This window comes from Pseudovibrio exalbescens (genome assembly GCF_028737195.1).
Taxonomy (GTDB): domain Bacteria; phylum Pseudomonadota; class Alphaproteobacteria; order Rhizobiales; family Stappiaceae; genus Pseudovibrio; species Pseudovibrio zosterae.
The window spans coordinates 341,875-397,002 of record NZ_JAQZAJ010000001.1; the positions used below are offsets into that span (position 1 = coordinate 341,875).

Genomic DNA, 55,128 nt, shown 5'->3' on the forward strand with positions numbered 1-55,128 from the left:
ATCAGGAAGAAGATGCCTTGGTTAGACAAATCGTTGGCACGGCACGACACCTTAATCGGTCACTTGCCAAGTTCAAATCTGATGCGCTTGGGGATGTGCAGGCCTTTCGCGATCTGATCGCAGAAAAATACGGCGCAAAACGAGGCGGCAAGAAGGGCAACATGACCTTGTTGACCTATGACGGAACGCTGGCCGTTCAGGTGGCGATTTCAGAGCACATCAGTTTTGGCCCTGAACTGGAAGCCGCGAAGTCGCTTATCGACCAGTGTATTAGCAGATGGAGCGAAGGAGCCAACCAAAACTTGCAGGTGCTGGTGGATGATGCCTTCCAGGTGGACAAGGAAGGCAAGATTTCGACCTCCCGAGTTCTGGCTCTACGCCGCTCCAATATTGAAGATGAAAACTGGCAAAAAGCCATGGATGCCATCTCGGATGCTGTACGGGTCACTGGCTCTAAGACATACCTGCGGATTTACGAGCGGGATCCGATGACGGGCACGCAAACCCCGATCTCGCTTGATCTTGCAGCGGTTTAGGAGGCAAAGGTGAGCCGCTATCTTGCTCAAATCCATATTGCAAAGAAGGAATTGGCGCTGGATGAGGACAGCTACCGAGCCATTCTATTTCGGGTAACCGGAAAGGGCAGTGCGAAGGATCTTACCGAAGCACAGCGCCTGCGCGTTGTTACGGAGTTCAAGCGCATTGGATGGACCAACAAAAAGCAGGGCGGGAGTTTCCGCCCTGCTTCAAGCAAAGCCTATGTGCGTAAACTATACGCTCTGGCTAAGAGACTTGATGAACTGGGGTATTGGAACGCGCCCTATAAAGACGCGCTGCGCGTTTTTGTGAGAACAAGATGCGGTGTCGATAACCCGGAGTGGCTGACATATGCGCAAGCCAACCCTTTGATTGAAGCACTCAAAGAGATCGAAGGGAGGTTATCGGGATGAGGTTACTTACAGCGAGCTGCACCCAAAAATTGCATGGTCTTGCTATGAAAAACTGTAATTGTAAACTCGTGTCCTTCTGGCTTCGAGAGATCAGAAAGACTGGTCTTGCAAAACGCTTGGTCCAGGACAGTATTCCAAGCAATACCCGCCTCAGAAGATTTGAGCATCAACTGATCTGGTGCGTTCCATTGCGCAGTTTCAACTCGTTTGTAATCAAGAACCGTTGCGAGCGCTTTTGCCTGCCAAGGTTCAAGACTTGCTGGTTGCGCGTAAACGGTTGTGGCGAGCAGGCACGCTGCGGCTGCCCATGGATATCTCATGTTAAACACTCCGTGGTGAAAGGAAAACTGTTCGAGTTATTCAATCATCGCTTAGCCTCAACTGCAACCTTGGGAGGCATCTATGCATGACCTTCACCCGGTAACGGATCACGCGGTACTGCGCTATATGGAGCGTGTTTTGGACATTGATGTCAGTGCAGTTCGCAATCTGATTCATGCTGAGACGGAAACCGCTTTGACAGCTGGTGCCACAGGTCTTTTGCGCAATGATGTGCGCTATGTTTTTGCCAACGGGAAGGTCGTTACTGTGATATCGGGTGGCGCACATGGTTGATACCCGCCAGCTTACTGAGGACATGCGTGACGTCTACGAGATCTGCGGTGAAGATGTCGCATTGGAGCTATTGACGAAACTCCCTGGTGTGGAGGTAAAGGTCCCTGCTAGATGGAGCGAGGCTAATCCGCTTTCTCGCATCAGTCGTGACAAAGCGGAGCGGCTTATCGCTGATTTTGCTGGTAACAAACTCTACGTCCCAACACATGCAGACCGGTTGGACACACGCAAGATTGCCCGCCAAATGGCACAGGATGGTCAGAACACTATCGATATTGCTTTGAGGCTCAATGTCTCGGAACGCCATGTCCGTAATCTGCTCTCCGGAAAACGGCTGCCGCGTCCACGCAAGGTCGATGACAGACAAATTGATCTTGAAGAGTTCCTCCAGAGAGACTTGTGAGTTCCGAGCGGAACAGTTCCGTAGCACAGAACCTGAAAAAATATGAGGCTCGCTTCAGTACTGACGATCTGAGGCGGGCCTTATGTCTTCTATCATCCGACAATTACGCCGCATGAATGGCGAGCGTACCTCTGGCACCCATTTGCTAAAGCAAGGAGCTGAACGGCTTGGCTGCGAGCTATCCACACTGCAAGCGGTCCTTGAAGTAGAAAGCAAGGGAGCTCCGTTTGATGAAGAGGGTCGTTTAGTCCTTCTTCCTGAAAAGCACATATTCTTTCGTGAACTGCCAAAAGCCAAACGCACCCAAGCCATCGCAATGGGCCTTGCCAGCAAAAGATGGAAGAGAGCCAACTACAAGGGGCTTGGTCCAGCAGGCTCTGATGCACGGTGGGACCGTCTCTCAGCTATGGCGGCGATTGACGAAACCGCAGCTTTGAAGGCTTGCAGTTACGGCCTTGCTCAGATCATGGGTTTCAACTTCCAGCTATGTGGCTTTGCACGTGTTCAGGACTTCGTGCTTCACTTGGCGCAATCGCGCGACAATCAGATCACATCGTTTGTAATGTTTCTCGAAAGCGTGGGGTTGGGCGCGGCACTGCGCAAAAAGGACTGGCGATCGATTGCACGGATCTATAACGGCCCAGGCCAAGTTGACCATTACGCTGCTCTGCTTGAAGCCGCATACAATCGTATTGCGGGTGCTCACTATGATTTTGCCATTCGGGAAGGAGCTACAAGAACAAGCAGGGTCAGCGAGAAGTTGCTCGGCATGGGGAGTTCAGGCTACCGCGTCAAGGCTCTACAAGCCCGTCTTTCGGAGTTGGGGTATAGCTGCCGTGCAGATGGCGACTTCGGACCAGCAACCAAGCGAATGGTTGTGGCGTTCCAAAGCGATTATGGGCTTAGTCCCGATGGCATTGTTGGTGAGACAACTGAAGCGGCGTTAGAAAAGGCCGTCCCGATTACTCAGCGCCAGGGGGAAGCTCGGCAAGACCTATCTCTCCGCGATCTTCGCAAAACAGGTTCGGTGACCGTCCAAAAAGCTGATGGCTTGACGCGTATCGGGCAACTGCTGCTTGGAACCGGAGTTGGCGTTGGCGCACTTGGAGAAAAGGCAGAAGGTTTTTTTGCCCATATTGGGACCGGAGCAGATCAACTTGCATCCTTGCGCTCAAAGCTCTCCCCACTCTTGAAACTGATGACGGACAACCAGTGGCTAATCCTCCTCATTGTTGGATTGGGCGTTGTATATCTGGCGCGACAGATCAAGCAGCGGCGGCTCGAAGATGCTCAGAACTGGAGGCATTTGGGATGAGCGTACTCCTGTCTCTTGCAGCAAAAGGCTTGAGCTTTTTGGGCGGCAACGTACTTGACCGGGTGCTGAAGCATCTGGAAGCGCGCGCCAGTTCCCAAAATGAGCGCGACCGTATCGGCGCACAGTTGGCGGCCAGCGAAATCAAAGCTGAACTGGAGGCAAGACGTTCGGCTCGCGATCTTGTTTTGGCAGAACAAGGTTGGTGGGTGACCGCAATGATCCGACCCGCCTTTGCATGGCCGATCGTGCTCTGGTCGGGGGCGATAGTTGTAGATAGCATCTTTCAGTTTGAATGGAACGTTGCCTCGCTTCCCGAACCCCTCAACTCCTGGGCCGGATGGATTGTCGGTGCCTACTTTCTCACTCGTCCCTTCGAAAAGGCCGTGCGTGGCATGACATCCCGGAGAACCAAATGAACGAAGAAATCCATAGCCGTCTTGGCCGGATTGAGGGCCTGCTGCAAGGCATCGACAAGAAGCTGGATGGTGTTGAAGCGCGTCAGGAAAAGCAGGACACGCGTCTGCGCGCCGTTGAACAAAAGAGCTTTCTGAACTCGGCAGTGACGGCTTCCGTGGTCTCAGTCGGTGTTGCCATCATCAAGGGCAAGATTGGGGCTTAAATGAAGAAGGCGTCAAAAGACGAGCAGAAACGGCAAGCCCGCTCCAAGTTCATTTTTGAGCGTCAGGCAATTCCGACGATAGCCTTCGGCCTTGGTGTGTCTGAAAGCACCATCCGGCGCTGGAAGCATGCCGCTAAGGCGGCAGGCGATGATTGGGATGCAGCCCGTTCAGCGAATATGCTTGCTGGCGATGGCCTTGAAGCCGTGGTTACCTCGGTCGTTGAAGATTTTGTAGTGCTGTTTCAGTCATCTATTGAGCAAATAAAACAAAGCGAAATTGCTCCTGACGATCGTGTGAAAATGATGGCCTCTCTTTCTGATGCCTTCAACAAAATGGTCTCGTCTGCTGGCCGGGTAGCTCCGAAACTCTCAGAATTGGGTGTGGCCCAGGACGTTCTTCACCGACTGGGAGTGTTTATTCAAAAACACCACCCATCGCATGCGGAAGTTTTTTTGGAAGTGCTGGAGCCTTTTGGTGAGCACCTGGCGGAGGTCTATGGATGAGTGAGAGAAGAGCAGCTCTCAGCGCCAAGGACTTTAAAAAATCCTTGGCCGAAATGGCGGAGTCCTTTCGGCAAAAAATCGATCTTGAGGTGGACGCATTTCCGGTTGACAACAAAGCCCGCGCACAACGGATTGCGAAGGTCGCGGATCCGGAAACGGGCTATCGCTTTTTCGCTGAGACCTACTTCCCACACTACCTTACAAGCCCTCCCAGCAAGCTGCATCTGGACCTTTATGCAAACCTACCGCTAATCGTCCTGGACGAAAACGGCCGCCGTGAATTGATTACTGCGCCGCGCGGATCAGCCAAATCCACCCACGTCTCGTTGATCTTCCCGCTTTGGTGCATCGTGCTTGGTCTGAAGCATTACATCATGCTGATCATGGATGCCTTTGAGCAGGCCGCTGTCATGATTGAAGCTCTGAAGGCCGAACTGGAGAACAACCCGCGTCTAACCTATGATTTCCCGGAGATATGTGGACAAGGCCGAACTTGGCGCGAAGGTGATTTGATCACCCGCAACAACATCAAAGTGGAAGGTTTTGGTACCGGCAAGAAGTTACGAGGACGGCGGCACGGGCCGTTTCGTCCCGATCTCGTGATCCTGGACGACATTGAAAACGACGAGAACGTGGAGAGCCCAAAGCAGCGCAGGAAGCTTGAAAACTGGGTTGAAAAGGCTGTTCTGAAACTCGGCTCCGCTGACGGGCGTATGGATGTACTTTATGCCGGGACAGTTTTGCATTTTGATGCGGTCATCGTTCGGTTCGCGAAGAAGCCGCGTTGGCGTGTGGCCGAGTATCAAGCCGTATTACAGTGGCCCGACCGGATGGACCTGTGGGACCAATGGGAAGAGCTTTATCTTAATGACGGAGAGCTGGCGGCTGATGCGTTTTATTCTGCACACGCGGCCATGATGAATGAAGGAGCCGTCCTGAACTGGCCGGAACTTCATCCGCTCGACTATCTGATGAAAGAGCGTACGGGTTCTCATTCCGCTTTCGAGAGCGAGTACCAAAACAAGCCAATGAGCGAAGACAATCCGTTCCGCTCGCTCGTCTACTATGTTCAGATGAAGCGCGATTGGCTGCATTTTGGGGCCATCGATCCCTCCCTTGGCAAGAACAACAAGAACCGAGACCCGAGCGCGATCTTGATTGCAGGGTTTGACCGGGAAACACAGGTTCTGGACGTGGTGGAAGCATCCATTCGCAAGCGCCTGCCTGACATGATCATTGAAGACGCCATCGCTTTGCAACGGATGTATAATTGTCAGGCTTGGTTCGTTGAGACTGTCCAGTTTCAGGAGCTGCTACGCACAGACTTGATGAAAGCATCAGCTAAAGCTGGTCTGGCCATGCCATGCTTTCCGGTAACGCCCATCGCCGACAAGAACTTGCGCATTGAACGCCTGCAGCCACCAGTCGCAGCCGGTTTGATCCGCTTTAACAAGGCCCATCAGACTTTAATCGAACAACTGCAGCAGTGGCCCAATGCGGCCCATGATGATGGCCCTGACTGTCTTGAAATGCTCTGGACGCAAACTCTTTCCATGGCCTTCACCACGTTGAGCGCCACGACGATCAGCAGTGCACCGCTCCCCTCAGCCAGCCCGCTTGGAGGATACCGCCTATGAGCCGCAAGAACAAACGTACACGGCGTACCAACGCATCAACGCAGACCGACCAGCCAAAGGTCGCAAGGCTGCCCCGCGCCAGTAGCAAGCTGATCGCAACGGCTCAAAACGATATCACTGTTCCGTTTTACTCAGATGTGTTGGTGCCTCAGGATCCAACAATCGATGCCAAGGGACGCGGCAAGGGCCTCAAACTCTATGATGAGGTCATGCAGGATGGACGCGCGCGTACCACAATCAACAAACGCATCAGCAAGGTCACTCGCCGGGAATGGAATGTGGAGCCCGCGAGCGAAAACGCCAAGGATCTGGAGATTGCCCAGAGCGTAACTGGTATTTTGAAGGACTTGCCGTTCGACAGGATCTGCAAGCGGCTACTGAAGGCGGTTCTCAAGGGCTTTGCGGTTGCGGAGATCGTCTGGGGTCGAAAGGATGGGCTTATTGTCCCCATCGAAATCAAGGATGTTGACCCGTCTCGCTTTGTTTTTGACCGTGACTGGAACCCGCGTCTACTCACCTTGACGAGCGGCTTTGAAGGCGAAGCTCTGCCACCGCGCAAATTCATCGTGCATCGGTTTGATGAAGCGGGAAACAACCCCTATGGCCACGGGCTGGGCTCAGTGCTGTTCTGGCACGTGCTCTTCAAACGAGAAGGCGTGAGCTTCTGGATGAAGTTCATGGACAAGTTCGCCTCTCCAATTCCATTTGGGCGCTATGCACATGGCACTTCCAAGCCGGAACAGGACAAGCTTCTGGGCGTGCTCAAGCAGATGGTCTCGCAAGGTGCGCTCGTTGCTCCGATCGGAACAGAAGTGGAGTTTCTCGAAGCCACCAGAGCTGGCGAAGCGGGCTACGAAGCGTGGGTGCGCTACTGGGATGAACAAACCAGTGAAGTCGTGCTTGGTTCAACCCTTGCCACAGGCGTAAAGGGGCAAGGATCAAGAGCTGCCAGCCAGACCCATGCCGATGAGACCGACGCTTTGGTTGATGATGATGCAGACGCTCTATCTGAAACCCTGAATGCCACACTCCTGCGATGGATTGTGGAGCTCAACTGGCCAGGCCAAAACGCGCCGCAAGTCTGGCGGCCACGTCCAAAGAACGAACAACTTGACGAGGAACACAAGAGCAAGCGCCATGATCGCCAGAAGAAGGGGCTGGAGGTATTGGGCCGCATGCGCCGTGAGGGCTTTGAACCCGAGGATGTAACTGTTTGGTTGAGTGACCTGGCGGGCGTCAATGTAAAGCCTGTGCAGATAAATGCGCCGTTAGATAAAGGCCCTTCTGACACACAAGACTTCGCTGAAGGAGACCTCCACCCGGTGGGAGAACTCACGCGGCAATTGGAGGAACTGGCGGGGCCAGAGGTTCATGACTGGATAGACAAGATCAGAGAGACGGTTTCTGCTGCGGGCACCTATCAAGATGCCTCCGACGCCCTCCTTGAAGCCTATCCGCTTTTCTCCGCCGATCCACTGGGTAGCCTGATTGGGGACGGTTTGGCAGTTGCGGAAGCAATGGGCCGACTGGAGGTTATTGATGAGACCGGTGTCGTGAACATCTCAAAGGAGAGCGGCTCAAAAAAAAACTGAAAACGGGCGATCAGAGCATCAGTTTTGCAGCTCCCTTTGAAGAAGCCCTCGAGTTCTATCGCCAGAAGGTAAACTTGCCTTCCCAGGCTTGGACCGACCACCTTCATCAGGCGCATGATCGTGCCTTTGTCGTGGCCGGAGCCACCAAAGACGCCTTGTTGGAAGACTTCCGCACAGCCATTGATGATGCCATTGGCAAGGGTGTCCCCTTGAAAGGTTGGCTGGACAAGAACGATATCTACCATCCCGGTTTTCTCGACAAGTTCGACGAAATCGTAAAACGCCACGGCTGGGACCATAAGGGCAAGCGGCTTTGGCGGGCACGGGTGATCTATGAAACCAATCTGAAAACAGCCTATGCCGCCGGGCGCTACAAGCAGATGCGCGAGCCTGCGACGCTCAAGGCCTTCCCATATTGGCAGTACGTTCACGCACATGAGCGGGTTCCGGTACAAGCGCGGGCATCGCACAAGGCATGGGATGGGTTGATACTGCCTGCTACCGACCCTTGGTGGGATGTCTACTATCCGCCCAACGATTGGCTGTGTTCATGTGGGGTTCGACCGATCTCTAAGGCCCAGCTGAAACGCCTGGGCAAACAGGCCCCGGATCAGTCCCCCGCCATCACAAAGATCATCACACGGGATCCCGCCACTGGTGAGATGATCGAGTACCCGAAGGACGTTGGTATGGGCTGGGGGCATGCCCCAGGGCAGACCTGGTCGGATGCCTTGGTGCCGAGAGAGCTACAAAAACCGCTCAGACCCAAACCCGCACTGCCAGATCTTGTTCCCGATGCAACCGGCACCATCAAGACAACCCGGATCAAACCCAAAGCGGAACCCGACCTGCCAAAACTTAGCGAGATCGCCGCTCCGGTTCCGAAACTGGAGCGAATGCCACCAGACCTTTCAGAGCGTGAGTATGTTGATGCGTTCTTGAGCCCGTTTGGGGCAAAACAAGGCAAGCCAAAGCTGGTGCGGGATAAAGCCGGCCACGTCCTCGTGATTTCCGAGGCCTTGTTCAAGAGTGCCACGGGGGCGTGGAAGGTAAAGAAGTTTGGCCGTGAGGCTTACATGACCTATCTGGCCGCAACCCTATCGGATCCAGACGAGATCTGGGTGGACTGGAGCACGGGCGAGCTTGGAGAAATTATCCTGGTACGCCGCTATCTTCGCTATTTTGAAGATGCCGCGGGGTTCATCTCGTTCAGCTATACCCGAAAAGGTTGGGAGGGGCAGACGGCGTTCACACCAGTCAATGGAACAGGAAACCCGCGTCCCAAGTATCTTGAAAACCACCGTTCGGGAGCGTTGCTTTACAGAAGAGCTGGAAGGAACGAGTGATGGGCGAACTGTCTGGCGTGTCGGCCGCCGCCCTTCTGGTCTTTAAGATACAGCCATCGCCGCTGTTCATACACCAAAAGCGCTGTCATCACTCACTCTTAACATATGCTCGAAAGGCCTGAGGTTCAATGATCTCTCTTATTCTCGACAGCAATGATTTCGAGCGCAGCGTCACTCGGCTTGCAGAGCGCGTTGCAGATACAAAAGTGGTTCACGATATCATCGGCGAAGTGCTGCTTGATGAGACCCGAGAGCGCATTCGCAAGGAGCAAGCACCTGACGGCTCCAAGTGGCCGAGCTTGCATCCCATCACACTCAAGAACCGGCAGTCCAGATCCGGTATGCTGAGAGACAGTGGGGAACTGTTCCGCTCCATTCACAAGACCACCTCAGCGACCAGAGCTGAAGTCGGCACCAACCTCAACCATCCCAAGGTCTGGGCTAACCAGTATGGCGCGACCATCAAGCCGCGCCGGGTGCCGTTCCTGGCAATTCCCTTTGGCAAGAGCGGAATTGTCTTGTCCAAGGGCGTCACCATCCCCGCGCGGCCCTTTATCGGCATCGGACGCGGAGATGAGGATTTGGTGAGGGAAACGCTGGAGGGGTACTTGGGTTGACCAGAATATGAATCCAATCGTCTAGCTGCACCGCAGCAATGGATAATACTAAAAAACTATCCATTACTGTGGAGCAAAAAGTGTAGACGTCTGAAAGGCCATTGCAATCAGAAGTTTATATGATTCTGGAGTTTTTTATGACGTCAAAAAAAGCAGTGAATGTCCAGTATAGGAGTTTTCGTATAGTCAGCGAAAAGCCAATCAACAAAACAGTTTTCGAGCTTGTTGAGGAAAGCTTAGACGAAGTAGTTAATAACATAACTCGACGAAATGACCCAAAAATAAGGAGCCGCGAAATACAGGACAGCGGCATAGCTTTACTGAATCGATATGAAGCTGTCAAAAATTGGAGCTTCGGAGAGCTGGTTTTATTCAATACAGATAACAATGTTCCAGTAGTAATACAGGAAGAAGGAGCTAATATTCTTGATTTAAGGAGAATGGAGCTAGAAAATGGAAGACATTTATTGAAAGGGGTTCTGTATTGCATTTTTGTAGATAATCATATTCTTTATATTCAACCGCCTAATGTTAGTCAAAAACTTTTGGAGAACTATCTCGTATGGCTAATTTGCGATGTGGGTGCTAAACTGGACGGGGAAATTGCCTTGGATCCTAAAGTCGAAGCGGGTGGCGATGCCACAGACGTGGAGGATATCTCGATTTCCACTCGAAAACAGAGGCGTTCTGGAGCTAGATTAGAAGCCGAAGAAATCGACGTCGTCGAAGAACAAAAAGCAGATGGCGGCTCGTCCTCCGATATAAACACAGCGCTGAAGCTTGCGGATATAGTTGGGTTAGACAAGGCGAAGCTTGAGCAATTAGTTGAGAAGTCTGATGGGGCTGAACTGATTGCTGATGTGACCTTTAAGTTCAGACGGAAAGGTAAGAGAGTTCGGTTTAATCGTGTCGATATGGCGCCAATTCTATCCGATATTGAGGAGGACAGCTTAAAACTCAGAGGGCAGAACGGTGAGATCACTGGAGAACTAACTCGGATTTCCTACAAGGGGGGACGGGTGGATGAAACAGGAGGCTTATTAATCCCCGATGATGCCAGACGTGTTTTAATCGAAGCCTATCAACACTTTCGTTCTAATGCCTACATAGACGGCGAAGATTTGGAACAATAATGGGACGTATTTCAAAGCTTGAGTTGCTTAGATTGACCTTTTTGCTAGGAGCAGCGCTTGCTGGCGGTCTTTATCTGGATGACGACGCACTCAAAGGGGTGGCCTCAATAATCGCCGGATTTGCTGGTCTGGCGATCTCTGCCCTCGTTCCTACTATGATCTGGTCCGCAACATCACTGCACACAAACTTTAAAGGTTTGGTGGAATTCAACAAATATCGGCAAGCGATCTCAAAACAGTTGAGCTTTTTGGGGGGCTTGTTCTTCTCGATCATTTTGTTAGGAGTTGTTTTGATCCTAGGTGGCCTCTTCGGGTGGAAAGATGTCACAACATCGGTTGGGCCTCAGGCGTCGCATTGGTTCACCATCCATTGGATGGCGTTTATAAACGGTGCCACTGTGTTTTTCTTATTGCAGGTGGGATTGAAGTTCGTCGCATTGGTGAGTGCAATCCGTAGCCTGTTTAACTTCCATGCCGATGCTATGGAAAAGCAGATCAAGGACCAGATAAAGGAAAAGCATGACTTGATTGCAAGGTCGGACAAATTGCCAATGGACCCCCGGCGTGAGTTTGGAGAAACACTCGGAACACTCGGCGAGCACAACAAGCCACATTGATTCCAGAAGTGCATTTATTTTTAAATAGGCAGAGATGCAGTCTGACTAAAATCTTTTAATCCATGATTTTGAAATAGACTTATGGAGAGCGCAACCTTCCTCTGCCATTATTTTTGATGAGAGCTTGTCGACCATACTTACCTCATTAGTTGTATCAGGTCATAGCTGTGTTGCATATTAAGGCGGAGATGCTTCCACATCCACAGCCGCCTCATTACGAAAGCCTCCATGATCAGCCATGGGCTGTATTTTTCCACCTTGTCTCGTTTCAACCTCCTCCCGCTTGTACCCTCGACCTTTGCAATCCTCGCATTCCACTATAGCGAGGCAATATGGGTCCAGCACTCCATGCCCTTTGCATGAAGGGCACTGGATGTACCGCACATCCGGTTGAGGGTCCGTGCTGTTCTTTGGCTCAGGTTTCATCAGCATCTGTCCCTCCAGTTGGGTGTTGCTTTTCAAGGCGCACAGAGCGTTGAGTACACGCCTCAGCTAGCGCGGGCCCCATCTTTTTGAAGAGGCGGCGTTAGAGGCCCGTTAGAAACACACATGAAGCCTGTTTGATCTGACAATGGCGCTGGCCGTGCTGCTGGGCTACCCAACTTGCCCAACATGCATTTCAGAGATCCTGTTCACGAAGCTATGCGCGACACCCCAAAAGAGCGGCGGAAGTGTTCCGGCGCTCTTTTTTAATCTGGCTGCGATGATGGCTCCAACTTGAACTCAGGTGTTGGAGCAAACGCAAGATGGGCAAAACAGGATCGTCAGCCACGACCAAACAAATTGAGGTGTTTCGTCCAGGTACCTTCCTGTCAATGGGGGGCACCTCGTTCTCCATCACGGGTGACGAGCTGTCCGCTCTGGCGGAGCGATATGATGCCAAGGTGAACCCGGTTCCCGTCGTCGTCGGCCATCCCAAGACGAACGCGCCTGCATATGGCTGGGTACAAAGCTTCTCATATGACGAAGCTTCCGAGCGTCTCGTCGCTGAAGTTGGCGACCTAGACCCAGCCTTTACCGAGGCCGTGGAGGCTGGCCGCTACAAAAAGATCTCCATGAGTTTCTTCCAGCCGGGCGCACCATCAAATCCAGCGGGCAATGAGCTCTATCCCCGCCATGTCGGATTTCTGGGAGGTGCGGCCCCTGCTGTCTCCGGCCTGAAGCCCGTGGAGTTCGCTGAGGGCGATGATGTTGTCACCATCGAGTTTGGTGAGCGCGCCTTCAAGGATGTGGCTGGGCTGTTCCGCCGTATCCGCGAGTTTTTCATTGAAGAGCACGGCAAGGAAACCGCCGACAAGGTGATCCCCAACTGGGAGGTCAACTGGATTGATGAGGCGGAAGATACCTTGCCAGCGGCGGAGTTCAGCGAATTTTCAGAAACTGAAGAGGACGATCAGGTGAGAAATCCGAAAACGCCAAAGTCAAATCCGAAACCAGAAGAGAGCACAGAGTTTGCCACCCGTGAGGCCGCTCTTGCCGTACGAGAGGCGGCGCTCCAGGCGCGAGAAAGGCAAGCGCGCAGCAAGGAGCATGAGGACTTTGCCGACAATCTAGTCGGAGAAGGACGTCTCGCCTCCGGGCACAAGCCCCGTGTCGTGGCGCTTTTAAACGGGCTTGCACAAGCCGATGCCGGATCCGTTGATTTTGCTGAAGGCAAGGAGACCAAAACAGAAGACCTTTTGGAGTTGGCAAAAGGACTTTTCAAATCTCAGCCGAAGATCGTCGAGTTCGGTACTCACGACCTGGGAGAACCGGCACAAGGCGATGAAGTTGATGAACAAACCATCGCACAAGAGGCCGTCGAGTTTCAGGCTTCAAAGCGGGAAGCGGGCATTGAAGTTTCCATGACGGATGCTGTCACGGCGGTGCGCAAGAAGCATGGCCTGAAGGGCTAAGGCCTCTTTTCCCTACTCAATCAGCTAATCGGAGATGAAAAGATGCAGCAGTTCGGGCTCATCAAGAACTTCACCAGTCAAGGTGCGACGGAAAAATACCGTCTCATAGCTCCTGGTACAAAGGGCGGACATACCAAATGTGCAGCATTGGACGAGAAGATCCTCGGTACGTCCGGTGTACGCGGCGCAAAAGACGGCGAGCGTCTTGACGTTTATCTGGATGGCATCCGTGCCGTCACCTTTGGTGGTGATGTGGCTTTTGGTGATCCCCTGACCAGTGATGCCCAGGGGCGCGCAATCAAAGCCGAGCCTGCCAGCGGCGTAACAATTGCCATCGGCGGTCATGCCATGTGCACGGCAACCGCAGGCGCGGTGGGCGATATGCATGTGCTGCCCGGTTACATCACAGGCTAAAGCGGCCCATTTCCACGTTTCCCAATCCCACCAAGGATCTCTTAGATGTCTGCAACTGACCAGTTTACCGAAAGCCCAACGCTTACGGCCATCGCAATCGGCTACAAGAACCCGGATGTATCTCTGATTGCCAATGATGTGCTGCCCCGTGTCCCGACACCCCGCAGTTTCAAGTACCACAGGTATGATGAGGCTGGTGACTTCACCGTGCCCGATACACGTGTGGGCCGCCGTTCGGCACCTAACCAGGTCGAGATTGAAGGCACTGAAAAAGATGCATCTGTCGAAGCCTATGGCATCGACATTCCGCTCGACAACGTAACGATTGAGGAAGCCAAGAAGAACAAGTGGAACCCGGAGGGCAAGGCCACCGAGCGGGCTACCAACATTGTCAATCTGGATCGCGAAATCCGAGTGGCTGCAATACTCTCCGATCCAACCAACTACCATGCGGATAACGTGGAAGCGCTTTCCGGTTCTGATCTGTTCTCTGATACAGCCAGTGATCCCATTTCGATCATCGAAGACATGATGGCAACGTGCTGGGTGAAACCAACCCAGCTCACTTTCGGCTTCAAGGTCTGGCGTGATTTGCGCAAGCACCCGAAGGTGGTCAAGGCCGTCCACGGAAACTCCGGAGATCAGGGACGCGCAACCCGAGAACAGGTTGCAGAGCTTCTTGAGGTCAAGCGCATTCTGGTTGGTGAAAGCCGCGTGAACCTGAAACGCCCTGGCGAAGATCCCGTTCTTGCCCGTGTCTGGGACAATGTGGTTACAGGTCAGTACATCGACCGCACTGCAGATACCAGCGGCGGCATGACATTCGGGTTCACGGCAGTTCACGGCACCAAGGTTGCGGGCTCTCTACCGGCCAATATGGGCATTCGCGGCGGCAAGTTCATTCGCTCTGCAGAAGAAGTGCGTGAGCTTATTGTTGCGCCACGTGCTGGCTTTCTCATCCAAAACGCCACAGCCGCCTAGGCCTTTTTCGCTGTTCTGAGACGGGGTCTTGCCCCGCACTGTCTTTCAATCAAACAAGAGACCAATTGATATGCAGCCGGAAACCCATTCCTTTCCCGTTCTTGCCAATCTCAAGCACAACGGCAAGCATTTTGCCAAGGGCGATGAGATCGAGATGACCGCCGCCCAGGCGAAAACGCTACAGACACTCGGCGTGTTGGGAGACCCTGACGAGGACCGACCCGCGCTTTCTGCCGAGGAACGCCAGGAACTGATTTGTGAGGCCATTGCCGACCTGACGCCGGAGGCTGACTTCAACAAAGACGGCTCACCAAGCGTTAAGGCCGTCGAGCGGATCACAGGCTTTGATGTTTCTGCCGATGAGGTCAAAGCCGCGCACGCGGCATTGATCGCGACCGCTGAAAACGCGTAGGCAGGAGCGTTAGTTACGATGGCAAGCCTGCGCTTTCTAACGATTGATGAGTTCATCCTGACACATGACGAGAGCAATTTGCTCTCCCTTGCCGGGATTGGCGGACCGAACTCTGTTGGCGGTCGAACGCTGGACCGCGCCCGTCTGGAAGCGCAGCTTGCCCGCGCCGAGGCCATGGCGTCCGGCTATCTTTATAGCCGCTATCCAGCTTTGAAAACGATCACGCCAGACCAGGCTCCTGAAGCCTTGAAGGGCGTGATCTCGGATCTAGCGATCTACTACCTGCGAGACCGGATCCACCATACGAACGCGGTTGAGGAAGAAACCCGCAATCGCTATCGGGACTGCCTGTCCTGGCTCAAAGATGTTCAAGCGGGCCGGGTCTCTCTGGGCTTGAGCGATGGCGGCGAAGCGGAACATCACTCTGGATCCATAGCCGCCGACTTTGGTGAAGGGCGCGCGGACAAAGTACTGGAGGGGTATCAATGACGTTGATTGAACGTCTCCAGAACCAGATCGTTGAACGGCTCAAGCTCTACTTGCCGTCTGTAGCGCATGTAGACGGGTTCCCTTCCAAGCCGGAAGAGTTTGACCTTGCCAACTTTCAGATGGCAGCTCTGGTTCACTACGGAGGATCCCGTTACTCAAGCGACAATGGGCTGAACAACGCCACCCAAAGCCGTCAAATGCGCTTTGTTGTCGCCCTGAGTTTTACCAGCCTGAATGGCGAACATGGCGCTTATGTGTGTCTCGAACGGTGTCGAGCTGCACTTCAAAATTACCCGTTGGCAGGCTCCACCCCTTTGATGATGGAGCGTGAGGACCTTGTGGACCAAGCACCTGGCTTGTGGCGCTGGCAAATCGAGGTGAGCTGCCTTGTGCGTAGCGTTTCCGAACACCAAGGACCGCAACGTCCGGTCCCTTCAATTCCACGACAGGAGGACTAGAGCATGAGCGCTCATGACCAGATACCGGCCGAGTTTTCTGACTTCGTCTACAGCGGCCCGATCCAGTCGGTTCAGCTTAAGGCGAAGGGCGAAAACGGAGAGCACACGGTCTTTTTTGAAGGCACGTTTTTCCCTGGCAAGACATACACACTGCCCACAAACCACCCAACAATAAGCGCTTGGGTATGTGGCGGCATCTTGAAGACTGCGATGGAGAAGGCCAATGGCTGAACGAATTTTTGGCGCTGAAATTGTAGATGCCAATGAAGATGGCGTTCTTGTTCGCGAGTTGAAGGCCGCCACTGCGTTTATCGTCGGCACTGCGCCAATTCATGAAGTGCACGACACGCCCGAAGAGCAGGCCAAATATGTCAACCGCCCCATCTTGATCCGGCGAGAAGCGGACATAGCAAAGCTGTTTGGTCCTTTCCGGGAGGGCTACACCCTGCCGCAAAAGCTTCGGGCCATGTTCAAGCAGGCAAGAACTCGCGGGATTGGAACCATCTGTGTTGTCAACGTATTCGACCCGCAACAGCACAAGGACGATGCCGACCAGCCCGATCCAAGTAAGGTCGATCAACTGGATATCATTGGTGCATTTGATGCCACTGGCAAGCCCAGCGGCTTGAAGTTAGCCTATTCGTGTTATCAGCGTTTTGGTTGGTTTCCCAAAAACATCGCAGCGCCTGGCTTTGACGGCCTACCTGGTGTGCGCGCTGAAATGGCGGCGATCTGTGCACGTATTCGCGCCCGCTGCTATTGGGATGCGCCATATGGCGTCACCCTTCAGCAATTGCAGGAAGCTCGTGGGCCAATGGGATCCTTTGACTTCCAGACCAATGACACGCGGGTCAATCTCTGTTGGCCAATGATGGAGACAGTCAATCTTGATGAAACCTCGGATCAAGCTGGCAAGGTCATCCCAGATCACTACTCAGCCTATCTGATGGGTATCGTACTCATGAGCGTGATGGAATATGGCTACCACCACAGCCCCTCCAACCGCCCCATTAAAGGGATTGAAGGCGCAGCACAGGATGTTCTGTACGTACCGGGTGATGGGTCCAGTGACACACAAGTCACCCGCTCAAATGGTATCATCTCGGTAGAAGAGCGGTTCGGCAAAGGTCCTCATACCTCGGGGAACCGCAATGCTGGTTACCCAACCCAAACATCCATGCTCACCTTCTTTCACGCCCAGTACACCCAGGATGTTCTTGATGAAGCCATCCTTCACTTTCTGGATGAAAAGAAGGATCGCAATGGCTCACTGGCGCGTATTGAGCAAGTTGAAGACGCTATCAATGCTTGGGGTATTGCCAAGACAGGGGGCAATGATCCTGAGCTCTCCGGGTTCAGGTTTGCCTTTGATCGCGAGAAGATGAGCGCCGCCTATGCAGCCGATGGCTGGTATCACTACACGCTTGAGTTCGCTCCAATCGGTATCATGGAAACAATCACCGTGCGCCGTTCCATCAACATCAATCTTCTGGCCGATGCACTGGGTTTGGCCCAGTCTGAAGCGGCCTAAGTGGCTAAGAGAAAGGGATAGCGCATGGCAGATTATCGCGGTCGCTTCGGGCAAATCACCAATGCTGAAATCTATTTGGGTGACAACACGCTTGTGGGTCTGGCCAAGACTTTCAAGATGCCAAAGATTGAGTGGAAGACGGTCGATATTGAAACGCTGGGACAGGTAGCCGTTTACAAGGCACCGACCCGAACGCTGGAAGCACTCACTGGTGAGCTCACCATGAGCAGTGTCGATCCCGAGCTTCAAGAAGCGTTTTTAAATCCAACGGTCACCCACACACTTCAGCTGCACAAGTATGTGGATGTCAATGGTTCGGAAGGAGCCGACTTGGAGCGCTCATATACGCTCGTCACTGTCATTCAGGCGCGCTTCTTCGGTCATGAACTTGGTGAGAGCAAGAATGGGGATGCGGAAGAGCAAACCCACGAAATGTCTATCTCCCGTTTGGTGCAGCGCATTCATGACAGCAATCAGCCCTTGATTGAAGTTGACGTGTTTGCAAGCTCGGTTCGGAACTCTTCCGGCGAGATGTGGCGCAGATAAGCGCATAACGGTCAATGTAGACCGCGACCTTAAGCCCTCCGTGCTCCTCCCGCGCGGGGGGCTTTTTTGTTGTCTAACGCAAAACCCATTCTGCGAGGTGCGCCATGAAGAAGATTGAAGAAAACACAGTCACAACACCGGAGACGCCGGGTGTTATCGCAAAGCTTAAAGCCTACCGGACCGCCAATGACGGTACCGAGAGCTTTGTACTTCCGGAGACACGGGTGGACGTGACGTTTCCCAAGTTCCGCAAGCATGGTGCCTGGACGCGCGCACTGTCGCTGGCCAAGAACAAGATTGGCCGGGCTCAAATCCTCTACATTTGCAACATTTGCCAGTTTGACGGCGAGAAAATCACCGAGGCCGATTGGAATGCCTATATCCCGGACACCGATGGCAATGCCTTGTTGGCAGAAATCTTCGGCGGCCCTGATGAAGACCTTGAAGAGGACGATGAGGGAAACGGGAGCACGGCAGCGGCTTAGCGCTGTCAACGCTTGCCTGTCACACATACATGGTCAATCGGGGCTGGTCCCCCGGTTACCTGGATGATCTGAGCGAAGTCGAGTTCCTCTCTCACTTTGACGAGCAAGTCACTCTTGATGAGGCACGAGCAGAAGCCGAAAGGAAAGCTGTTGAGGCTGCGTCTCGGCGGTAGATGGGGAGATTGCAATGCGTCTTGGCATTACCGCTGAGTTTAAGGATCGCGCATCAAAAAAGATGCGGCGTCTGCTGGCTTTCAACACCCGGATGGAAAAGCAGCTCAAGGCTCAGGAAAAGCTTCAAAAGGGACAACTGAAGTCATCTGAGAAGCAGGTCAAGACCACTCAAAAACTCGAGAAAGCGACAGGCCAAACAGCTCAGGCCACCGCCAAGGTGGCCAAGGCTCAACAAAAGGCGGCTCAAAGCGCGAAAGCGGTTGCGCGAGGGATAAATGATACCGCCCGCCAGGCAGAACGCTCTCGATATGCCATGAGCCGGTTTGTTGGCAAAACCGGAGAAGCGGTGCGCAAAGCCGCGCTGCTTTCTCGCGCCCTCGGCAAGGTCAAGGCTCAGGCAAACAAGATCCGCTCCGGAGGTAATCTCATCAGGGGCGGTGCGGGAAAGATCGGTCGAGGTTTGGCTCTTGGTGCTGGTCTTTATGCTGGGGCTTCAGGGCTAGCCGGTGGCGCAGCAGGAGCCGTGATTGGCCCAGCCGCGCAGATTGAAAACTATCAGATCCAACTCAATGCTCTGGAGGGATCAGCGGAGCGAGGTCGAAGGGCATTGGAGTGGGTTAGAAACTTCGCTGTTACCACGCCGCTCGAAACGAATGATGTCATCGAATCCTACGCAAAATTAAAGGCATTCGGGATTGATCCTACGAATGGGTCTTTGCTCGCGCTCACGGACACAATGGCGATGAACGGCGGTAATGCAGAGTATCTGCAGGGCGTCATTATGGCCGTTGGTCAATCTTGGACTAAGGGGAAGCTGCAAGGTGAGGAAGCCATGCAGCTCCTGGAACGAGGGATTCCTGTATGGGACATGCTTTCGGACGCAACCGGAAAATCCGCCTCAGAGCTCATGAAAATGGCGTCCAACGGAGAGTTGGGGCGTGACGTCATTTCAAAGCTTGTTGAGCTCATGGGACAGCGGGCCGTTGGCGCTTCGGAAAAAATGTCTCGCACCTGGGACGGTATGATGTCCAACATGCGCCAGCATTGGTTCGATTTTCGAGTTCTCATTGCGGACGCAGGTGTCTTTGACTGGGCGAAGGACAAGCTTCAAGGGTTTCTGGATACGCTCAACCAAATGAAGGCCGATGGATCTCTGCTCCAACTCGCCGAAGAAATCAGTGCCAACATCATTTCCGGCTTGCAAAGCCTTTGGGCCTTTGGAGTGGAAGCGTCGAAGGTGCTGCAAGAAGTCGGATCCTGGCTGTCATACGCCGCGGATGCTCTTGGTGGGTGGAACAACCTTATTGGCATCCTAATCGCAATGCCGGTTCTGTCTGCGCTCACAAGCATAGCAACCGGGCTTGTTTCTCTTGGTGCGGGACTTGTGACCTTGGGCGGCGGAATTCTCGCGGTCGGTTGGCCGATCCTTGCCATTGTTGCTGTGGTAGCGGTTTTGGCTGCTGCCGCATGGCTCATCTATGACAACTGGGATGTGGTTTCAAAGTGGCTGGTTGGCGCCTGGGAATGGATGCAACAAGCCGCAGGCGCACTATGGGACTACCTTGAAACTGCATTCTCCTGGACGCCCCTTGGCATCATCATCAACAACTGGAGTGCCGTTGAGGCGTGGCTTGGTCAGCTTTGGCAGGGCATCAAGCAAACTGCGGACCTCACTTGGGAAGGCCTGAAAACACTGTTTTCATGGACCCCGCTCGGCATGATCATCAGCAACTGGGGCGAAATCAGCACGTGGTTCACCCAGTTCTGGGCAGACCTTTCGGCTCTTGTCTCAAACTGGAAGTGGCCAGAATTACCTGCTCTGGATCTTCCGAGCTTCGATGAAATCCGGGAAAGCCTGACTTACTTCTTCTCTCTGGACTGGCTTCCTGAGTGGGAATGGCCTGAGATCCCTCTGCCTGAACTGCCCGACATAGGCGGCATGATTGAGAACATGGCGCAAAGCGCCGGGGCGGCCTGGAACAAGGTCACCAGCCTGTTCGGTGATGATGACGCTGTTACCATCGCGGCTCGAGATCCAGCTAGCCTTGAGCGTGCCAATGCCGCTGCACAGAAACTGCAAGGAACACTTAGCGCGGTCGCCGCAATCGATGTTGGTTCGGCCATGTCCAAACTTAACTCCCTGCGAGAGTTCGCAGTTGGGATTCCAGACCTGATGCGCGGTGTCATCGCCTCGCTGGAAGCTCGATTGGATAGCCTCGACTTTGCGCGCCATGGCCGAAGGATGATGGAGACCATTGCCGCCGGGATGCGTTCACGCGCTCATTTGCTGGTTGACGAGATGCGCCGGGTTACCCAAACCCTTCGAGATCATTTGCCTTCTTCTCCCGCGAAATTGGGACCGCTCTCGGATATCCATCGGCTCAAGTTCGGGGAAACCATTGCCGCATCCATCAAGCCTGCTCCTATGGTGAATGCCATGCGCAAGGCCGCAGCGGCGACTATGACTGCAGCAACGCTTTCAACCGCATCGGTTTCGCCATCTTTGGCGGCGTCCGCACCGCAGGGCATCACGCCTCCGTCTCAAGCACTTCAGGCAGCTGGTGGACCCAGCGCAATGGGAGCAGCAGCCCCTGGCGGAACCATATCCGTCACCTTCAGCCCCACGATCACGATAGGCTCAGGAGCCTCACTTACGGAGGATGACATTGTCGCCGTCCTGGAGGAGCAGGCCGACCGCATGGTTGACCTCATTGAACAGAAACTTGCTGAGCGGCGGAGGCTTGAGTTCTAGATGATTTTTGCACGCCTGGGGAACATTCAGTTGGGTACATCCAGCGTCATGGCTGGCCCAACAGCGGCAACTGAGACGCTTGTAAATGACTTCCATGAACACAAGGTAGTTCGCGGCAAGCCAGTTCCCCAACGCGGCGGCGAAGCACTTGATCGGCGCAGCTTCAGCTTTTTCTTTGACGAAAGCTTCTGCAATCCCGAAGCAGAGTATGCCCGCCTTGTTGCTGCAAAGATTGCTGGCGACGTCATGCCTTTCATTCCTGGTGGCGGCGGCTTTAACGGCAAGAACTATTTCATCAAGCAGATCAAGGGCACCACTCACAAAACGAGCGTGAGCGGCCGCGTGGTTCGAATTGCGGCAACTCTTGAACTGGTTGAAGTGCCGAATGGCGCTCTCAGCATTGGGGCGACGGGTATTGCAGGCGCGGCGGTTGCACTGTTGAACCCCTTGTTGAAGAGGCTGCGCTGATGACCAACACAACGGGCGACTATCTGGAACATGTTACCGAGCCGGGCGAGCGCTGGGATACCATCGCCTGGGCATACTATCAGGATGCGGGGATGATGGAATTGCTGATAAAAGAGAACCGGCATCTCTTCCCCGGTGAAATCGCTCAGTTTCCAGCTATTTTGCCGCCTCGGTTACCCCTGCGCATTCCCGTCGTGGAACAAGCTCCTTTGGACGTGAACCTGCTGCCGCCGTGGAAGCGATAGAGGCCGCCATGGATCTACGTGAGCCCTTCCTGTCTTTGCTGATCAACGGCACCGAGGTGGCGGCAAACCTTGCCCCGCACTTGTTGGAGTTCGCCTGGACAGATCACCTTCATGGGGCCGCAGACGAAGTCGCCGTCACTTTGCGCGACGATGCAGGCCTGTGGCGCGGGCCGTTGCGGCCTGAGCACGGTGACAAGGTCGTTGCATCCATCGGATATGTTGGTTTTCCGCCCATGCCCTGCGGAAATTTTGAAGTGGATGTACCCGAAGCGTCCGGTGCGCGCCTCAATGATCGGGTCAGCTTTCGGGCAACTTCAGCCTATTTCAGCGAAGAGCAACGCACCAGGAAGTCCAAGGCCTTTGAAAACACCACCTTGAAAAAGGTGATCTCCGAGATCGCCATGGAGCTGGGCTATGCCGTCTCGGGCAAAATTGAAGAAATCCCGTTCCAGTACAAGCGCCAGCGCCGCGAACGGAGCCTTCAGTTCTTGCGGCGACTTTCTGAAGACTACGGTTATTTCTTCACCATCAAAGACAAACAGCTTGTGTTCCACAAACGCAAGGAACTGGAAGACAGAGCCCCGGTTCATCTTTTTGATCTGGTAGACGGCACCTCAATCATCAGGTGGCGGGCTAAGGATCAGACAGCCCAGACATTTGGCAAGGCCAAAGTCTCTTACCACCATAGTCAGAAGAAAAAGCTGATCACCGGTGAAGCGGAAGACCCTTCAGTTGCATCCGGCGACACGCTCACGATTGATGAACGTGTTGAGGATGAAGAGGAAGCAAAGAAGATTGCCGAGGCCCGTCTTGCCAAGGCGAACGAGGACGGGTTGACGGCTTCCGTGATCCTTGTCGGTAACCCGCTGCTGATTGCGGGACAGGTTGTGGCGCTGGGGTCAACCTTTGGCAAGTATGCCGCGCTCTATCTGGTGCACAAGGCGGTTCACAGGATCAAGCGCGGATCCTACACCACCGAATTAGAGCTGAAGGCCATTCGCAAGGATGGTGCTGTGAAGAAACAAGACAGCGCAACAAGCAATACCAGTTCTGCCAGCAGCACGGGCCTGTTCTCCGGGCCTGTTCAAAATCTTTCCAGACCAGCAGGCGAGACGTATTAAGGAGGCTCCATGTCCCGAGTAACCGATGGCGAAGCCACAAGCCCGTTCAAGCGCGGCATCATTAAAGAACATGGCGCGGGTGGCAGAGCGCGGGTGGCGTTCCAGGATGAGGACGGCAATGCTTCAGCGTGGTTATCCGTCAGCCAGCGTAACACCAAAGGGCAAAAGAGCTACGACATTCCTGCGGTTGGCACGCAGGTGTGGTGCCTTCTGGATGCCTATGGAGAGGACGGAGTCATCGGCGGTGCGGTATGGTCCGACGAGGACGCGCCTCCTTCCGAAGATCCGAACATTACCCATGAAGTTTTCGGGCCGCTGGAGATCTTCATCAACAAGACCACGGGCGAAATGAAGATCAAAGGCGCGCCCAAGATTACGCTGGACGCAAGCCTGATCGAGTTGAAAGGTGTTGTGAAGATTGAAGGTGCCAGTGTCACCCACAACGGCAAGGAAGTGGGTGAAAAGCATGTTCACAGCGGCATTTTGCCGGGACCTGCCAATACAGGGCCGGTGGTTTAGATCAGCAATACACGACATGAACTATAAAGTTGTTTTTATATCAACATGACTCATCTAGGGTTTAAAAAACTTTTGAGGGCGGAATGGATAGCAACTTTGTAATTCACTTTTCTGGACATGATGCAGATCAACATTTGCTTAATATGGGGCAGTTGGGCAAGGCGCTGGTAGGTATAGATACAATTGTCAATACAGGGCTGATTGCTCTGACTCAAAATCGTCTGCCGAAAAAAGGGGAGCGGTATCAGCTACAGATTAAGGCAGGAGAGCCCAGAGAAGGATCATACGAGTTACTCGCATGGCTGAAAGACAATATAGCTGTTGGATTACCACTGGTGCATGAAGTCATGAATGCACATGCAAAAGAAGTCCTTTCGAACTGGTTGGGTTGGGTGTTTAAAATGGCAAGTGGGCGAGAAAAAGAAGCGGATCCGCACTATCAAGAGTTAATGGTATTCGCGAGGGAAATGCATAAAGATCGGCTGACGAGCGAAGAGAAGAATCGCGAGTTCTTTTTAAACGTCCTCGATAAAGTGATGCCTGCTGCAAAAGATGCAGTTGCACCCATCGGTCGTTCTGCAAAGGAGCTTTCCTTTCATGAACAGCAATCTTCTGAGTCCCCGACAACGACTGTAGATGTTGCTATGGCCGATGTAATTCGTTCAGGAGAGAAGTTAGTTATTGGAGATCTAGCCCCATTTCGCGTCCGAGCTGACGGCTTAATCCGCCACAATCGCCAATTGAAGGTTGAACACCCTGAAGCGGACACCGGCTTTCTAACCTGCGCAGTTTCAGACCCCGTTTTTTCAGAGGACAACAACGTATATATTCAAGCGGTAGCAAACAGAGCTTTTTTAGATATTACGGCAAAGCCCACACGAAGAGAAGACGGTACTTTGAAGACACTAACCATCATGGATGCCAAGATCGCGGAAGCAGACGATGGTGAAAATGGTGTAACGATCTAGAGTATAGGGACGGAACACTTCCGTAACCTCTACATCTCCCGCGCGTTAGCTTGCCGACAACTAAAGGTTTTGGCAAGGACGTTAGCGGGCGATGGTTTTAGATCCTCTCCATTGGCAGATTAGGTTGGCGCAGGAAGATGACGCGCCTTGGAACGAGGCTGCAATCGGCCTTGATGACCTTGCCCAGAGCATCCGCCTGATCTGCCTGACGCCGAAGCTTTCTGTTCCCACCGAGCCAGAACAGTTTTGCGATGCGCTGAGTTATGTTGACCGTGTGCCCGCTGAGGCCATTCCGGGCATCTCCAAGGAGGTCTGGGAGGGCATAAGCCGCTGGGAGCCACGGGTGTTGTTGGATCGGGTCGATGTGGCCCAGGCGGGCTTTGCCTACTTCACTGCCTCCATTTACTGGCGTCCCCGTTCTGACGTGCTTGCCGAGCTTCAGCGCACCGATGTTGACCTGATGAGGGTTGCCTGATGGTCGATCTCATCAAAGCCCTTAGCCCCGCCGAGTTGATCCGGCGGGGCCCACCGCAGCACTTCACAACCTCCGCCAAGGCCTGGAAGGAAAAGCTTGTGGCGTGGTGGGAAACCCATCCAGACGGCCCGCAGCGCAAGCTCTATCCCGGTCACTATGAAATGCTGCTGATCAACGTGCTGGCCTATGGTTTTTCCCTCTTGGGCAAAGAGGGCCAAGATGCAGCGGACAAGCGCTGGCTGTTGTTTGCCTCCGGCCATTCTCTGGATGTGGCAGCGGCTAATAACGGCACCTTTCGGCTGAAGGCCAAGGCCGCCACAGTGACACTCAAGTTTACGCTTGAAGCACCGCGCACAAGCGATCTGGCTCTGCCTGCAGGGCTTACGGTAGGCTCCGCGGCGTTTTCATTTGCACTTGATAGTCAGTTGATCCTTAAGGCAGGAGAAACGGAAGCCGTTGGTCGTGCAACCGCTGTTACGCCGGGGGTCGAGGCCAACGGTCTGCTTGCAGGCCAGTTGACCCAGATGCCAGAGAGCTATCCGGATGTGAAGGTGGTGAATACCAGCGCGAGCGATGGCGGCACCGAGGACGAAACAGACGCTTCCTTGCTGGAGCGCGCAACCCATGCCTTTGACCGTATTTCCAAGGCGGGACCAAAGGAAAGCTACCGCCAACAGGCCCGTGGGTTTTCACCTGACATCTTGGATGTAGAGGTGCTGCGGCCTGAGCCAGGGAAAATCGAACTTTATGTGCTGACCAAATCCGGGGCACCAAGTTCCGCTTTTTGTAGTGACCTGCTGGCCTACATGGACCCGGAAACCAAGCGCCCTCAGGGCGATGATTTGAGTGTTCACCCGGCAGACCAAGTGGTGCTGGACATTACGGGCACGTTGAAGACAACCGGCGATTTCGAGAGCATTCGGCAGGCCGCCGAAGACGCCATTCGCAGCGCTGGGTTGATCTGGTCGCAGCGGCTTGGGGAATATCTGGCACTTTCGGCCTTAACACCAGCAATACGGGCTGTTGAGGGCGTCATTGATGTTCAGTTGGAGGTGAGCGGGCTTTCAGGCAGGCAGCTTGGACCAACTCAGTTCGCCCTTATCCGAGACATTACATTAAGCGCGGAGACAAGCCATGGCTGACCGGCGCTTTCCCCATACCCTGATCCCGCCAAGCATCAACGAGCCACGTTCGCGCGCTGTGCTCGACGCCTTTGCGGCGATGGCCTCTGACTTTGACTTTTCGGTGCTGATGCAGCGCAACGGGCAAGAGATTTCTTCCGAGGCCTTGTCGCTCGCCCTTCATGACCGCTCATTGGAAGAGTTCATCGGTGAAGATGGCTTGCCAGAGCCTTTGGCGCGCAAACTTGTCGACAGGGCTTTTGAACTACACGAGAAAAAGGGGCGTGATGAAGGCGTTAAGCTTGCACAAAGCCTGCTTGGTATCGCCGCTGACATTGAGCATTGGTGGCAGCAGAGCCCACAAGGCCTGCATGATACCCATGAGATCACACTGAGGTTGGGCGATCTGGATGAACCGCCTGAGGTACCGCTCAGCCTTGAGGTGCAAAAAAGCGCGTTCAAATCAGTCGCGGCAACGAAGCGCCACTCGCAGGAGACCGCCACACGTTGGCTGTCCATTACGCGCGCGCCAATCCGTTTTCGCGGCTTCGTGTCTGACCTTCATCAAACAAAGGTCCTGCCTCCGATCTCCACCGAGCTATCTAGCGCCATGCCGCTTGGCATCGGTGCCGCTGCCTCAACCGGGGACGTCCTGCGCATCTGGCCATGGCGACCTGACGCGATCTCAAGTCATGGCCCAGCCGGGGCAGCGGCGCATGTGCGCGCCCGTTTTGTAACCACAACCGTCTATCCGAGGCCTCTATGAGCAGTCCGACCTATTACACACGCCTGACCGACCATGGCTCGGCAGCGCTGAATGATGCCATTACTGGTGGCGGTGGCATTACATTGAGCCAGTTGGCTCTTGGAGATGCCAACGGCACGTCCTATGACCCTGACGGCTCCGAAGCCGCTTTACGCAATGAGCTGCATCGTGTGGCAATCACCTCCATCACGCAGGATGTGCAGAACCCGGCATGGCTTGTCATTGAAGCGATTGTGCCACCAGATGTGGGCGGCTGGTGGATCCGCGAGGCCGGGGTGTTCGATACGCAAGGCAACATGTTCGCCATTGCGAAGTACCCCGAGACCTACAAGGCGATCCTTTCTGACGGGACGGCCTCTACGCTCACCATTCAGATCGTTCTGCAGATCACGAACACGGACGCCATCCAGCTCGTGGTCAATCCGCTTGATGGCTATGCCACCCAAGGCTGGGTGGTCTCGACCTATCCGTGGGCAACCAAAGCGGAAGCTGCTGATGAGACGGTTGAGCGCAAGGTGATCGACCCGAAACGGCTGCATGAAACACTGGCAGAGGTGATGCCGCCACGCGATCACACACATCAGATGGACCAGGTCGTTGGGTTGATTGCGGCGTTGAACGCAAAATCTGGTGGGGACCATACTCACCGCTATGCCCAGTTGGAAGACAAGCCGACCACACTTGATGAGCTTGGTGTGCTTGATGTTTACACCAAGGCGCAGGTGGATCAGTTGATCGCTGATCTGATCAGCGCCGCTCCGGGGGCTTTGAATACGCTTGATGAGTTGGCCAACGCGTTGGGAGACAATCCTAACTTTGCAACGGATATCCTGAATGCTGTGGGGGCAAAGCTTGATGCCAACAAGGTCAGCGCGTTCTCACTCACCGTGCTGGCCTTAACAAGCTCCAGCGCATGGCGAGAAAAGCTTGGTCTCGGGTCTTTAGCCACCAAATCGACCTCCTATGTGAAGGGGCTTGTCGGCTCTGCCGTGCCTCCCGGCACTGTCGCGCACTATGATGGCACGTCCGCGCCCAATGGCTGGCTCATCCGAAATGGTGCTGCGGTTTCGAGGGCGACTTACTCTGACCTTTTCAACGTCATCGGGACGAGACACGGTAACGGCAACGGCTCAACCACGTTCAACCTGCCTGATGATCGAGGCCGGGTAGATCGCGGGCTGGATCTTGGTAAAGGGCTCGATCCAGGACGTGTGATCGGCAGCCAGCAAGGGGACGCGATCCGGAACATTACCGGTGAGCTGTGGGGGTATCATATCGATTCTTATGTCGGACTAAACGCTTATGGCGGCGAAGGAATAGAAAATGGTGCTCTGACATTCACCAACAGAAGCACTTCCCGAATAGCTCAAAGTGCAAGCCACAACAACCAAAGTCGTGGCATCAAGCTGGACGCCTCACGACAAGTTCCCACGGCGCATGAAAACCGCATGGTGAACACCGCCTATCTTCCGATCATCAAGTACTGAGGCGAATTATGAGCACGAAAGTTGTCTATCAGCTCGACGACAAGGGCTATCTCGTTGGCGAAGCTTTGGCCCATGAGAGCCCATTGGAGGCTGGGGTATATCATCTGCCAGCGGGAACCGTGGAAACGCCGCCGCCCGCTCTTTCATCCAATCAGGCAGCTCGATGGGACGGGGCTTCATGGCACACGGTGCCCGATCATCGCGGCGAAGCATGGTTCGATACGCAGGGCGAAGCCGTTGAAATTCTGGATTATGGTGATCCGGAGGCACTGGGCTTAACACGCAGTTTTACACCGCCGCCGCCCACAACAGACGAGCTTTTGCAAGAACTGGGCACCATACGCAAGCTCGTGGAAGCGCAAGGGGTCCCAATCACGCTTGCATCTGGCGAACAGGATGAAGTGGACAGCGATGACAAGGCTCAGGCCAAGCTGCTCTCAATTCTGACGCAGATCGACAAGGGGCTTCGTCCCGATCCCAGCACCTTCAAGTTCAAGAGCAACGTTTCTCGGAAAATCACCAATGCCGACATGCTCAGGATCGTTCAAGCGGTTCTGGCGCACGTTCAAGCCTGCTTTGAGGCGGAAGGCGATGTTCAACGCCAGATCCGTTCCGGGGTTCTAGACACAAAGGAGGCCTTAAAGCCCGCCTTCGACTTCGCGCTGAAGCACGAGACTGGTTGAAGGCGGAAGACATCCGGCGCTTTGCATTTGAAAACCCATAAATATGGAGCGGAAGGCCCAGAGTTTTTCTCTGGGCACCGGGCCACAAGTACCACCCTGAGCCCGGCCAGTGCCAACATGCATAACACTGCCTCCGCCGCATCAACCCCCAAGCAGGCGTTGTGGAGGTGTTTTATGCGAGAGAACGAATGGAGTCTATCCGCTGTCAGAAGTGTTCGGCGCTTCTGTTCAAAAAAGATCACAAAGCCCTGGACGGGCGCATAGAAATCAAGTGCCGCCGTTGTGGCACCTTCAATGACCTGAGGCCCGATGAGCCCATTCGCGATCAAAGAAAAAATGACGTTAAGCCCCATCACTCCCGTGAAGCCGGTCGCACCGTACATTGGCGGTAAAATGCAACTCGCAAAACACGTGGCTCATCGAGTTCATGAAGTACCCCACAAAACTTATGTTGAACCTTTTGTCGGCATGGGCGGGGTCTTCTTTCGGCGCGCAGAGCAGCCAAAGTGCGAAGTCATCAATGACGTCTCCGGTGATGTGGTGACGCTCTTTCGCATCCTTCAGCGGCACTACCCGCAGTTTCTTGAGGTGCTCAAATTTCAACTCACCAGCCGTTCCGAGTTTGAGCGGTTGTCCCTTACTGATCCAACGACCTTGACCGACTTGGAGCGCGCCGCCCGATTTCTCTATCTGCAACGCACCTCCTTCGGCGGCAAGGTCGTTCCCTTGCTGGAAGATGTGCATGAGCGCCTCTCTGGCGTCATCATAGAGAACCTCGCCTATGCTGACTGTATCAAGCGATATGACCGTCCCGATACACTCTTCTATCTGGACCCTCCGTATTGGGCCTGTGAGACCTACTATGGGAAAGGGGTCTTTAGTGCCGATGACTTCCAAAAGTTGGCGGACCAGCTTGCTGGCATTCAGGGACGCTTCCTTCTGTCGATCAACGATGCTCCGGAGATCAGAGAGGTGTTTGCAAGTTTTGAAATGGAAGAGGTCGGGCTCAATTATACCGTCAACCCGAAGAGCCAGAAGAAGGTTCAAGAGCTAATTATCAGCAATTAAAAGGTGCTGTAGAAGGGGTGTTAGAAAGGAGGCTTGAGATGCGTTTCTAACGCCCCAAGTGACCACTGGGTTCCTGCAGAGCACTATGCACTTCAAAACGCCCATCGGTGCAGAATTTCGCGCCGCGCGACAGAGCATTTCGTTCCTCCTTTGAATCTCAGGAGGACTTTAGTGATATCTGAGCGCCTGTGAAGGGTGCCAAAGACGAACTCACGCGCAAGTTTATTGCGCTTTAAAATGATGTTGAGATTTTGGGAGATCATCAATTTCACCATCTAAAGTAAGATGGTGAGCCCGCACGGGTTCGAACCGTGGACCTACTGATTAAAAGAAAGTTGGATTATTCAATTAAATCAAAGTCTTATTAGGGTTCACCGTGAGACTTTACGAAAAAGTCTCACGTGATCTGGAAGAATAACCCACAGGCTCGGGGTTCTTCTATTGTGCTGAGATTGCCTCAAGAATCTCGACGCGCTCACCAATGGCTGCCAGTAGTACTGCTACGGCGACCGCGTGTTGTTTCTCGGCGAGCCCGCCGGTAAGTGCCAGCTCTCCCAGGCGAACAAGCCCGGCAAGCTCGCAAATGGTATCCGTGATGTCTTCGGTGTGGTGGTTCAACTCAGAGCTCATAGGATGCCTCGTTTACTGAAACGTCAATGCATTCATGGTCGAGGCTCGGGCCGGATGAGCCCATTGGCGAGATTACGGCCTTGATTTACCTCAGGTTTCCTGTGCTAGGGCTCTGATAAACCTATAGTTTTCCTAGATTGAGCCTATGGGAAGCGAGTGGATTCGCTCACCCAACGACAACAAATGATCTCTGGTCGTGTAGGCGCGTTGGTATTTTAATAAACAATAAATCAAAACATCGGGGGAATCGTCACGAAGTGTGACGTAGGGAGAGGGGCAGTCTGCGGTGTTACCGCAACCCGCCCTGGTCCTTGAGCCATGAGCATAGCTTGACCATTGCCGCATCGGCCTGCGCTTCGGTGGTGCCGAGATAGTGCTTCAGGATCTCATTGGCTGACTTGATCGAGTGGCCGGTAATTGAGCAGATCTCTGGTACTGTGCAGCCGGCGTTAGCAAGCCAGGTCACAGCGGTGGCGCGCAGGTCCTTGTCTTTGAACGTTGCAAGGCTTGGGGTGGCTGGTATGCCAAGTTCCGGATCTCCCTTGCTCGCCAAGTTTCGTACTTTTCGGAAAATGTTGCTGTAGTAGGTGTTGCCGGTGGCCGTTGAGAAGGGTTCGCGGCTGCGCTCGTTAAGGATGACATTAGGGTAGGTGACCTTCCAGCCCCTACGCCGGCGGGTTGCGGCCGTCAGGCGGGAAGATAATTCCGGCATTTCAGCGATGGATACCTGAGCCCCGGTCTTTGATTGGCGGAAGTAGACGCGCCCGTTCTTGCGGCCAGCTTCTTCCAGGCGCAGGCGGTCCCCCTGGCGCTGACCGGTGCAAAGCCCAAGCATGATGCTGTCGCCAATTTCCGGACGGCCATAGGCATCAGCCGCAGCGATGAGGGCGCGCATCTCAGCCAGCGTGCCGACGCGCGGGGCCGCCTTGCTCTGGCGCATACCCAACTGACGAAAAACTGGGCCCACAACACCTGTTTTGGACCGATGACGATCTGCCCAACTCCAAGCACTGGATAGCGCTGCACAAATGGTGCGGGCGTGGCTGTCTCCTTTGTCTCTTCGCAACTTTCTATAGATGCCGTAGGCGATCTCATGAGTGATTGCGGCAGTTGGGGCAGCAAGCAGATCCGGATCCCATCGTTCCAGCGCTTTTATGTCGTTTGCGTAGCCATAGCGGGTTTTGGCTTTCTTCTCTTGAAACACATCGGACTTCTGCCAGTCGGCCAGAAGATGACCCACAGAGTAAACAGCACGCTTTGTCGTTGGTGGAGTTATTTTTTTCCCGGAGGATTGGCTGCTGCGGCGAGCGGCAATTTCAATCTGTTTTGCTTCCGCCCACTTCGATGCTTCGTTTGCAGTCATCCATTCGCCGGTGGGATTCTTGAGGTCTTCGCCCTTGAAGCCTAATGCCCGCAGCTTGGGCCCCGGCGTGAAGCGCGGGCGGCCATCCCGCCACGCAACGTTTGGAATTTTGATCTTAATGGTCGCCATCGATGAGGTCCTTCAGATCTAGGCGCAAGATGTCCAGATACAGCGCAACTACGAGACACATCACGCCGCCGGTTATTGTCAATCCAAGCAAAGCCAGTGTCATTGCGCCCTCTCTGGCGTAGCTTTGAGCTCCTTGAGCCTTTCAATGGCCTGAGTGAGTGCACCCGCGCGGATCTGATGGTTGCCCGTGTCGATGTAGCAAAAGGTACCTTCTTGCACCTGATCCATTTCCTCGGCGCGTAGATACTCCAGAACGGAAATGGCGAGGTTGAGCGCTTCCTTGCGGGCTTCTCTGGCAGCGCATATAGCTGCGGCAGCGGCCGCAGTTGGCTCCCCGTCTGAACTGCCTTGGGTTTCGATCTGTTCCAACAGGAGCCTGATTTGCTCAATTGCTTTTTTCTGAGGGGTCATGACGCCTCGCTGTATTTAGCGAGAAGGTAGTTGGTGTGCGCGCTGCCGGATGGTGTTTGTGGTTCCGGACCCACAAGGATGGAGCGCATGGTTTCAGTATCGCCATTGGCAGCGACCCATGCATCTATTGCGGCGCGGCTCCAGCGGGCCAAGCCGGGCAGGCGCTTTGGAAAGCCTTCCGCCTCCAGCTTCTTGCGGGCGTTGTCAAAGACGCGTTCGGAAATGCCAAGCGCTGCACACAGCGCTGCGCGGTCGTAGGTTATGCGGTGGGAATACGTGGTCATAATGCCCCCAGTCAGTGGTGAACTGGAGGCATGTTGCATTACATGCAATATTCCGTCAATAGAAATAATGCATGTGATGCAATATTAATCCGGACGGAATATCCCTAACCATATTAAGATCTGAACAACGAGAAAAATCGGAAGCGCTATGACGATTAAGAAGCCACTGATTGCTAAAACCGGGCTGAGGAGATGAGCCAGCAAGAAAATACAGAAAACATCGAATGCGCTGCCGAGAGCCTCATGGGCAACAGCACCAAGAAAAGCGCTGGCACAAACGCTATATGCTAAATAGCCAAGGAAAAAGTTGCTGGAAATTATAGAGATTGCACCGTCTTTAATAAAATCAAATAGGTCTTTTAGTGTTATCCGAGAATTGTCTTGAGGATGGTTAGGCATTTTTGCAGATCCTCTTCTGATGCGGATAATAGTTTTTTTTCAATCTCACGGCGTACTGAAGCGGTGCTTGGATCTAGATCTAGTAGCTGCCCAGGGGTGCAGCCGTACGCCTCTGCGGCACGTTCAATAAAGTATTGTGTATATTGTGTTTTACCTGACTCTACGCGCGATATCAGAGGTGCGGACAGTTCGAGTTTTTCGCCCGCCTGAGACTGGGTGAGGCCCGCGTTTAGTCGCCATTTTTGAATATACCGGTGACTGTAGGGTCGATGAGTTTTAGTAGATGCAACCATGGCGTAATTGTATCCTCAGCGGGGTCTTTGGCCATGCAATCACATTAAAAATTGCTTGACGTGCAATTGCATTAGATGCAAGTTGAGCGTATGTGTTGTCAGCATCCACTCCAGACCTATCTCAAGCGACAAAGCCTGAGGCGTGAAGATTTCGCGCAGCGGTGTGGCACAACGCTTCCGACGTTGTCCCGCATCATCAAACGCAAGCAAAAGCCTTCGCTCGACCTGATTGAGCGGATGGTAGAAGCGACCAATTGGGAGCTTACGGCCAACGACTTTCTTTCCATCAAGCCTCCTGAAGGGGTGCCCGTGCGGGATGAAAGGAACGTAGCATGAGCGCAGTGGAGCGGCCTCTCCCTCGTATCCTTGGGCGCAAGCGTCTATCCCGCGCTTTCGAGGCGCAGCATCGCGCCGTGCCGGATCTTGCGCGCTATGAGGACCAGCTTCTGGCGGAGCGGGTGGCCGCGTTCTTGCGCCGGACGTATCCGGAGCACACGGCAAAGCGGGTGGCGCGGGATACGGACGTGCCGTGGAAGACAGTCAAGAACTGGTTGCAGCTGCGTGCCAGCCCCAAGGCGGCGCATTTTCTCATTCTCGTGAACACGTATGGCCTGCCGTTTCTGGATGCTGTTGATCCGGACGGGCTGCCGTTTCTCAAGGATGTGCGCACGGCCATGGAGCGCCGCGATTTGCTCAAGCGGTTTGAAGAGGTGATGGCAACCGCCAACAAGATGCGGGGAAGCAATGAAAGTTGATCAGGTGTGCGAGATCGCAACTGCCTCGGGTCGTGGTGTTCGGGGTGTCGTGAAGCTGGAGGATGATCGGTTCTCTCTTGCCGAGCAGATCAGTCCAGATCAACCCGCCGGTTTGTTGGTGGCCCCGTTTGCCTTCGAGCGCGGGGTGCTGTTTGCGCAGAACCTTCTGGCCGGTCATCCGGATGCAATCAACCATGAAAAGGCGGGCCTGATTGTCTCTGTTACCTTGATGGCCTTGCTTTCCCAGTTTCACCAGTCCCTCCCAGACCAGAGCCCTGCCTGCGAGCCTGGTCCAACTGCCGGTGCGGATGCTGCGGCATCTGCGCCGGCCTCTTTCGTCGGCAGTGGACTGAGCGAGGGGAGGCGGCAGCGTGTTTAAATTAGCAATTCCTAATACGCATATGCGTTTGTCAATCGTTCCGGCCTTTTGGAGGGGTTATCCACAGGATTGGCGGATTTGGAGGCGCAGGCGTGTGTAATTTAGCAAAACCTGAAACGCACGTGCGTTTGTCAACCGTTCCGGGGTCTCGGCGTGTTTGTCCACAGTGCTTTGCGGAAGTGGACAGGGTGCGCGCCAAGGCTGGCTTAAGCAAGGCGCAACTTTGCGCGGCGGCTGGTGTTCACCCGACCACCTACACGCGGGCTGAGCGCTCGGGTTTCTGCCGGGCGTCCACCTTGCGCAAACTCCGTCATGCCCTGGCCGAGTTGCAGCGAGAGCAAGACATGGAAATGCGGATGGGGGACCGTGTGGCGCCCCTTTACCGCATGGTGTTTGCCATGTTGGCGGTAGAGGCGGGGTTGTGTCCGGAGACGGCGCTTGCTCTTGAGCCGCGGCAAAACCGGCACCGGGATCCGAACTGGGCAGCCGCGGCCCAGGTACGGCGGCAGGCGCTGTACCTTGTTGTGACCTTGCTCGATGTCCCGGGGGCTGTTGCAGCGGATGCGGTTGGTGTTTCCAAGCAAGCGGTCTCCAAGGCGCTGTCGCAGGTGGAGGATAGCCGCGACGATCCGGCGACGGATGCGCTATTGGCGCGGATGGAAGCGCTGGCGCGGCAGGAGGTGGCGGCATGAGCCAGACACCTACGCTGAAGGAAATCAAACAGGCCCTGCAAGGATTGCAACTGGAGAGCGTTGTGCGCGATCTGGTGCCCGATGGTCGCCGGGTTGGCGGATGCTGGAGTGCCCGGTGTCCGTGGCGAGAAGACCGAAAGGGTGGGTCTTTCGTCGTGTGGCTGGGTGGTACGGCCAAGGGGGCATGGAAAGATTATGCCACCGGCGACAAGGGGGACCTGATCGACCTGATTTGCAGGGTGTTGAACCTGGACAAGCCAGGCGCTGCCCGCTGGGGCATGGAGCGGCTTGGCTGGGGCCAGATGAGCGACCAGGACCGAAAGAACATGCGCCGGCGGATCAAGGCCAACGCCACCCGGGAAAAGCGGGAAGCGGACAAGAAGAGGGCCGAGGCCATTGCCGCCGCCCGGCGTCGTTGGGCCAAGGGACAGGCCATTGAGGGCACTGTTGTTGAAAGGTATCTGCACAGTCGGGGCATCGATACATCCCGGATACCGGGGCTTTTGAAATTCTGCCGCTATCTGCCCGCGCAAGAGTGGTGGTACGGCGCAGTGTTCGAAGAGCGTGAAGTCAATGGCGAGTTGACGCGGGTAAAGGTAAAGCCGGGACCGCGTTTCCCGGTGATGATGAGCCGGATGAGCGCGGCCGATGGCTGCTTGCAGGCTTTGCACTACACGTTTTTGAAGCCCGACGGGACGGGCAAGGCGGATGTCCCGGATCCGACCAAGGCAAAGCTGATGTGGCCGCAGACGCAAGGCTCCATCATATGGGTTTCACGGGGCGGCGGGCCTGAGTACGCGGGCCCATGCGTGGTAGGCGAGGGCATTGAGGACGCAGGAACTGCGGCCCTTGCCTGCCCGCAGCTTATGACAGCGGCGGCCGGATCCCTTTCCGGCTTGCTGCATATGCCGACCCAATTGCCCGCGAGAGCGCGGGGCAAGATTACCGGCTGGATCATTCTGAAAGACAACGATTGGGGAAAGCCGCAGGCGGCCGCGCTGTTTGACCGGGCAATCAAGCGCCTGGAAGACACAGGTCTGCCGGTTGTGGCCGTGTCCAGCGACAACGGAAAAGACTTTAACGACCAACTCAGGGGGGTCTCATGAGTGAGCAGGTAGAGCAGGAACGGTGCGCCCCGTCGGGTGTTGCATTGAATGAGATCGACATGATGACGCTGTGTGCCAGGGCCGGGCAGGTGGCGGCGAGTGAAGCGGCGCTTTACATGGGGCCGCAAGGGCTTGTCGAGGGCTTTGACCCGATGCTTTGGGCCTCTGGTGGCTTTGCTCATGCATTTGAAGGGGATGACAGCGGCGAGGCGGCTGTTTTGAGCCTGGCGCAATGTGCTGCGGTGCCGGAAGAGGTCTCTGGCAACATGCTGTTCATTCATGCAGCGCTCAAGGGCATCCATGACTTTCCGCTGGACAGCTACAATAGGCAGCCATTGTGGTTGCGGGTGGCTTATTGTGCCTTTTCCTCTCAGGTGCGCCTGATCTTTGGAATGTACGGGGAAGCGCTGGAACTGGCAGCAATTGCGGACGCGGATGCGCGGCCGCAAACATCTGCGCAGATCGATCTGGAAGAGAGCATCTTTGAGCTGATGGCCGGTGCAGGTGAGCGCGATGACGCGAATGTGGCGCTTTATGCCGGGTTGGTGCCAGAAGCACCCCCAACCCCCGTTGAGGAGAAAAAGCCTGAGAAACCCGCCATGAGCGTGGGCGAGCGGCCGGTAAAACACAAGAAATAGGCGGGGGATGCATTGGAACACGCAGGCGAGCACGCGATAGCTGAAAAGATTGGCAACGCGGCGCGGAAAATAGAAGTCATGAGCCGGCCTCATGCGGATCCTGATGCTCGGCATCACCGGGATGGGTATCCGGCCGGAGACTGGGAGCCTGATGATCTGGGATTGCCGCCGGATTGTCCGGTTCAGGTGCTGGGGATGGATGGCGATGCCATGCATCTGGTTGACGCAATTGGGCAGCTAGCAACTGTAACCAATCCAAACCAGATGGGGCAGGGATATATCCAGCGGCTGTTCGGAGATCGGCAGAACTATCTTTACTGGGCATGGCCCCGCCACGATAAAGACGGACAGGTTGTTGGCTGGAAAGCGGACAAGGTGCGCGAGGTGCTCTACACGGCGGCTGCTCGCAAAGGCGTATACAACAGCGTCGAAAGGGTTCGTGGTCTCGGTGCGTGGACGGATGATCACGGCGAGCTGGTGCTTCACCTGGGCAATGCGCTTTGGATCAAGGGTGAGCTGCATGAGACCGGCGAAGTGGGTGGTTACTTCTATCCTCGGCGGCCAAAGCTGCCCCGACCATCTGAAGAACGTGTAGATGGTGACATGAACCCCGGGCCGCAGTTGTTCGAGGTGCTTCAGACTTGGAACTGGACGCGGCCGGAAGTGGATCCGTTCCTGTTTATGGGCTGGATCGGCGCCGGGTTTCTTGGTGGTGCACTGCCATGGCGGCCTTCTATGTTTCTGGTTGGTGACAAGGCGGTGGGTAAGTCCACGCTGCAAGACGTGGTGCAAACGGTCTTCGGTGGCGGTCTCGTATCAACGCCAGACACGTCCGCAGCTGGTATCTACCAGCGGATCAAACAGGACTCGTTGCCGGTTGCTGTTGATGAACTTGAGGCCGAGGCGGACAACAGCAAGGTTATGGCTGTGGTAAAGCTGGCGCGCCTGGCTGCGTCCGGTGGGGTGATGTTGCGTGGCGGATCTGACCACGCGGGCACGTCCTTCCAGGCTAGATCTACCTTTCTGTTTTCGGCGATCAATCCGCCACCATTGCCGCCGCAGGACCTATCGCGACTGGCTGTAATCAGTATTGGGAAGCTTGATCCGGAGAAAAGCTCAAAGCCTCCGCTTCTCATGGATGCAACAACCGTCGGGCCGCGCTTGTTGCGGCGTTTGGCTGATGGCTGGCCCCAGTTCCACGTGCTCTATGAAGCTTATCGGGAAGCGCTGAAAAGCGGCGGGCATGATGGCCGAGGACAGGACACCTACGGCATCTTCTTGACGTGTGCTCATCTCATGCTTGGTGATGATTGGCTGGAGGACAATGGGTATCCCATTGAGAATCTTGCCAGTTGGGGGCAGTTGCTCTCGGCTAGTTCGCTGCCGGAGAGAGAGAACGCGCGTGAGAACTGGCGGGCTTGTCTCGAGCATCTATTATCCGCCCGGGTTGATGTGTGGCGCAATGGAGAGCGCCACAACGTGGGTGGCTTGCTGGAGGACCTCGAAGGCGGGAGTGTGTTGGATTTTGAAAGGGTGCGAAAACAGTTGGCGAGTGTGGATCTTTGGCTGGCAGACAACAAAAAGACGGGCCAAGGCATGTGTCTAGTGGTGCCAAACAAGGCGAGTGGGGTGGCAAGCCTTTTTCGGGACACTCCTTGGGGTGGGCCTGGCGATGATGGGGTGTGGTCCACGGCTTTGCGACAGGGGCCACCGGATATCGTCTTACACGACAAGGCCATCAACAAGTTCAAGATCAACGGGGTGCAAAGACGCTGCACCCTCATCTCACTCAAGGAGTTCGATCGATACTGTTTGGAAAACTGAGTATCCCCCACCCGTTGTTTGTTTATGAACCCGTCGCCGCACTTCGGTTGACGGGACAGGATGGCTTGTAGCCTGAAAAAGCAGGAGGTTTTTTGAAAATAGAGGTGGGGAGGGTACACCGGGTACACCTTGGGTACACCAAGTGTACCCTCGCTTTCTTTTTTAAAACAAAGGGTTAGAGCAAGGGTACACCGGGTACACCAAAATAGAGCCCCATATGTGTGTGCGCACGCATAAGGAAACAGGTGTACCCAGTGTATCCAGTGTACCCTTTTTATATAACTTATTGATATATATAGATAATCTTAAGGTACACCACAGGGTACACTGGGTACACTTTGAGAATGGAAAGACGTCAAACCCATGATCAGCCTGAGTGAAGACATTAAAATATTCAGTTTTATCAATGGGGTAGCTGTGTGATGACGGATCAGAGCAAACAGCTTGGTTTGTTGCCTGACCTCGATTTCTCGCCAGAAGACGGGGGTGGGGCTGCGCACACGCCGGTGTTTCCGGCGGCGCGGCGCGAAACTGGCGCGGATGAGGCGGGCAAGCGTGGTCCAGGTCGCCCCAAAGGTGCAAAGAACCGCAAGACGCAGCAGTTGCAGAAGCTCTGGACAGCCAAGGGGCATCGCGATCCGCTGATGGCGCAAGGCGAGTTCCTGTCCAGTCATCCGCTGGATCTGTTTGAGTGGTTCCTGACGCTGGAGGCCAAAACCCGGGGCATGGATCTGGAAGAGGCGCGCAAGAAGTACCAGGAAGGCAAGCTGCCGGAAGTACCAAGCGTGGCGCAGATTGTGGCCATGCAGATGAAAACGGCTGATGCGGTGTCGCCTTACCTGCATGGAAAGATGCCGGTGCGCGAGGATACGGATCCGGACGAACGCTTGCCAGTGCTGATGATCGACCTGGGAACGGACCAGACCCAGCAGGGGCGGTACAACGGCGACGAAGCCGAGGTGATGAGCATCGGCGGACCAGCCACGGACGGCGAGAGCGAGGGTCAATAAAATCAAAGACTTAGCGGGAGTGTAGAAAAAAGTCTCACGGTGGCAGGGTCTCACGAACAAGGTAACAGGCTGAAATGATTGGTAAAATGCTCTTGAGTGCAACTTATTTAAAATCAGTGTACCTCTGCCGCGTTGCGCTTGCCTCACAGCCTGTGCGTGATGGGCTGCAGCTGCGTGGGTTGAGGGGGCTGAATCCTGCCGATCATTTTTGCCATAGAGCGAGCGCGAACTCGATTGCTGGCGGGCGGATCGGCAGAAACGCGCGCAGGCCTTTCCGGAAACGGCCACGGCTCCCCCTAGAGGGGTATGCGCTCTCACACCGATTGGATTTTGAAACCGGCAAAACGGCGGTTTGTGGTGCCCACGGTGCGGGTCACAGGGCAGGAGTTTTGTCCAGGGCCGCGGTGAGGTGCGGAACGATGGCGGGTCGGGGTTGAGTGGGTATCAGCATGGTTGAGCAGTCCAGCGGCGCAGAACTGATTGCCCAGTACGAGCAGGATGAAGGCTTTGACCCTTATCACTACATCCCCCCGGGGCCGGTAGCGGCGAGCTTTATTCGTGATGATGTGCTGACCAAGGCAATCATGGGACCGGTGGGGGGCGGCAAGACCGTCTCCTGCGCCATGGCTCGGGTTGTTGCGGCCACGCGAATGCCGCCATGCAAGGGTGGCGTTATCCGGGATCGCTACGCAGTAGTGCGTTCCAGCTTTCGTGATGCGGAGAAAACCGTGTTGCAGAGCTGGCAGCAGTGGTTCCCCAAAACCTATCCCGGTTCCACCTGGACGGGCGGCAATGACCGGCCGGTCACACACGTGCTGCGCTGGCGTTTGCCCAACGGCCTTAGGGTAGAGGCTGAAACAATCTTTGTGGGTCTTCAGGGCTCCACTGTGGAGAGCAAGCTGCGCGGCTGGGAGCTTTCCGGTGTCTGGCTGAACGAGCTCGACACCATCGATGAGAACGGCCTGCGATACTCGGAACAGCGTGTGGGGCGCTTCCCGAAAAAGACTGACCTGGCCGATCCGGCGGCCGTGCGCTTTCGCCAAGTACTGGGGGACTTCAACGCTCCGGACATGGATAACTGGACCTATGACGTGTTCGTGGCTGAGCCGAGCCCGGACAGGGTGCTATATGCCCAGCCTTCAGGCGTATCCTCAGCCGCTGAGAACGTGGCCAACTTGGAAGCGGACTATTATCAAAAGATCATTGATAACGAGGAAGACTGGTATGTACGCCGGTTCGTGCACAATCAGTTTGGCTATAGCCGCGACGGCCTGCCGGTCTATCCAGAGTTCAATCCGGAGGTTCATGTCGCTCCTAAAGTTCAGGAGCCGGATCAACGCTTGCCGCTTTTGATTGGGCTTGATGCCGGCCTGAACCCGGCTGCGATCCTTGGTCAGTGCCGTCCAGATGGACAGTTGGTTATCCTGGACGAACTTGTGCCAGGGCAGGGGTATGGTGCGGAGCGTCTTGCTGAACTGCTTAATGAGCTGATCGCCCGGCGCTACAATCGAGTACCCAAAATCATGGCATGGGCAGATCCGGCGGCTCAGTGGGGCGCGGACAAGGAAGGCGGACAGCTTGCCTGGATTGAGACCATGACACTGGCACTCGGTGTGCCGGTTGGGGTGCCCGCCAATGGCAGCAACGAACTGGGCTTGAGGCTCAGTGCCGTGCGCCAGGAACTGACGCGGATGATTGACGGTCACCGGCCGCGCCTCTTGATCAGCCCCAATTGCAAAGTTCTGACACGTGGTTTCGCGAGTGGGTACAAGTACAAGAAACGCGCAAATGACAGTGGTCCAGCTTATGATCCGGAGCCAAGCAAGAACGAGTATTCCCACCCGCATGATGGGCTGCAGTATCTGGTACTTGGGTATCGTGGACGGCCTACCGTGGTGAACGGATCCGCTGGTTCATCGAGAGCTCAATCATCTGCGCGGCCCAAAAAGGACTGGCGAAAACGGAAGGCTGTCTTTGATCCGCACCGGTTTTGAGGTTGTCATGCGCTTCACGGGTGACAGCAGGACCTTCCAGCTAACATGGGCTCGCTCTAAAACAACACGAACAGACTAGTGCCAGCGAGAAGAATTGCCCGCCGAGTCTGTAACCGGCGGATGGCTGATAAACCGGGGATTGGGGATGTTATCTGCGATTAGTCGGTTGCCGCGCCACCACTCAAAAGGGGATACCCATAAGCAAATTTGACAGCGCTTCCGACGGCCGGTCCTCAAACGCGCAATGGGGCTTCCATGTTCGATACTACAGGCTTGGTTCACGATAGTGCGGCCGTGTTTGTGGCAGGATGCGTGACAAAGTTCGGACATCGCAACCTAAAGAAAAGATTTGGAAAAATGATACCTATAATGCAAACTCGCTTTTGATGTTCCGAGGGGGAGCTTAAATTACTTTTCTGAAATATGTTTGACAAGTTGAGTTCTCGATGAGCGAAAAAAAGACGACTATTGCCGTAGATCAATTGATATTAGCAACTGATAACCCAAGACACGAAGAAGTAGATAGTGAAGCTGCAGCTATTGCTCGGTTGTGTAACACGGAAAACATTGAACAATTGGCGCGCGATATATCCGAGCATGGTGTGAATCCAGCCGAAAGGCTGATCATCATCCCGCTAGATGAAGACGATGCAGAAGATGACGCTACTTTCATTGTCGCGGAGGGAAATCGTCGTGTCTGCGCGCTAAAACTACTCAATGATCCAGATCTTGCTCCGGCCTCGATCCGAAAAAAAATCGAAGTTTATGCGAAACAGTGGACGCCCATTACCGAATTGGACGTCGTCGTAATTACTGATGAAGCCCGAAGACGTCACTGGTTGATGCGAATTCATGATGGCGCCCAGAATGGCCGAGGCAGGATGCCTTGGAAATCCGAACAAAAAACGCGTTTCACCGGGGGTGGACGCAACGCTGTAGCGCAGTCGCTTTTGGATTATGCTCAAGCCGAAGGCATGTTGACGGCAGAAGAACGATCCGGCCGGATATCGCATATGGCGAGGCTTGTCGGGAATCCTCTCATCCGGGACGTCTTGGGCTTAAAAACCGAAGACGGCCCTGAGGAACTGAGACGAAATCGTTACAAAGCAGATTTCGATCTCGTCCTAGGTGAGCTTTTGGAAGAAACCAAGACGAAGTCACTTGGCTCCCAAGCAAAAAAAGAAAAAATCGACTCCTTCGCACATCAACTTCAGAATCTCGACGGGCTTAGCCATGATCGGATTGATGATTCTGAAATACTATTTTCTCAAAGTGATTACGATACTTCCAAATCCGATTCAGATGCCACCGGCCACGGTGGTGATGACGATACTTCCACATCCGATTCAGATGCCACCGAGGCGAAAAAGCCAAGCCGACCTCGCCCCGCAAAACGCAGCTACAATTTGGCATGGTCGCAGGATATCGCAAATTCCCTTGAGAAATTAGGGTCGGAAAAGCTGTTGGAGTTGCATTGGTCTATTTGCACGGTGAACGCTCAAAAGCACGCGCCGTTAGTTGCTGTTGGCGTGTGGTCATTCCTTGACAGCCTGGCCGCTCTTGCTGGTGCAAGCGACGACAGGTCATTCGTTCACTTCTGGAAAGCTGGTGAAATTAGTCGACTCGGTGTTGCGAAAGGCGACGCTGCCAAGACAATCAATAATGTTCTGGATCGACTATCCAAGGCAGGAAATAATACGAAACACGATGCCAAATCGGCGCATTTCGACTATCGCCAACTTGTTAACGATTGGACAGTTATAACCCCGTTAATTTTGGAGCAATTAAAAGAAATTAACAGTAATGAGTAAGTCGTCGTCTCCTCTTAGATATCCGGGCGGGAAATCTTGCCTTCTGCCCTTAGTTAGCAATTTGCTCAAGATAAATAGCTTGCGGCACCGCAGTTATGCAGAGCCATACGCGGGTGGCTGTGGGTTAGCGCTATCCCTACTATATGCGTCATTTGTCAGCGAAATCCATGTAAATGACATTGACGCTTCAATTTGGTCTTTCTGGTACTCCGTTCTGTCGGAGACAGAAGAGCTATGTGAGCGCATAAACACTGCAGAAATGTCAATTGATGAGTGGAGAAGACAAAAGGAAGTATATTCTAGTCAAGACGTAAGTGATCCCGTTTCACTTGGATTTGCTACATTCTATTTAAATAGGACTAACCGATCCGGAATTATTAAAGACGCTGGCGTCATCGGAGGACTGAATCAGACAGGTAATTACAAGATGGATTGCCGATTCAATAAAGATGACCTTGAAAGACGCATTCGTCGCGTCGCAAAATACAAACGTCGAATTCATTTATACAGATTAGATGCGTTGGAATTCATAAAAGAATCTCAGAAAATTACGCCGGAAAAGACTTTCTTTTGTATCGACCCTCCATATTACAAAAAGGGATCAAGCCTATACACGAGTTTCTACAAACCAGATGATCACGCTTTGCTGGCTAAAACAGTACTTGATCTCGAAAAGCCATGGATTGTTACCTACGATAACACCCCTGAAATACAGGAGCTGTATAATCATATGAGGCAATATTCGTTTGATGTAAATTACTCTGTACAAACCAAACGTGTTGGCAATGAATTGCTAATTGCTTCTGAAAATTTAAACGTCCCCAGCGAATTAGAGCGAAGAAAAGTCGCTTAAACCGTTTTTGGGGGAGATTCTTAGCATGAAATTCCTCACTTGTTTGGACCCGGCAATCAAGGGGCAGCGCTGACAGCGGCGGGTATTGAGCACGCGAATGAGGCTCGTCTCTCTTCAACAGAGCGCTTCCACGAATTTTCCGCTTTCGATAAAGGGTAGTGGGTATACTGGCCTCGCCCTTCTGTCTTATCCATTGACCCGGCCATGGCACGCTTATCCTGCGGGGTATGACAGAGCTGCATTCTCCCGCCTCATATTTCGACATGGCCCAGTGTGTTGGGTCGTGTCGCCAGATTGATTGGAAGCTGATCAAGCATCAGCTGGCCATCGGTTCCTCGTTCTCTCTCAAGCAAAATGACGCCGTGATTGCCTGTGCCGGTATTGTACCGGTTTCGCTGGATTTGGCTGAAGTGTGGTTCATGCCTGGGCCCAAGGCCGCTTCCGGGCTGGTTGCTGTTGCCAGGGCCACACGGTTGACGCTCTCCCGCTCTCCCTATGCTGAGCACTATGCATTGGTGCGATCGTCCGCTGGTGCGCGTCTTGCGCGCCTGATCGGGTTTGAACGGGCCGGGAAACGCGATGGCATGGAGGTTTGGATATGTCGGGGATGTTCGGAGGCGGCAGCAACAAGGAAGCCATGAGGCTTCAACAGCAGGAAGCGGAGCGGGCGCAACGCCGGCAGCTTGCGGCGCTTGCCAGTCAGGCGGCGGAAATGGACCAGGAAAAGGCAAAGGCCTCCAGCAGCAAGGGCGGCGGCAAGCGTGGTCGCAAGTTGTTGACCTACATCGGCGGCGGAGCCGGTGAGGAAATGCTGGGCTGAGATCCTGAGGAGAGGTGAAGATATGAGTGTCTACACAAGGCTGAAAACTGTTCCATCAACCACGCTAGGCCGGCCACGTGGATATGGCGGTGGTCGTGGTGTCTACGACAAGCTCAAGGATGTGCCGTCCACCACACTGCCGCCGCCAACCGGCGGGCAATCCTCCATCGACAAGGCGGTTTCCGACCACAACCGTTGGGCTGCAGACGGTGTTGCAGATCGTGCTGCCGCCTTGCGCAAACAACAGGCGGATGATGCTGCTGCAGCACAGCGCCGGCAATTGGCCAGCCACGTAAAACAACAGTCACAACTGGATCAATCGCGGGCGCGTTCTGGAGGCGGCGGCAATGCAAAGCGCGGGCGGCGCTTGTTGCAGTTCATTGGCTACACCAATGGCAGAGCGAAGATGGGCTGATTGATTGATGACTATTCTCAAAAGCCTGGCTGCGCGCCGGAAGATAGCCCAACAGGAATATGAGCAGCACAAGCCCTTGCGGGATGAGGCGTTTGATTATGCCATTCCCTATCGGCGTAGTGCGGCAACGGGTGAGAGCGGCAAGGGCGAGGCACGTGTTGACAAGGCCTTTGACCAGACCGCGATCGTTTCTGCGTTCCGTTTTTCCGGCAAGCTCTGGCAGGACCTGATCGGCTCGGAAATGTTTCAGTTGGCGCCAGGAGATGTGCTGCCTCAGAAAATGAAGGATGAACTGGCACCGGCGCTGGAAAGGATCTCCAAGGTTTGTCTCGGCCTGGCTTCGAACGGCGAGTTCGATAATGCCTTCATCGAAATGGCCTTGGACCTTTCCGCCGGCACTGGGGCCATGTTGATCCTGGAAGGCGACCGGGACTTTCGGCCGGCGCGTTTCATTGCGGTGCCTATTGACGAAATCTTGCTGGAGCCGGGGCCGTATGGCGATGTGGCTGGCGTGTTCTGGTGTCGCAAGTGGAGCCTCCGGCAGATTGAGGAAATGTTCCCGGATGGCAACTTTGGCGCGGAGTTCAAGCGGCGCAAGAAGGATGATCCGGAGCAATTGATCAAGTTCCATCAGGACTGTGTTTGGGATCCGAAAAAGAAGCGCTGGATGTTCTATGCGCATGCGGAGTGCGACAAGGAAAAGGTGATTGCCGAGAAGGAATATCGGACATCGCCTTGGATCACACCACGTTATTTCCGCGTCCCAGGCGAAGTTTATGGCCGGGGCCCGGTGAACCTTGCCATGCCTTCCATCAAAACGCTGAATACCGCGCAACGTCTGACGCTTCAGGGCGCTGCGATTGCCTTGCTCGGGATCTACACCGCCGTTGATGACGGGGTGTTCAATCCGGATATGGCCGATATGGAGCCGGGCTCATTCTGGAAAGTGGCGCGTAACGGGGGCGTGTTGGGACCTTCTGTGCAACGGTTCCCTGATCCGCGCCTCGATCTCAATAACATCGTGCTGCAGGACCTGCGCATGGGGGTGCAAACCACCATGATGGATCAGGCCTTACCGCCGGATGGTGCGGCGGTGCGCAGCGCCACAGAGATCTTGGAGCGCGTTAAGCGTCTTGCCTCTGATCATACCGGGGCGTTTGGCCGGCTTGTGCTGGAGATCATTGTGCCGGTTGCCCGCCGACTGATTGAGATCGCCTACAACATGCAGCTTATTTCCGATGCTCCGGAGATTGATCAGGTGCTGGTTAAGGTCAAGGTTACCAGTCCTCTGGCGACGGCGCGGGCGGCGGAGAAGATGCAAAAGCTCGTTCAATGGATCGAGATGTGCATGGCGATCCTGCAGCAGGATGCCCGAAAGGCGGTGCACCTCCTGGATGCCTTGATCCATGTGGGCCGCGAAATGGGCGTGCCAGAAGAGATGATCGTGACCGCTGAACAGCGGGAGCAAATGGAACAGCAAGAAACGGCGATGATGGCCGCGCAGGCGGCTGCCACATTGGGCGCGGAAAATCCTGAGGCTATGGCCGCATTGACGGGGGCAGGTGCATGAGCAACGGGCAAAGTATTCAGGCGCTGATGGCCAACCTGCAGCGTGATGACTGGGGCGGCATTGAAAAGCTGATGGGGCGCTTTGCGGCGGACCCGCAAGCCAAGGAACGCAGTGCCCAGGAGGAGCGGGCGGCCCACGAACGGCGGGCCCGCTATCTGGCCGCGCTTGCTGCGGTGTTCTCGACTGAGGACGGCCGGCTGGTTCTTGAAGAGCTTTTGAACGGCACACTGCGCCGCACGACTTTCCAGACACAGTTTGGGGTGGACCCGTTGCAGGCCTATGCGCACGGCGCATTTCGCGAAGGGCAGAACGCGGTGGTTGCCACGATTTTGAAGGATCTGGCCGAAGTGGGCCGGGACCATACGCCAGAAAAGGAACTGAGTGATGAGCGATGGGGCGAACAACTTGCAGCCGGAACAGACCGGATCAGACACAGAAAACCAAGCGGGTGGCGCAACTGGCGCAACTGGCGCTTCTGGCGCAGGTGAGCCGGGCGGTGCTGAACAGGGTGGCGGTCTTCCGGATCTGCCCCAGCATTTTCTTGGAGAGACGGATCAGGATACGATTTCCAATCTCTACAAGGCCTATCAGGGGCTGCGGGAAACCGGTGCGCCCAAGCCGCCGGAAAAAGCCGAGGCTTATGAGTTCTCCCCGGCCGAGCCGCTGCAAGGGTTCTTTGGCGATCTTGATCAGGACCCGTTGTTTCTCCAGGCACGGGAAGCGGCGCACAAACACGGTCTGTCCAATGATCAGTTCCAGGGGTTCGTGAACGATACCTTTGCCAAGCTGATCGATGAGGGGCAGATCGATCCGCCTTACAATCCAGCGGCCGAGCTGGACAGTCTTGGCCAGATGCTGGGTACGACCTCACCCAAGGACCTGGAGAAGGTGGTGCTGGAAAACGAGGTGTTTGCGCAAAACCTTGCCGGGCAACTGGGGCTGCAAGGTCCGGCGGCTTCGTTCCTGTCTGATCTTACCGATCTTGCCGGGGGCAATGCTTTCCTTCACAGCCTGAAAAGCTTGATGAGTGAGCGCGGCCTGACCGTGGCAGAAGGTGGCAAGACGGCATCACCCGGGGCGCTGTCTATCGAGGACCTTAAAAAGCTGGACAGGGATGACCGGATCAACCCGCGTTCGAAAGACTACGATCCGCAACTGCGCAAACAGTATGACGAGGCGTATCGACGGCTTTACGGTTGACGGGGTGCGGCTGGCCTTAGCTTGGAGGTCAGCCAGAGATTTGAACCTGTGGCTGGCGCGGCTCCCGGTTTTGACCGGCCTGTGCCAGGCGCGGCCCTTCGGTGACTGGCGATTTTGAAGATTCGACCGGACTAACGGTCTGACTTGAGGAACGCTGATCATGTCGATGCAAGCCGACAAGCATTTTGTAGAGCAGTATAACTCCCGCGCCTATCACCTTTACCAGTCCGAGGGCTTCCTGCTGAAAAGCACGGTCATGCCGGCGGAAAAGATTGAAGGGACCAAGGCCTATTTCCCGATTTTCGGCAAGATGGCTGCCAACAAGAAGGTGCGCGGCCAGAAGGCGACGCCAGCCAACGCGGAGCGCAGCCGGGCCGAAGCTGTTCTGGAGACCTGGGAAGTCTTCGACTACGTCTACAAATACGATCTGTCGCGAACCAACGTGAACGAACGTGAGAACCTTGCTCTTGCCGGGGCCAAGGCATTGGGACGTGGCACGGATCATGAGATCATGCAGGCGCTCTACGCCAAGGCCTCGACGGCTGCGCCTGTAGGAAGCGGATTGACGCCAAATTTGGCGGCCAACGAGATGCCTGGCATGGTTGGCGGAACTACCGCTGACTTTACCCTTGAAGCCATGCTGAAGATGTCCGGGGCCTTGTCTGAGGCCGAAGTGCCGGATGATGGTAACATCTATTGCCCGCTTCCGAGCCGCTTCTGGAATATCGCCATGACCTACAAACAGTTCAACTCTGCTGAGTGGGTTGGTGATGATCTTTCCTTCACCAAGGTGACCAAGGCCAAGAAGTGGAATGGTGTCAACTGGTTCAAGGCTCCTTCTGAATACTTCCAGCAGCCTGCCGGAGATAGCAGCGTGGACCTCGTCATGTGGCACATGAATGCCGCTGGCTGGGCGAACAACGAAGAGCTGTTTTCGCATTGGGATTGGGAGAATGACTTGGGTGCCTGGTCAATGCGCATGGAAAGCGAAGGCGCGGCGGCCGTGATCCTGCCTCAGGGTCTTGTACGCGGGCGCTTCAAGACCAACAGCGCACTGACTGTTTCCTAATACCAGACGCGGCGCGCCCTGTGCCGCGTAGTCCTTTTTCGATCAGGAGAGAACCGTCATGGCTCAGCTCAAGGGCTTGAACAAGATTACCCACGTGGGTGTTGCCGGCGTAGGGCCGGGCAGTGTCCGCAATCTGTGGGGCTACGTGACCGCAGACAATCTGGCGACTGTAGGTGCTGCGGGCTACTTCAACGATTTTGCCGAATGGATGACCAAAGGCGATCAGCTGATGGTGACCTGCGATGTGGACGCCACGCCAGTGCTGCGTCACTACGTGGTGACCGCCGTCTCGGCAAGCTCGGTCACCATTGCACCGCAGAACGTTACCTGATTGCCGCCAGTTCGGGTGCCAAGGCCCGCGCTGCGGCTACGGACGGCTCGGGGATCTGGCGCCCCGGGCCGTTTTTGTTTCTGAGAGAGAAAATCAAATGAGTGTTCTGACCGACCTTGTGGTGGTGAACCGTGCCTGTGCCCGTGTTGGGCTTGAGCCGTTTCAGAGCCTTAACGAGGACCTCCCCGGCGGGGAAAGTGCTCAGTATGTTTATGATGGCGTTGTGGAGTTTCTGCTGGGCCTTCACCCGTGGAGCTTTGCTAGGGAAACGCGCCAGCTTTCGCGCTTGCATGGTGTCACGCCCTACACCGGGTACAACCATGTCTTCCAATTGCCTCCGGACAGGCTGGGGCCGCCAGAGCGGGTAACCCAATCGGCTCGGCTGGTTGATGATGTGTTCACGGACTATGCCCTCCAGGGCGATTACCTGCATGCAGATCCGTCAGAACTCTACGCTCTTGTCTCGGTGCGTCCGGAGCCGCAGCGCTGGCCTACAGCATTTTTGGAGGCGGCAACACTGGCAGTGGCTGCCGAACTGATCATGGCTATTGCAGCCAACAGCGGCAAACGCAACGACTTGCGCCGGGATGTCTATGGCAGTCCGTCAGAGCAAATGCGCGGTGGTGTCATCGGGGTGGCGATCCGTGCGGACAGTATTGCCACACCGCCAAAGAAACTGCGGTATGCCGGCAACCCGTTGACCGCTCATTACCGGGGAGGCTGACATGGTGGCAAACCCTGGACGCCTTCAGGCAACTTATACCAGCGGCGAACTGGACGTTTTGCTGCATGATCGTACCGAGCTGAAGTATTTTGGCTCTGGTGCCCGGTTGATGGAAAACGTGGAAGTGGCCCCGCAAGGCGGGTTTTCGGTCCGCCACGGAACACGACGCATTGCAGCTCTCCCCGGTGATGCTGCCAGAGAGATCTCGTTTGTTGCCAGCGATGGAACAGCCTATGACCTGTTGCTCTCTGCCGGGCTATTGCGGGTTTATCTGAACGGCGCACAAGTTGACAGCCTGACTTTGCCTTACACGGAAGCGCAGGTGCGTGAGCTCAATTATGCGCAGCAACTGGATACGTTGTTGCTGTTTCACATGGACGTTAAGCCGCGCAGGGTCATACACAAGGGCACTTCGACCTGGGAAATCGGCGAGCTGCCGTTTCGCAATCTGCCGACCTTTGATTATGGCGACACCTACACCAATGGCACGCCGGCGGAATGGGAACTGGAGTTTGTTGGGCTGGGCAGCTCTACGGTGTTTCAGCTGACGGTATCCGGTGAAGAAACCCGGTCGATGACGTATTCCAGCATCGACAATGCCCGAACGGAAATTGAGGCGGCCGTGCAGGACCTGCCCAGTGTGCGCGATGGCATTACGGTGACCAAGACCAGCGGCAATCGCATCAGCATCAAGTTTTCCGGCGATGGCAATGAAGGGGATGGCTGGGCGGTGTCTGGCCGATCCATCAACAAGGCGGATGCTGCCATTGTGGCCTACAAGAAAACCGTGGGTGTTGCGCCGGGTGAACCGGTTATTTCGGAGGCGCGGGGTTGGCCGCGCTGCGGGACGTTCTACCAGCAGCGGCTGTTGGTGGGCGGTTTCAAGAGTTTGCCCAATGCCTGGATGGCAAGTGTTTCCGGCGACTACTGGAATTTTGATGATCGTTTGGATGAAGCCAACGGCGCGTTCCTGGTGATCACGGATACGCCGGGAGGTGAAGCGGTGGAGCGCATTGTAGCGGGCCGCAACATGCTGCTTTTTACAACACAAGGGGAATACTGGCTGTCTGATCGGGCCTTGTCGAAAACCAGTGCGCCGGTGCTGGTGAAGTCTTCGACCCACGGGGCTGCGCCGGGTGTGCCTATTGTTGAGAACGAAGGGGCGGCGATCTTCTCTCACAAGAATGCAGGCGTGATTTCCGAGTTTCGATACACGGATGTTGACGGCAACTTTGTCGCCATGCCGATCAGCCTGCTTGCGGCGCATTTGTTTAACGGCATTCAGGATATGGCGCTGCGCCGGTCCCGGTTTTCCAACGATGCGAACCTTTTGGCGGTCTGTGAAACGAGCGGCAATCTGCGCTTTGGGCACTTGCTGCGGGAACAGGATGTGACTGCGTTCACACGGGTGAGCGGCATGCTGACGAAAGCAGTGGCGGTCAACGGGCGCAATGAGTTGATGGCGGTAACCGAGCGCACGGTGGCCGGGCAGCCGGCGCGGGCGCTGGAGCGCTTCGAGCGTGGGTTGCTGCTTGATGATGCTGTGGACCTGACCCTGTCGCCAGCCAGTGAGGATGTAACCGGCTTGTCCCAATACGAAGGCGAGGAGGTTTGGTGTCTGGCTGATGGCAATGTCTTCGGCCCGTTTGTCGTTGATGCGGGAAAGATCCGCCTGCCGGTGGCGTCTTCCAACCTCACGATTGGGCGTTGGAGCCCGCCACGGGTCCAAACCCTGCCGCTGCCACGAGACGTAGGGGGCGGCATGGTGGTGCGGCGCAAGGGGCGTATCCACTCACTCTGGGTTTCGGTGGTTGATACCACCAGTCTGGCGGTGCGGGTGGCGGATCGTGTTTGGGATATTCCGCTGCGCCGGTTTGGTTCACCGGTTGACGTACCTGAACTGGCCTTAGGCTTTACTGGCGTAATCCCGTTGCGCGGGCTGCCTGGCTACACGGATGAGCCTACGGTTGAAATCACCCAGGTGCGGCCCGGCCGCCTCACGGTGCGGTCGATTACGCTGGAAGCGGATCTTTAAAAGGGGGCGCAGATGGAACTGGCGTTATCGGCCATTGGGTCGTTTTTCGGTGGTGGTGCGGGGGCCGGTGCTGCAGCTGGTGCCGGCGCTGCCGCAAGTGCCGGGGCTGGCCTGTTTGGAACGGGTATCACGGCAACGCAGGTACTTTCAGGCGTGGCGGGCGTGGCTTCGGTTCTTGGGTCGATGGCAGCCACAAATGCCAAGGCGGACCAACTGGAGATGCAGGCGCAGGACGCGGACCGGGCCGCGGTTGATGAGGCAACCAAAGGGTATCAACGCACGACCAATCTAAAGCGGGAACTGGCCAAGGCTCTTGGTGACAACGACGTGCGATTTGCGGCGGCGGGCATCGATCTTTCCAGCGGTATCGCTGCCGACAATCGGCAGAAACTGGAAGAACGCGCTTCACAGGAAATCAGCATTGACCGCGCGGATACGGACGCCCGCGTGGCGATCCAGAAGGCGCGGGCAGCCGGCTATCGACGTGTTGCCGGTTCGACCCGGCGCAGCGGCCTGCTGTCGGCGGTTGGCTCGGGTGTTTCAACAGGCATCAGTTTGGCGGGGTAATCAGGAATGGTGAACTATCGGGCGCAGTCTCCCGGCAAGTTGCGGGAGTTTCGTGGGCAGGGACAGGTGAGCGCCAAGCCGGGGGCGGCGGTGAGTACCAATGCGGCAGCGGACGGGTGGAGCCGTTTTGCTTCGGCAACGGCGGGCCTTTCAAACCAGTTGGGGCAGATTGCAAAAAAGCAGGCCGTTCACCAAGCCAGTGAAGCCGGGCTTGAGGCTGGGCTTTCTGCGCGCACTGCCGTTGCCTATCAGGGGCCGGAAGCGGTGGTCAACGCTTCGCTCGTTGACAAAGTTGTTGGCGTTGAGAGCGGTGGCAACACGACTGCCAAGAACCCCAGATCATCAGCCACGGGGCTGGGTCAGTTTATTGCCAGCACCTGGCTGCAAGAGATTCGGCGCCAACGGCCGGACCTAGCAAAAGGCAAGGGGGATGACGAACTGTTGGCGCTGCGCACGGATGGCGCACTGTCCCGCGAATTGGCGGGCGGATATCTGTCATCGATCACGGAGCAGTTGAAGGCGGCGGGCCATAGCCCAACAGATGGTGATGTGTACCTGGGGTATTTTCTTGGACCGGGCGGGGCCAAGGCTGTTTTGGGGGCAAGCCCGGATGAGCCCGTTGTTGACGCGCTTTCCCGTGCTGTTGGCGTGAAACAGGCGCAGCGCATGCTGAATGCAAACCCGAGTATTTTGCCTGGCAAGACGGCCGGAGAGGTGCGCGGTTGGGCGGCAAAAAAGATGGGACTGAAGGTGGCCCAGGCGGACACCAGTCTTGCCCTGCGGCGCGATGGGACGGCGGCCGGCGATGCCTATGACCGGGCCGCACTTTCGCAGTTTTCGTGGCGATTGACTTCGGACATCGATGGCGCGCTGTCTCAGGCCTATGAGGCGCACAAGGATGATCCGGCGGCACTGCGTGAGGCTTTCGAGGAAATCGAGAGTGGCACGCTGGCGGCCTTTGATGATCCGGAGTTACAGGCGCTTGCACAAAAGACCTTTGCCAAGCGGCGGGGTGTATACGAGCGCGGTGCGGACAAGGCGGCGGCCAAGGCGCTGCTGGATGAGCAGCGGGCAGATGCCAATGCGGCGCTTGATACGGGCCTGACCGCGCTCCAGCGAGAGGCCTATCTGGCGGCAAGTGACCCTGAAGGGCAGGCTGCGCTGGAAACGCGGCTGGCAAGTCTTGCCGGCATTTTGGAGCAGGCCGAAGCAACCGGGGCCGTGAGTGCAGTGGAGGCGCAGCGCACGCGGGCGAAGATGACCGAGGTTTCAGCACGGGCGCAGGTGCGCGGTGTTGCCGATACGCTGGAAAGTGCCGAGGAGCGGCTGGCTTATGCGGACGGTCTGATGGATGCCTGGGCCAGCGGCGAGGGTCCGGTGGCGGACCTTGATATGGACGGGGTGCGCACCCTGTCCGGAG

General features: G+C 55.4%; 67 protein-coding genes (2 of these 67 cut by a window edge). 60 read left to right on the plus strand and 7 right to left on the minus strand.

What is annotated here, in order from left to right; all coding sequences use genetic code 11:
• Positions 1–536: the 3' portion of a DUF3164 family protein gene (locus tag PUV47_RS01695; RefSeq protein WP_274216716.1), read on the plus strand. 94 nt of this gene lie to the left of the window's left edge; 536 of the gene's 630 nt are visible here — the last part of the coding sequence; the start codon falls outside the window, past its left edge; the stop codon is at positions 534–536.
• A 9-nt stretch (positions 537–545) separates the two neighbouring features.
• Complete coding sequence (locus PUV47_RS01700) at positions 546–950, plus strand: gp16 family protein (protein ID WP_274216717.1); 405 nt, start codon at positions 546–548, stop codon at positions 948–950.
• A 2-nt stretch (positions 951–952) separates the two neighbouring features.
• Here PUV47_RS01700 and PUV47_RS01705 read toward each other — a convergent pair whose 3' ends face one another.
• Positions 953–1,270 carry a hypothetical protein gene (locus PUV47_RS01705; protein ID WP_274216718.1) on the minus strand — a complete coding sequence of 106 codons (318 nt, stop codon included), beginning with the start codon at positions 1,268–1,270 and terminating at the stop codon, positions 953–955.
• 82 nt (positions 1,271–1,352) lie between these two features.
• Here PUV47_RS01705 and PUV47_RS01710 point away from each other — a divergent pair, with 82 nt between their 5' ends.
• The 35 genes from PUV47_RS01710 to PUV47_RS01875 all read left to right on the plus strand — a co-directional run bounded on the left by PUV47_RS01710 (position 1,353) and on the right by PUV47_RS01875 (position 30,406).
• The gene (locus PUV47_RS01710) at positions 1,353–1,565 is read left to right on the plus strand and encodes a hypothetical protein (protein ID WP_274216719.1); all 213 of its coding nucleotides are present in this window, start codon (positions 1,353–1,355) and stop codon (positions 1,563–1,565) included.
• Entirely contained in the window at positions 1,558–1,968 is a 411-nt protein-coding gene (locus PUV47_RS01715) for a hypothetical protein (protein WP_274216720.1), read from the plus strand. The genes PUV47_RS01710 and PUV47_RS01715 overlap by 8 nt, the downstream gene beginning before the upstream one ends.
• 82 nt (positions 1,969–2,050) lie before the next feature.
• Complete coding sequence (locus tag PUV47_RS01720; RefSeq protein WP_274216721.1) at positions 2,051–3,283, plus strand: N-acetylmuramidase domain-containing protein; 1,233 nt, start codon at positions 2,051–2,053, stop codon at positions 3,281–3,283.
• Complete coding sequence (locus PUV47_RS01725) at positions 3,280–3,699, plus strand: 3TM-type holin (RefSeq protein ID WP_274216722.1); 420 nt, start codon at positions 3,280–3,282, stop codon at positions 3,697–3,699. Before PUV47_RS01720 ends, PUV47_RS01725 begins: the two co-directional genes overlap by 4 nt.
• Positions 3,696–3,902: a hypothetical protein gene (locus PUV47_RS01730; protein ID WP_274216723.1), complete on the plus strand. Its 207-nt coding sequence runs from the start codon at positions 3,696–3,698 to the stop codon at positions 3,900–3,902. The genes PUV47_RS01725 and PUV47_RS01730 overlap by 4 nt, the downstream gene beginning before the upstream one ends.
• Complete coding sequence (locus tag PUV47_RS01735; protein ID WP_274216724.1) at positions 3,903–4,406, plus strand: DUF1804 family protein; 504 nt, start codon at positions 3,903–3,905, stop codon at positions 4,404–4,406. It begins immediately after the preceding gene.
• Entirely contained in the window at positions 4,403–6,043 is a 1,641-nt protein-coding gene (gene terL, locus PUV47_RS01740) for a phage terminase large subunit (protein WP_274216725.1), read from the plus strand. Before PUV47_RS01735 ends, terL begins: the two co-directional genes overlap by 4 nt.
• The gene (locus PUV47_RS01745; protein WP_274216726.1) at positions 6,040–7,635 is read left to right on the plus strand and encodes a DUF935 domain-containing protein; all 1,596 of its coding nucleotides are present in this window, start codon (positions 6,040–6,042) and stop codon (positions 7,633–7,635) included. Before terL ends, PUV47_RS01745 begins: the two co-directional genes overlap by 4 nt.
• A 74-nt stretch (positions 7,636–7,709) precedes the next feature.
• Positions 7,710–8,981, plus strand: a complete 1,272-nt coding sequence (locus PUV47_RS01750; RefSeq protein WP_274216727.1) for a PBECR2 nuclease fold domain-containing protein — start codon at positions 7,710–7,712, stop codon at positions 8,979–8,981.
• Between the two features lie 128 nt (positions 8,982–9,109).
• Positions 9,110–9,598, plus strand: coding sequence for a phage virion morphogenesis protein (locus PUV47_RS01755; protein WP_274216728.1), 489 nt, complete (start codon positions 9,110–9,112; stop codon positions 9,596–9,598).
• A gap of 137 nt (positions 9,599–9,735) precedes the next feature.
• Entirely contained in the window at positions 9,736–10,731 is a 996-nt protein-coding gene (locus PUV47_RS01760; protein WP_274216729.1) for a hypothetical protein, read from the plus strand.
• A complete protein-coding gene (locus PUV47_RS01765) occupies positions 10,731–11,348 on the plus strand; it encodes a hypothetical protein (protein ID WP_274216730.1) in 618 nt (205 codons plus the stop codon). The genes PUV47_RS01760 and PUV47_RS01765 overlap by 1 nt, the downstream gene beginning before the upstream one ends.
• Before the next feature lie 746 nt (positions 11,349–12,094).
• Complete coding sequence (locus PUV47_RS01770; RefSeq protein ID WP_274216731.1) at positions 12,095–13,243, plus strand: hypothetical protein; 1,149 nt, start codon at positions 12,095–12,097, stop codon at positions 13,241–13,243.
• A 42-nt stretch (positions 13,244–13,285) separates the two neighbouring features.
• On the plus strand, positions 13,286–13,657 hold the full coding sequence (locus tag PUV47_RS01775) for a capsid cement protein (protein WP_274216732.1): 372 nt from the start codon (positions 13,286–13,288) through the stop codon (positions 13,655–13,657).
• A gap of 45 nt (positions 13,658–13,702) precedes the next feature.
• Positions 13,703–14,638: a capsid protein gene (locus PUV47_RS01780; protein WP_274216733.1), complete on the plus strand. Its 936-nt coding sequence runs from the start codon at positions 13,703–13,705 to the stop codon at positions 14,636–14,638.
• A gap of 70 nt (positions 14,639–14,708) precedes the next feature.
• Positions 14,709–15,050 carry a hypothetical protein gene (locus PUV47_RS01785; RefSeq protein WP_274216734.1) on the plus strand — a complete coding sequence of 114 codons (342 nt, stop codon included), beginning with the start codon at positions 14,709–14,711 and terminating at the stop codon, positions 15,048–15,050.
• Positions 15,051–15,068: 18 nt separating this feature from the next.
• Positions 15,069–15,539: a DUF1320 domain-containing protein gene (locus tag PUV47_RS01790; RefSeq protein ID WP_274216735.1), complete on the plus strand. Its 471-nt coding sequence runs from the start codon at positions 15,069–15,071 to the stop codon at positions 15,537–15,539.
• Entirely contained in the window at positions 15,536–15,997 is a 462-nt protein-coding gene (locus PUV47_RS01795) for a Gp37 family protein (RefSeq protein WP_274216736.1), read from the plus strand. Before PUV47_RS01790 ends, PUV47_RS01795 begins: the two co-directional genes overlap by 4 nt.
• A 3-nt stretch (positions 15,998–16,000) precedes the next feature.
• Positions 16,001–16,228, plus strand: coding sequence for a hypothetical protein (locus tag PUV47_RS01800; RefSeq protein ID WP_102866733.1), 228 nt, complete (start codon positions 16,001–16,003; stop codon positions 16,226–16,228).
• A complete protein-coding gene (locus PUV47_RS01805) occupies positions 16,221–17,528 on the plus strand; it encodes a phage tail protein (RefSeq protein WP_102866732.1) in 1,308 nt (435 codons plus the stop codon). Before PUV47_RS01800 ends, PUV47_RS01805 begins: the two co-directional genes overlap by 8 nt.
• Before the next feature lie 24 nt (positions 17,529–17,552).
• Entirely contained in the window at positions 17,553–18,074 is a 522-nt protein-coding gene (locus tag PUV47_RS01810) for a phage major tail tube protein (protein ID WP_102866731.1), read from the plus strand.
• Between the two features lie 104 nt (positions 18,075–18,178).
• Positions 18,179–18,559, plus strand: coding sequence for a hypothetical protein (locus PUV47_RS01815; protein WP_274216737.1), 381 nt, complete (start codon positions 18,179–18,181; stop codon positions 18,557–18,559).
• A gap of 187 nt (positions 18,560–18,746) precedes the next feature.
• Positions 18,747–21,485: a tape measure protein gene (locus PUV47_RS01820; protein ID WP_274216738.1), complete on the plus strand. Its 2,739-nt coding sequence runs from the start codon at positions 18,747–18,749 to the stop codon at positions 21,483–21,485.
• Positions 21,486–21,953: a phage tail protein gene (locus tag PUV47_RS01825; protein ID WP_102866728.1), complete on the plus strand. Its 468-nt coding sequence runs from the start codon at positions 21,486–21,488 to the stop codon at positions 21,951–21,953.
• Positions 21,953–22,198: a tail protein X gene (locus PUV47_RS01830; protein WP_274216739.1), complete on the plus strand. Its 246-nt coding sequence runs from the start codon at positions 21,953–21,955 to the stop codon at positions 22,196–22,198. Before PUV47_RS01825 ends, PUV47_RS01830 begins: the two co-directional genes overlap by 1 nt.
• 8 nt (positions 22,199–22,206) lie before the next feature.
• Positions 22,207–23,319 (plus strand): phage late control D family protein, encoded by a 1,113-nt coding sequence (locus PUV47_RS01835; RefSeq protein WP_274216740.1) that lies wholly within the window; start codon positions 22,207–22,209, stop codon positions 23,317–23,319.
• A 9-nt stretch (positions 23,320–23,328) separates the two neighbouring features.
• Positions 23,329–23,838 carry a hypothetical protein gene (locus PUV47_RS01840; RefSeq protein ID WP_274216741.1) on the plus strand — a complete coding sequence of 170 codons (510 nt, stop codon included), beginning with the start codon at positions 23,329–23,331 and terminating at the stop codon, positions 23,836–23,838.
• Between the two features lie 83 nt (positions 23,839–23,921).
• Positions 23,922–24,806, plus strand: coding sequence for a hypothetical protein (locus tag PUV47_RS01845; protein WP_274216742.1), 885 nt, complete (start codon positions 23,922–23,924; stop codon positions 24,804–24,806).
• A 91-nt stretch (positions 24,807–24,897) separates the two neighbouring features.
• The gene (locus tag PUV47_RS01850) at positions 24,898–25,281 is read left to right on the plus strand and encodes a phage baseplate protein (protein ID WP_274216743.1); all 384 of its coding nucleotides are present in this window, start codon (positions 24,898–24,900) and stop codon (positions 25,279–25,281) included.
• On the plus strand, positions 25,281–26,423 hold the full coding sequence (locus PUV47_RS01855) for a baseplate J/gp47 family protein (protein ID WP_274216744.1): 1,143 nt from the start codon (positions 25,281–25,283) through the stop codon (positions 26,421–26,423). The genes PUV47_RS01850 and PUV47_RS01855 overlap by 1 nt, the downstream gene beginning before the upstream one ends.
• Positions 26,416–27,168 carry a phage tail protein gene (locus PUV47_RS01860; RefSeq protein ID WP_274216745.1) on the plus strand — a complete coding sequence of 251 codons (753 nt, stop codon included), beginning with the start codon at positions 26,416–26,418 and terminating at the stop codon, positions 27,166–27,168. Before PUV47_RS01855 ends, PUV47_RS01860 begins: the two co-directional genes overlap by 8 nt.
• Positions 27,165–28,655, plus strand: a complete 1,491-nt coding sequence (locus PUV47_RS01865) for a phage tail protein (RefSeq protein ID WP_274216746.1) — start codon at positions 27,165–27,167, stop codon at positions 28,653–28,655. Before PUV47_RS01860 ends, PUV47_RS01865 begins: the two co-directional genes overlap by 4 nt.
• Positions 28,656–28,663: 8 nt before the next feature.
• Positions 28,664–29,338 (plus strand): DUF4376 domain-containing protein, encoded by a 675-nt coding sequence (locus PUV47_RS01870; RefSeq protein ID WP_274216747.1) that lies wholly within the window; start codon positions 28,664–28,666, stop codon positions 29,336–29,338.
• A gap of 188 nt (positions 29,339–29,526) precedes the next feature.
• Positions 29,527–29,730 (plus strand): Com family DNA-binding transcriptional regulator, encoded by a 204-nt coding sequence (locus PUV47_RS19870; protein ID WP_425313719.1) that lies wholly within the window; start codon positions 29,527–29,529, stop codon positions 29,728–29,730.
• Positions 29,675–30,406 carry a DNA adenine methylase gene (locus tag PUV47_RS01875; protein ID WP_274217406.1) on the plus strand — a complete coding sequence of 244 codons (732 nt, stop codon included), beginning with the start codon at positions 29,675–29,677 and terminating at the stop codon, positions 30,404–30,406. Before PUV47_RS19870 ends, PUV47_RS01875 begins: the two co-directional genes overlap by 56 nt.
• 438 nt (positions 30,407–30,844) lie before the next feature.
• Here the strand turns inward: PUV47_RS01875 and PUV47_RS01880 are convergent, their stop codons facing one another.
• The 6 genes from PUV47_RS01880 to PUV47_RS19875 form a co-directional block, all read right to left on the minus strand.
• The gene (locus tag PUV47_RS01880) at positions 30,845–31,036 is read right to left on the minus strand and encodes a hypothetical protein (protein ID WP_274216748.1); all 192 of its coding nucleotides are present in this window, start codon (positions 31,034–31,036) and stop codon (positions 30,845–30,847) included.
• 289 nt (positions 31,037–31,325) lie between these two features.
• Positions 31,326–32,528 carry a tyrosine-type recombinase/integrase gene (locus tag PUV47_RS01885; protein WP_274216749.1) on the minus strand — a complete coding sequence of 401 codons (1,203 nt, stop codon included), beginning with the start codon at positions 32,526–32,528 and terminating at the stop codon, positions 31,326–31,328.
• Between the two features lie 99 nt (positions 32,529–32,627).
• Complete coding sequence (locus tag PUV47_RS01890; RefSeq protein WP_274216750.1) at positions 32,628–32,939, minus strand: hypothetical protein; 312 nt, start codon at positions 32,937–32,939, stop codon at positions 32,628–32,630.
• A complete protein-coding gene (locus PUV47_RS01895; protein ID WP_274216751.1) occupies positions 32,936–33,223 on the minus strand; it encodes a helix-turn-helix transcriptional regulator in 288 nt (95 codons plus the stop codon). The genes PUV47_RS01890 and PUV47_RS01895 overlap by 4 nt, the downstream gene beginning before the upstream one ends.
• A gap of 84 nt (positions 33,224–33,307) precedes the next feature.
• A complete protein-coding gene (locus tag PUV47_RS01900; RefSeq protein WP_274216752.1) occupies positions 33,308–33,622 on the minus strand; it encodes a hypothetical protein in 315 nt (104 codons plus the stop codon).
• Positions 33,589–33,915 carry a helix-turn-helix domain-containing protein gene (locus PUV47_RS19875; RefSeq protein ID WP_425313720.1) on the minus strand — a complete coding sequence of 109 codons (327 nt, stop codon included), beginning with the start codon at positions 33,913–33,915 and terminating at the stop codon, positions 33,589–33,591. Before PUV47_RS19875 ends, PUV47_RS01900 begins: the two co-directional genes overlap by 34 nt.
• 75 nt (positions 33,916–33,990) lie before the next feature.
• Between PUV47_RS19875 and PUV47_RS01905 the strand changes: the two genes are divergently transcribed.
• The 23 genes from PUV47_RS01905 to PUV47_RS02015 all read left to right on the plus strand — a co-directional run.
• Positions 33,991–34,251 (plus strand): helix-turn-helix domain-containing protein, encoded by a 261-nt coding sequence (locus PUV47_RS01905; protein WP_274216753.1) that lies wholly within the window; start codon positions 33,991–33,993, stop codon positions 34,249–34,251.
• Positions 34,248–34,670: a hypothetical protein gene (locus PUV47_RS01910; protein ID WP_274216754.1), complete on the plus strand. Its 423-nt coding sequence runs from the start codon at positions 34,248–34,250 to the stop codon at positions 34,668–34,670. The genes PUV47_RS01905 and PUV47_RS01910 overlap by 4 nt, the downstream gene beginning before the upstream one ends.
• On the plus strand, positions 34,660–35,049 hold the full coding sequence (locus PUV47_RS01915) for a hypothetical protein (RefSeq protein ID WP_274216755.1): 390 nt from the start codon (positions 34,660–34,662) through the stop codon (positions 35,047–35,049). Before PUV47_RS01910 ends, PUV47_RS01915 begins: the two co-directional genes overlap by 11 nt.
• A gap of 188 nt (positions 35,050–35,237) precedes the next feature.
• Positions 35,238–35,741 carry a hypothetical protein gene (locus PUV47_RS01920; RefSeq protein ID WP_274216756.1) on the plus strand — a complete coding sequence of 168 codons (504 nt, stop codon included), beginning with the start codon at positions 35,238–35,240 and terminating at the stop codon, positions 35,739–35,741.
• Positions 35,738–36,847, plus strand: a complete 1,110-nt coding sequence (locus tag PUV47_RS01925) for a DUF7146 domain-containing protein (protein ID WP_274216757.1) — start codon at positions 35,738–35,740, stop codon at positions 36,845–36,847. Before PUV47_RS01920 ends, PUV47_RS01925 begins: the two co-directional genes overlap by 4 nt.
• Positions 36,844–37,485 (plus strand): hypothetical protein, encoded by a 642-nt coding sequence (locus tag PUV47_RS01930; protein ID WP_274216758.1) that lies wholly within the window; start codon positions 36,844–36,846, stop codon positions 37,483–37,485. The genes PUV47_RS01925 and PUV47_RS01930 overlap by 4 nt, the downstream gene beginning before the upstream one ends.
• Before the next feature lie 78 nt (positions 37,486–37,563).
• Positions 37,564–39,309, plus strand: a complete 1,746-nt coding sequence (locus tag PUV47_RS01935) for a hypothetical protein (protein ID WP_274216759.1) — start codon at positions 37,564–37,566, stop codon at positions 39,307–39,309.
• A gap of 422 nt (positions 39,310–39,731) precedes the next feature.
• Complete coding sequence (locus tag PUV47_RS01940) at positions 39,732–40,319, plus strand: hypothetical protein (protein WP_274216760.1); 588 nt, start codon at positions 39,732–39,734, stop codon at positions 40,317–40,319.
• A gap of 449 nt (positions 40,320–40,768) precedes the next feature.
• Positions 40,769–42,313: a hypothetical protein gene (locus tag PUV47_RS01945; protein ID WP_274216761.1), complete on the plus strand. Its 1,545-nt coding sequence runs from the start codon at positions 40,769–40,771 to the stop codon at positions 42,311–42,313.
• Positions 42,314–42,759: 446 nt separating this feature from the next.
• Positions 42,760–44,124, plus strand: a complete 1,365-nt coding sequence (locus PUV47_RS01950) for a hypothetical protein (protein ID WP_274216762.1) — start codon at positions 42,760–42,762, stop codon at positions 44,122–44,124.
• A complete protein-coding gene (locus PUV47_RS01955) occupies positions 44,117–44,977 on the plus strand; it encodes a DNA adenine methylase (RefSeq protein WP_274216763.1) in 861 nt (286 codons plus the stop codon). Before PUV47_RS01950 ends, PUV47_RS01955 begins: the two co-directional genes overlap by 8 nt.
• Before the next feature lie 227 nt (positions 44,978–45,204).
• Positions 45,205–45,618, plus strand: coding sequence for a hypothetical protein (locus PUV47_RS01960; RefSeq protein ID WP_274216764.1), 414 nt, complete (start codon positions 45,205–45,207; stop codon positions 45,616–45,618).
• Positions 45,615–45,797 (plus strand): hypothetical protein, encoded by a 183-nt coding sequence (locus PUV47_RS01965; protein ID WP_274216765.1) that lies wholly within the window; start codon positions 45,615–45,617, stop codon positions 45,795–45,797. The genes PUV47_RS01960 and PUV47_RS01965 overlap by 4 nt, the downstream gene beginning before the upstream one ends.
• A gap of 22 nt (positions 45,798–45,819) precedes the next feature.
• Positions 45,820–46,212, plus strand: coding sequence for a hypothetical protein (locus PUV47_RS01970; protein ID WP_274216766.1), 393 nt, complete (start codon positions 45,820–45,822; stop codon positions 46,210–46,212).
• A 7-nt stretch (positions 46,213–46,219) separates the two neighbouring features.
• Positions 46,220–47,782 carry a portal protein gene (locus PUV47_RS01975; protein WP_274216767.1) on the plus strand — a complete coding sequence of 521 codons (1,563 nt, stop codon included), beginning with the start codon at positions 46,220–46,222 and terminating at the stop codon, positions 47,780–47,782.
• Positions 47,779–48,270 (plus strand): hypothetical protein, encoded by a 492-nt coding sequence (locus PUV47_RS01980; RefSeq protein WP_274216768.1) that lies wholly within the window; start codon positions 47,779–47,781, stop codon positions 48,268–48,270. The genes PUV47_RS01975 and PUV47_RS01980 overlap by 4 nt, the downstream gene beginning before the upstream one ends.
• Positions 48,167–48,982 carry a hypothetical protein gene (locus PUV47_RS01985; RefSeq protein ID WP_274216769.1) on the plus strand — a complete coding sequence of 272 codons (816 nt, stop codon included), beginning with the start codon at positions 48,167–48,169 and terminating at the stop codon, positions 48,980–48,982. The genes PUV47_RS01980 and PUV47_RS01985 overlap by 104 nt, the downstream gene beginning before the upstream one ends.
• A 160-nt stretch (positions 48,983–49,142) precedes the next feature.
• Positions 49,143–50,051 carry a phage capsid protein gene (locus PUV47_RS01990; protein ID WP_274216770.1) on the plus strand — a complete coding sequence of 303 codons (909 nt, stop codon included), beginning with the start codon at positions 49,143–49,145 and terminating at the stop codon, positions 50,049–50,051.
• A gap of 58 nt (positions 50,052–50,109) precedes the next feature.
• Positions 50,110–50,382, plus strand: coding sequence for a hypothetical protein (locus PUV47_RS01995; protein WP_274216771.1), 273 nt, complete (start codon positions 50,110–50,112; stop codon positions 50,380–50,382).
• Between the two features lie 97 nt (positions 50,383–50,479).
• Complete coding sequence (locus tag PUV47_RS02000; protein WP_274216772.1) at positions 50,480–51,106, plus strand: hypothetical protein; 627 nt, start codon at positions 50,480–50,482, stop codon at positions 51,104–51,106.
• Position 51,107: 1 nt separating this feature from the next.
• On the plus strand, positions 51,108–53,141 hold the full coding sequence (locus PUV47_RS02005; protein ID WP_274216773.1) for a hypothetical protein: 2,034 nt from the start codon (positions 51,108–51,110) through the stop codon (positions 53,139–53,141).
• 12 nt (positions 53,142–53,153) lie between these two features.
• Complete coding sequence (locus PUV47_RS02010; protein ID WP_274216774.1) at positions 53,154–53,708, plus strand: hypothetical protein; 555 nt, start codon at positions 53,154–53,156, stop codon at positions 53,706–53,708.
• Between the two features lie 6 nt (positions 53,709–53,714).
• On the plus strand, positions 53,715–55,128 hold the 5' portion of the coding sequence (locus tag PUV47_RS02015) for a hypothetical protein (protein ID WP_274216775.1). The gene runs 1,307 nt beyond the window's last position; 1,414 of the gene's 2,721 nt are visible here — the first part of the coding sequence; it begins with the start codon at positions 53,715–53,717; the stop codon falls past the right edge of the window.

Coding starts and splice junctions, on each gene's coding strand:
- PUV47_RS01705 (WP_274216718.1), bottom strand. CDS start 1,270: ATGAGATATCCATGGGCAGCCGCAGCGTGCCTGCTCGCCACAACCGTT.
- PUV47_RS01710 (WP_274216719.1), top strand. CDS start 1,353: ATGCATGACCTTCACCCGGTAACGGATCACGCGGTACTGCGCTATATG.
- PUV47_RS01715 (WP_274216720.1), top strand. CDS start 1,558: ATGGTTGATACCCGCCAGCTTACTGAGGACATGCGTGACGTCTACGAG.
- PUV47_RS01720 (WP_274216721.1), top strand. CDS start 2,051: ATGTCTTCTATCATCCGACAATTACGCCGCATGAATGGCGAGCGTACC.
- PUV47_RS01725 (WP_274216722.1), top strand. CDS start 3,280: ATGAGCGTACTCCTGTCTCTTGCAGCAAAAGGCTTGAGCTTTTTGGGC.
- PUV47_RS01730 (WP_274216723.1), top strand. CDS start 3,696: ATGAACGAAGAAATCCATAGCCGTCTTGGCCGGATTGAGGGCCTGCTG.
- PUV47_RS01735 (WP_274216724.1), top strand. CDS start 3,903: ATGAAGAAGGCGTCAAAAGACGAGCAGAAACGGCAAGCCCGCTCCAAG.
- terL (WP_274216725.1), top strand. CDS start 4,403: ATGAGTGAGAGAAGAGCAGCTCTCAGCGCCAAGGACTTTAAAAAATCC.
- PUV47_RS01745 (WP_274216726.1), top strand. CDS start 6,040: ATGAGCCGCAAGAACAAACGTACACGGCGTACCAACGCATCAACGCAG.
- PUV47_RS01755 (WP_274216728.1), top strand. CDS start 9,110: ATGATCTCTCTTATTCTCGACAGCAATGATTTCGAGCGCAGCGTCACT.
- PUV47_RS01760 (WP_274216729.1), top strand. CDS start 9,736: ATGACGTCAAAAAAAGCAGTGAATGTCCAGTATAGGAGTTTTCGTATA.
- PUV47_RS01765 (WP_274216730.1), top strand. CDS start 10,731: ATGGGACGTATTTCAAAGCTTGAGTTGCTTAGATTGACCTTTTTGCTA.
- PUV47_RS01770 (WP_274216731.1), top strand. CDS start 12,095: ATGGGCAAAACAGGATCGTCAGCCACGACCAAACAAATTGAGGTGTTT.
- PUV47_RS01775 (WP_274216732.1), top strand. CDS start 13,286: ATGCAGCAGTTCGGGCTCATCAAGAACTTCACCAGTCAAGGTGCGACG.
- PUV47_RS01780 (WP_274216733.1), top strand. CDS start 13,703: ATGTCTGCAACTGACCAGTTTACCGAAAGCCCAACGCTTACGGCCATC.
- PUV47_RS01785 (WP_274216734.1), top strand. CDS start 14,709: ATGCAGCCGGAAACCCATTCCTTTCCCGTTCTTGCCAATCTCAAGCAC.
- PUV47_RS01790 (WP_274216735.1), top strand. CDS start 15,069: ATGGCAAGCCTGCGCTTTCTAACGATTGATGAGTTCATCCTGACACAT.
- PUV47_RS01795 (WP_274216736.1), top strand. CDS start 15,536: ATGACGTTGATTGAACGTCTCCAGAACCAGATCGTTGAACGGCTCAAG.
- PUV47_RS01800 (WP_102866733.1), top strand. CDS start 16,001: ATGAGCGCTCATGACCAGATACCGGCCGAGTTTTCTGACTTCGTCTAC.
- PUV47_RS01805 (WP_102866732.1), top strand. CDS start 16,221: ATGGCTGAACGAATTTTTGGCGCTGAAATTGTAGATGCCAATGAAGAT.
- PUV47_RS01810 (WP_102866731.1), top strand. CDS start 17,553: ATGGCAGATTATCGCGGTCGCTTCGGGCAAATCACCAATGCTGAAATC.
- PUV47_RS01815 (WP_274216737.1), top strand. CDS start 18,179: ATGAAGAAGATTGAAGAAAACACAGTCACAACACCGGAGACGCCGGGT.
- PUV47_RS01820 (WP_274216738.1), top strand. CDS start 18,747: ATGCGTCTTGGCATTACCGCTGAGTTTAAGGATCGCGCATCAAAAAAG.
- PUV47_RS01825 (WP_102866728.1), top strand. CDS start 21,486: ATGATTTTTGCACGCCTGGGGAACATTCAGTTGGGTACATCCAGCGTC.
- PUV47_RS01830 (WP_274216739.1), top strand. CDS start 21,953: ATGACCAACACAACGGGCGACTATCTGGAACATGTTACCGAGCCGGGC.
- PUV47_RS01835 (WP_274216740.1), top strand. CDS start 22,207: ATGGATCTACGTGAGCCCTTCCTGTCTTTGCTGATCAACGGCACCGAG.
- PUV47_RS01840 (WP_274216741.1), top strand. CDS start 23,329: ATGTCCCGAGTAACCGATGGCGAAGCCACAAGCCCGTTCAAGCGCGGC.
- PUV47_RS01845 (WP_274216742.1), top strand. CDS start 23,922: ATGGATAGCAACTTTGTAATTCACTTTTCTGGACATGATGCAGATCAA.
- PUV47_RS01850 (WP_274216743.1), top strand. CDS start 24,898: ATGGTTTTAGATCCTCTCCATTGGCAGATTAGGTTGGCGCAGGAAGAT.
- PUV47_RS01855 (WP_274216744.1), top strand. CDS start 25,281: ATGGTCGATCTCATCAAAGCCCTTAGCCCCGCCGAGTTGATCCGGCGG.
- PUV47_RS01860 (WP_274216745.1), top strand. CDS start 26,416: ATGGCTGACCGGCGCTTTCCCCATACCCTGATCCCGCCAAGCATCAAC.
- PUV47_RS01865 (WP_274216746.1), top strand. CDS start 27,165: ATGAGCAGTCCGACCTATTACACACGCCTGACCGACCATGGCTCGGCA.
- PUV47_RS01870 (WP_274216747.1), top strand. CDS start 28,664: ATGAGCACGAAAGTTGTCTATCAGCTCGACGACAAGGGCTATCTCGTT.
- PUV47_RS19870 (WP_425313719.1), top strand. CDS start 29,527: ATGGAGTCTATCCGCTGTCAGAAGTGTTCGGCGCTTCTGTTCAAAAAA.
- PUV47_RS01875 (WP_274217406.1), top strand. CDS start 29,675: ATGACGTTAAGCCCCATCACTCCCGTGAAGCCGGTCGCACCGTACATT.
- PUV47_RS01880 (WP_274216748.1), bottom strand. CDS start 31,036: ATGAGCTCTGAGTTGAACCACCACACCGAAGACATCACGGATACCATT.
- PUV47_RS01885 (WP_274216749.1), bottom strand. CDS start 32,528: ATGGCGACCATTAAGATCAAAATTCCAAACGTTGCGTGGCGGGATGGC.
- PUV47_RS01890 (WP_274216750.1), bottom strand. CDS start 32,939: ATGACCCCTCAGAAAAAAGCAATTGAGCAAATCAGGCTCCTGTTGGAA.
- PUV47_RS01895 (WP_274216751.1), bottom strand. CDS start 33,223: ATGACCACGTATTCCCACCGCATAACCTACGACCGCGCAGCGCTGTGT.
- PUV47_RS01900 (WP_274216752.1), bottom strand. CDS start 33,622: ATGCCTAACCATCCTCAAGACAATTCTCGGATAACACTAAAAGACCTA.
- PUV47_RS19875 (WP_425313720.1), bottom strand. CDS start 33,915: ATGGTTGCATCTACTAAAACTCATCGACCCTACAGTCACCGGTATATT.
- PUV47_RS01905 (WP_274216753.1), top strand. CDS start 33,991: ATGCAAGTTGAGCGTATGTGTTGTCAGCATCCACTCCAGACCTATCTC.
- PUV47_RS01910 (WP_274216754.1), top strand. CDS start 34,248: ATGAGCGCAGTGGAGCGGCCTCTCCCTCGTATCCTTGGGCGCAAGCGT.
- PUV47_RS01915 (WP_274216755.1), top strand. CDS start 34,660: ATGAAAGTTGATCAGGTGTGCGAGATCGCAACTGCCTCGGGTCGTGGT.
- PUV47_RS01925 (WP_274216757.1), top strand. CDS start 35,738: ATGAGCCAGACACCTACGCTGAAGGAAATCAAACAGGCCCTGCAAGGA.
- PUV47_RS01930 (WP_274216758.1), top strand. CDS start 36,844: ATGAGTGAGCAGGTAGAGCAGGAACGGTGCGCCCCGTCGGGTGTTGCA.
- PUV47_RS01935 (WP_274216759.1), top strand. CDS start 37,564: ATGAGCCGGCCTCATGCGGATCCTGATGCTCGGCATCACCGGGATGGG.
- PUV47_RS01940 (WP_274216760.1), top strand. CDS start 39,732: ATGACGGATCAGAGCAAACAGCTTGGTTTGTTGCCTGACCTCGATTTC.
- PUV47_RS01945 (WP_274216761.1), top strand. CDS start 40,769: ATGGTTGAGCAGTCCAGCGGCGCAGAACTGATTGCCCAGTACGAGCAG.
- PUV47_RS01950 (WP_274216762.1), top strand. CDS start 42,760: ATGAGCGAAAAAAAGACGACTATTGCCGTAGATCAATTGATATTAGCA.
- PUV47_RS01955 (WP_274216763.1), top strand. CDS start 44,117: ATGAGTAAGTCGTCGTCTCCTCTTAGATATCCGGGCGGGAAATCTTGC.
- PUV47_RS01960 (WP_274216764.1), top strand. CDS start 45,205: ATGACAGAGCTGCATTCTCCCGCCTCATATTTCGACATGGCCCAGTGT.
- PUV47_RS01965 (WP_274216765.1), top strand. CDS start 45,615: ATGAGGCTTCAACAGCAGGAAGCGGAGCGGGCGCAACGCCGGCAGCTT.
- PUV47_RS01970 (WP_274216766.1), top strand. CDS start 45,820: ATGAGTGTCTACACAAGGCTGAAAACTGTTCCATCAACCACGCTAGGC.
- PUV47_RS01975 (WP_274216767.1), top strand. CDS start 46,220: ATGACTATTCTCAAAAGCCTGGCTGCGCGCCGGAAGATAGCCCAACAG.
- PUV47_RS01980 (WP_274216768.1), top strand. CDS start 47,779: ATGAGCAACGGGCAAAGTATTCAGGCGCTGATGGCCAACCTGCAGCGT.
- PUV47_RS01985 (WP_274216769.1), top strand. CDS start 48,167: ATGAGCGATGGGGCGAACAACTTGCAGCCGGAACAGACCGGATCAGAC.
- PUV47_RS01990 (WP_274216770.1), top strand. CDS start 49,143: ATGTCGATGCAAGCCGACAAGCATTTTGTAGAGCAGTATAACTCCCGC.
- PUV47_RS01995 (WP_274216771.1), top strand. CDS start 50,110: ATGGCTCAGCTCAAGGGCTTGAACAAGATTACCCACGTGGGTGTTGCC.
- PUV47_RS02000 (WP_274216772.1), top strand. CDS start 50,480: ATGAGTGTTCTGACCGACCTTGTGGTGGTGAACCGTGCCTGTGCCCGT.
- PUV47_RS02005 (WP_274216773.1), top strand. CDS start 51,108: ATGGTGGCAAACCCTGGACGCCTTCAGGCAACTTATACCAGCGGCGAA.
- PUV47_RS02010 (WP_274216774.1), top strand. CDS start 53,154: ATGGAACTGGCGTTATCGGCCATTGGGTCGTTTTTCGGTGGTGGTGCG.